Consider the following 56289-nt stretch of genomic DNA (forward strand, 5'->3'; position numbering starts at 1 on the left):
CGTACGCGCCGCGCGTGCCTTTCGGCTGAACCTGGCCGGGGTCGACCTGCTGCGCTCCGAGTCGGGGCCCAAGGTGCTGGAAGTGAACTCCAGCCCCGGGCTGGAAGGCATTGAGACCGCGACGAAAAAGAATATCGCGGCAACCCTGTACGAGCATATCGAGGCCAAGGTCCGCCCGGCCCCCGTACGCTCGAAACGGCGCATGAACGAGGAATAGCGCGCAAGGGCGACGCGGGCGGCGACCCCCGGGACCTGCGGCCGGTCAAAGGCGACGCAAAGGGGCGCAGGCCGCCCTTTACCCGGTGCGGCACTTTCCCTATATATTCTCTCAAGTATTCGCAGAAGGATCCGCCATGACCGAGCAGAACCCGCACCTGGAAGGCACCCCGCTGATCGCGCCCTCCAGCACGGACCATCCTCTGTACGATTCCGTGGTGGACGCCTGTCGCACGGTCTTTGACCCGGAGATCCCGGTCAACATCTACGACCTGGGCCTGGTCTACACGATCGAGATCAGCGACCAGTCCGAGGTCCGCATCGTCATGACGCTGACCGCCCCGGGCTGCCCCGTCGCCGGCGAGATGCCCGGCTGGGTCGCCGAAGCGGTGGAGCCGCTGCCGGGGGTCAAGCAGGTGGACGTCGACCTGACATGGGAGCCGCCGTGGGGCATGGACATGATGTCCGACGAGGCACGGCTCGAACTCGGCTTCATGTAACGCTGCGTCAGGCTGTCGCCGACGGCCGAAACAAAGATACACCATGGGCACATCGAAGCGGTGCCCATGCCCCCTGCCCCCACCAGACCACCCAGGCTGACGACGCTTGTCCTGATGACGATCCTCGGGATCGTCTCGGTGAACATGTTCCTGCCATCCCTGGCGAACATGGCGCGCGGCTTTGGCGTCACCTACGCGCAGGCCAGCCTGTCGATCTCGCTCTTCATGCTGGTGACGGCGGGCTTGCAGGTCGTGATCGGGCCGCTGTCGGATCTCTACGGGCGCCGCCCGGTGCTGCTGTGGTCGCTGGCGATCTTCACGCTGGCCTCGCTCGGCACCGCGCTGGCGGCGGATTTCACCACCTTCATGGTCTTTCGCGTGCTTCAGGCGGCGGTGATCGCGGGCAACGTGCTGTCGCGCGCCATCGTCCGCGACACGGTCCCGGCGCAGGAGGCGACCAGCCTGCTGGGCACCATCGGCATGGCCATCGCGCTGGGGCCGATGGTGGCTCCGGTGATTGGCGGCACGCTGGACCAGCTGCTGGGCTGGCGGGCAACGCTGTGGTGCTTCTTCGGTTTCGGCGCCGGGCTGCTCTGGCTCTGCATGGTCGATGTGGGAGAGACAAACGCCAGCCGGGGGCGCGGCTTTGCCGCCCATTTCAGCGCCTACCCGCACCTGCTGGGGGACCTGCGCTTCTGGTCCTACACGTTTTCCGTCGGTCTCGGGATCGGCATGTTCTTTGCCTTCCTGACCGGCACGCCGATCCTGACCGCCCGCGTCTTTGACCTGCCCGAAAGCCTCACCGGCCTGCTGGTCGGCCTGCCGCCGGTGGGCTTTGTCTGCGGCGCCTACCTGTCGCGCCGCCTGGGTCACCGGATCGCGCCCGCCCGCATGGTCATGGCCGGACGGCTGGTGTCTGCCGCCGGGATTGGTGCCGCGCTGCTGCTCTGGACGCTGGGTCCGCAAGCCGCGTGGAGCTTTTTCCTGTTGATGCCGGTCATCGGCCTCGCCAACGGTCTCAGCACGCCGGCCGGCACCGCCGGCGCGATGTCGGTGCGGCCGGACCTGGCCGGCAGCGCGGCAGGGCTGTCGGGCGCGCTGACCCTGGGCTGCGGCGCGGCGATGACTGGGCTGGCCGGCGCGCTCTTGGGCGCGGTGCCCGATCCCGCCCGCCTGCTCTGGCTGCTCTGGGGGCTGGCGCTGCTGTCGGTGCTGGCCGCCCTGCCGGCGCTGCGCCCCCTTGAGAGTGACCTCGCGAACCCCTAGGTTGAAGGCATAACCAACGGAGCCGATACATGTTCAGCATCCCCGGCAAGCAGGCCGTGACCATAACCCCCAAGGCGGTGGCCCAGATCCGCAAGCTGATGGACCGCGAGGGCCGCCATGGCCTCAAGATCGGCATCAAGAAGGGCGGCTGCGCGGGCATGGAGTACACCATGGCCTACGTCGACGCGCCCGAACCGAACGACGAGGTCATCGAACAGGACGGCGCGCGGGTGCTGATCGCCCCGATGGCGCAGATGTTCCTCTTTGGCACCGAAATCGACTACCAGACCTCGCTGCTCGAGTCGGGCTTCAAGTTCCGCAATCCCAACGTGGCGGACGCCTGTGGTTGCGGCGAGTCGATCAAGTTCAAGGACGTCGAGGAACTGTCCGCCGAGCGCGGCGAGGCATGAGCCTCTCGGCCGAGGAGATCGCCTTTGCGCGCGATCTTTTCTCCGGCCTGGGTGACATCACGACCCGCCGGATGATGGGCGGGCTGTGCCTCTACCACGAGGGCATGATCTTCGCGCTCATGCATTCGGACGGCAGCCTCTACCTCAAGGGCGCCGGCGCTTTTATCGACCGGCTCGAGGCGATGGGCTGCACCCGCTGGACCTACACCCGTGACACCGGCAAGACCGCGGCGATGCCCTACTGGACCCTGCCCGGCAGCGCGCTGGACGATCCCGAAGAGGCCGTGGCACTGGCACGCGAGGCGCTGCGCCACCTCTGAGGCTCTTGTGGCCAGGGACGGCGGGCGGGGCGATGTTGCGGCGCACGCCGCGACGAGCGCCGTTGCCGGACTCAGACTGTCTTCAGATGCGGTCAAGTCTCGTCGCAGCGCCGCGCCGGGTGATCGCCAGCGCACAAGATCGCAGAATCACGCGCGGCGATCCTGGCGGCATCCGGTCCGGGGAGCACCTCGCGCCTTCGTCAGACACGGTTCCCTTGTCACGAGGTCGCGTTTTCCGCGACCGGGCTTGACGCCACGCCCGGGGCGGTGACACTCCGCAAGGCACCGACACGGAGGAAACGATGCGACGCAAACTGGCCGCCGGAAACTGGAAGATGAACGGCACGCAGGCCGCGCTGGGGGAACTCACGGGGATTGCCGGTGCCGCCACGGAAAACGGCGCCGAAGTGCTGATCTGCCCGCCCGCGACGCTGATCGCCGCCGCCGTGGCCAAGGGCGCGGGCCTCGCCATCGGCGGGCAGGACTGCCACGCCAAGGCCAGCGGCGCGCACACCGGCGACATCTCCGCCGCCATGCTCAAGGACGCGGGCGCGACCTACGTCATCCTCGGCCACTCCGAGCGCCGCGCCGACCATGGCGAGACTGACGCGCTGGTCCGCGAAAAGACCCGTGCCGCCTGGGACGCGGGGCTGACGGCGGTGGTCTGCGTCGGCGAGACGCTGGACCAGCGCGACCACGCCAACACGCTGGACATCATCGGCGGCCAGCTGGCCGGGTCGATCCCCGACGGCGCCACCGCGCACCGTCTGGTGGTGGCCTACGAGCCGGTCTGGGCGATCGGCACCGGCAAGGTGCCGACGACGGACCAGATCGGCGAGGTGCACGACTTCATCCGCGCCCGGCTGGAACGCCGGTTCGGCGCCGGCGTCGGCCGCTCGACCCGCATCCTCTACGGCGGCTCGGTCAAGCCGTCGAACGCGACCGAGATCTTCGCCGTGCCGAACGTCGACGGCGCGCTGGTCGGCGGGGCCAGCCTCAAGGCCGCGGATTTCGTGCCGATCATCGAGGCTCTGAACGCCGCCGCGCCGGAGGCTTGAGGCGCCTGCCGCCACGTGACCTTCGAAGCCCATGACTTCGCGGACAGACGCAGGACGCCGTGTAGGCTGGAGGCTACCCCACCGCACAGCCCGTCACGCATTGGTCCGGACACCCAGGGACAAGAAAAAAGGGCCGGTCTCCCGGCCCTTGTTCTCAGTTGATCGCCCGTGCCTCGCAGAAGGCACGCTCCAGCTCGTTTGTCGGGGGCGCCCCGGCGCAGTTGATCTGCGGTCCCATGAAGGCGTCCGGCATGTAGGTCGAGATGATCGGGATGTAGGTCACCATGATCAGGAAGACGAAGAGCACGCCGAGGAACGGCAGCGCCGCGCGCACGACCCGCATCATCGGCATCCCCGCCACGCCGGAGGTCACGAAGAGGTTCAGACCCACCGGCGGCGTGATCATCCCGATCTCCATGTTGACCACCATGATGATGCCCAGGTGGATCGGGTCGATGCCCAGTTGCAGCGCGATCGGGAACACCAGCGGCGCGACGATCACGATCAGGCCCGACGGCTCCATGAACTGGCCGCCGATCAGCAGGATCACGTTCACGATGACCAGGAACATCACCGCCCCGAACCCGGCCGAGATCATCGCCCCGGCGATCTGCTGCGGGATCTGCTCATCGGTCAGCACGTGCTTGAGGATCAGCGCGTTGGCGATGATGAACATCAGCGTGACCGTCAGCTTGCCCGCCTCGAACAGCGTGTCGCGCGTGTCCTTGTGGAAAAAGGCGGTGACCAGCGCGATGGGCTTGCGCCACAGCGGCAGGTTCGGCGCGCCGTTCTTGCCCGCCAGCGGGCCCATGTCACGGTAAATGAAGCACGCCGCGAAGAAGGCGTAGACCGCCGCGACCGCCGCCGCCTCGGTCGGGGTAAAGACGCCGCCGTAGATGCCGCCCAGGATGATGACGATCAGCAGCAGGCCCCAGGCCGCATCGGCGCCGGAGGCGATGACCTCGCCCCAGCCCTTCCATTCGCCCTTGGGCAGGTTGCGGAAGACGGCGATGAGATAGATGGTCAGCATCAGCATGGACCCGGCCATCAGGCCCGGGATGATGCCGGCAAGGAACATCCGGCCGACCGACACATCCGTCGCCGAGGCGTAGACCACCATCACGATGGACGGCGGGATCAGGATGCCCAGGGTGCCCGCGTTGGCGATGACGCCCGCCGCGAAATCCTTGGAATAGCCCACCTGCCGCATGCCGGCGATCACGATCGAGCCGATGGCCACCACGGTGGCGGGCGAAGAGCCCGAGAGCGCGGCGAACATCATGCAGGCAAAGACACCGGCGATGGCCAGGCCGCCCGGCAGGTGCCCGACGATGGCGATGGAAAAGCGGATGATCCGCCGCGCCACACCGCCCGTCGACATGAAGCTGGAGGCAAGGATGAAGTAGGGAATGGCCAGCAATGTGTAGTGCCCGGCCATCGAGTTGTAGAACTGCGCCGAGACCGACGCAAGCGAGGTGTCCGACAGCGCCAGCAGGAAGACCATCGACGACAGGCCCAGCGACACCGCGATCGGCACGCCGATCAGCAGAAGCGCGATGATCATGACAAAGAGGATAAGGACCTCCATGGTTCAGCGCTCCTCTTTTCCGTGTGCGCGGGCGGCGTCTTCGACCGCCTCTTCGGCTTCGTGGCTGACGATCAGGCTTTCCTGTTCGCCGCGGAAGATCCGGATGGTCACCTCGACGACCCGGATCAGGATCAGCAGGCAGGCCACAGGCAGGATGGTGTAGGGCACGAGGCGCGGCAGCTTGGAATAGCTTTCGCCCTGGTTCACCGCGTCTTCGAGCCAGCGCAGCCAGCTCAGCATCGGCACCTGGTCGGTTTCGAAAAAGGCGCGGTCGCGGGTGGCCTCGTTGAAGCCGGTGGGGAACCAGCGCCCCGTCGTCTCGTACAGTCCGGCAAAGGGCGCCCAGTAGTCCCAGGCCCCCTTGAGCAGCATGACCGCGTAGAGGATGCACAGCGCCCCGGCGATCAGCGCGACGGTCTTGCGCATCGGAGGAGCAAAGGTGTTGATCAGCACGTCGACGCCCAGGTGCGCGGTCACCTTGAAGGCATAGCTGGTGCCCAGCAGCACGAGCCAGGCGAACATCATCAGCACCACCTCGAGGCTCCAGATCAGGAGCGAGTCAAAGACATAGCGCAGCACGACGTTGGTGAAGGTCAGCAGGGTCATCAGGCCGAGCAGAACCGCGATCAGCGTTTCCTCGAGCTCGTTGATGAATGTCCCCAGAATGGTTTTCGGTTTATATCTGTAGACGGCCACTGTCCTCTCCCGAACCTGGATGCCCATTGGACAACCGGCGCCACAAGGGGCGCCGGTGTCAGTCTTCTTGCTTTTCTGCGGGTTACATCGAGGAGTTGATGGCCTGAGCGGCGTCGATGTTTTCCTGGCCGACCTCGTCACGGAACTGGTCCCAGACCGGCTTCATCGCGTCGACCCAGGCCTGGCGCTGCTCTGCGGTCAGTTCACGGATGGTGCCGCCGGCATCCAGAATCGCCTGGCGCGCCTGGAGGTCGACGTCGGTCACCGCGGCGTTCCGCTCGGCGGTCACTTCGGCAATGATGGTGCGCAACTGGGTCTGGACGTCTTCCGGCAGGCTGTCCCACCAGTCGACCGAGGTCACCAGCAGGTAGTCGATCACGCCGTGGTTGGTTTCGGTGATGCCGTCCTGCACTTCAAAGAACTTCTGACCGTAGATGTTGGACCAGGTGTTTTCCTGACCGTCGACAACGCCGGTCTGCAATGCGCCGTAGACCTCGGCAAAGGCCATCGGCTGGGCGGTGGCGCCAAGCGCGTTCATCTGCGCGACCAGCACGTCAGACGGCTGCACGCGGAATTTCAGGCCGTTGGCGTCAGCCGGCGAGATCAGCGGCTTGTTGGCCGAGATCTGCTTCATGCCGTTGTGCCAGAACTCGAGCCCGACCACGCCGCGACGCGCCATCGAGTTCTTCAGCTTCTCGCCGGCTTCCGAGGCCTGGAAGGCGTCGACCGCCGCGATGTCCTTGAACATGAAGGGCAGGTCGAACAGGCGGAAGGACTTGGTGATCGATTCGAACAGCGACAGCGAAGGCGCGGCCAGTTGGACGTCACCCTGCAGCATCGCCTCGATCACCTTTTCGTCGGTGTAGAGCGTGGAGTTCGGGAAAACCTCCATGCAGGCCTTGCCGTTCATCTCGGTGTTGACACGCTCGGCCAGCAGCGCGGCCGCAATCCCCTTGGGGTGGCGGTCGGTGTTGGTGACGTGGCTGAACTTGATGACGATTTCGCCATCGTCGCAGGCTGCAAGCGCGCCGGAGGCGCTGCTCATGGCAATCGCCGCCGCCGCAGCGGTCATCAGGACTTTCTTCATGGATATCCTCCCAGATACGTGCTTTTACGTTCGCGGCACCACTCTCCCGGGGCACCGGATGTCGGTACAAGACCGGGAGTCGCGAATCAGATCAAGGGATCGTGACCGGGTTTTTCCAGAAACCGTGATTCCCGGCCTGTTTTCAGCAGCTTGCAGAAAGGCGTTCATGGCTTTTCCGGCCGGGTGACACGCCGCTGTGCGAATCTTCGCACACCCGTTTCCGCTACCAGTGCGGAAATCCGCACAGTTGACGGACGGTTTGCGAATCCCCCGGGAGCCAAGGGCGCGGCGGCTGCCTCAACTGCGGAAGCTCTCGGGCTTCAGCCCGTATTTCGCGAGCTTGTCGTAAAAGGTCTTGCGCGGCAGTTTCAGCGCCTCGGCCGCGACGCGCGCCTGTCCGTCCGCCTTGCGCAAGGCCTCGACCAGCAAGGACCGCTCGACCTGCGCCAGCCGTTCGGCCAGGCCCAGGTTCTCTTCCTCGGGCGGGGTATCGCCCAGACCCAGGACAAAACGCATGGCCACGCTCATCAGCGCCCGTGCGTTGCCCGGCCAGTCGCGCGCCATCAGCCCGGAAATGACTTCTTCGGTGATCTCGGGGGGCGTGATGCCGGATTGTTCGGCGGCCTGGGCGACGTAGTGGCGGAACAGCACCGGGATGTCCTCGGGCCGCTCGGACAGCGACGGGATGCGGACCTGGCAGACCTCGAGCCGGTAATACAGCTCGCTCGACAGCGCACCCGACTGCGCCGCCACCCCCAGGTCCTGCGCGCTGCCGGCGATCAGCACCGTGCCGCCACGCTCCAGCAGGTCCAGCAGCGCCAGCTGCGTGTCCTGCGGCAGCGCGCCGATCCCGTCCAGGAACAGCGTCCCCGACGCGCAGCGCGCCCACAGCGCCTCGAGCTCTGCCCGGTCCAGCCCGCTGGCCGCGCGCTTTTCGAACGGCGCCTTGGCGCGCGCAGAGGCCAGGTGGATGACCTCGGCCACCTTGGAGATCCCGGTGCCCGGCGCCCCGGTGACCAGCACCTCGGTCCCGGCCTTGGCGGCGGCCCGGACCCCCACGCGCAGCCGTTCGGCCGCGGGCGACACGCCGAACAGCAGCCGCGCCGCCGGGTCGCCCGCCTCCAGCTGCGCCTTCAGGCGGCGGTTCTCCAGCACCAGCGCGCGGGTTTTCAGCGCGCGGGCAACGACGGCGGTCAGGTCGGCCGGGCTGCACGGTTTTTCCAGGAAGTCGAAGGCGCCCTGCGACATGGCGCGGACCGCCATGGGAATGTCGCCCTCACCCGTCAGCAGGATGACTGGCAGCTCCGGGTCCTGCTGGCGGGCGTAATCCAGCAGGTGAAACCCGTCCCGGCCCGGCATGCGGATGTCCGAGACGATGACACCGTCGAACCCCGGCCCGATCAGGTCCTTGGCCTCGACAAAGGACCCGGCGGTCAGCGCCTCGAACGCGGCCAGGTCCAGAGTCTGCCCCAGCGCCTCTCGCACCGCGCTGTCGTCGTCGACCAGCAGCACCCGGTTGGTCATGAGCGCGCCCCGGTGGGACGGCGGGCGGGGCGATGTCCGCGCAGCGGGCGAGCGGCGTCCACCGTCCTCATGCGGCGGCCTCGGCGTCGCGCCAGTATTCCAGCTCGACCGTGAACAGCGCGCCCTCCCGCGTGTTGGAGCCGCGAATCCGGCCACCGAAACTCTGCAGCAAGCCATAGGAAATCGACAGCCCCAGCCCCATGCCCGCGCCCACCTCCTTGGTGGAATAGAACGGCTCGAACACCCGTTCGGGATCGGCGATGCCCGGCCCGGTGTCCTGCACCTTGACCGTCAGCTGCGGCCCCTGCTCCAGCGTGATGGTGATCTCCTTGCGCGGCTGCCCGATCATGGCGTCGGCGGCATTGGTGATCAGGTTGACAAAGACCTGCCCCAGCCGCACCTCGCCTCCCGTGACCCAGACCGGCGCCGGCCCGGGCGTCCAGTGCAGCGTGACCCCGTCCCGGCCCAGGCGGCTTTCAGTCAGTTCCACCGCCGAGGTGATCACCCCCACCACGTCGACCTTGCCCATGGGTTCCGCCTCGTGGCGGGCAAAGGCGCGCAGGTTCTTGATGATCCGCGCCGCCCGCGTGGCCAGGTCGGCGATGCGGGTGAAATTCTCGTCGGCCTTGACGGTCAGGCCGCGCGCCATCAGCGCCGCGCCGTTCTCGGCATATTGCCGGATCGCCATCAGCGGCTGGTTCAACTCGTGGCTGATGCCGGCCGACATCTGCCCCAGCGCGCTCAGCTTGCCGGCCTGCACCAGTTCCGCCTGCGCCCGGCGCAGCGCCGCCTCGGCCTCTTCGCGCTCGGCCACCTCGCGGCGCAGCGCGGTGTTGGCGTCCTCCAGGTCGCGGGTCCGCGCCCGCACCCGCTCTTCCAGCCGGGCGTTGGCCAGGCTCAGCGCGCGCCGCCGTTCCGTCGCCAGGAACAGCAGCGAGCCGAAGAACAGGCACAGCACAACCACCACCGCCGTCTGCAACCCGGCCAGCCGCAGCGCGGGCGCGGCGTCCACCAATGCCTCGCCGGTCATGCCGATCACCGGCAGCGGTTGCACCAGATGCAGCGCGGTCTGCGGCACGTAGGGGCTGAGTTTCTGGCGCCAGAGTTCGAATTCATCGCCATGCCGGGTGACGGCCAGTGGTTCGACCTGCCCTTCAGGCCCCAGCATCGCCTCGGAGGTGCGCCGCCAGAACAGCAGTTCCGACCGGTTGGTGACAAAGATCCGGTCGCGCGCATCGGTGAAAAAGACCGCCGGGCGCGTGCCGCTCCATTCGCGCTCCAGCGCCTCGATGTCGACCATCAGCACCAGCACGCCCTGCACCTTGTCGTCCGGTCCGAACGAGGGCGTGGCATAGAAATAGGCCCGCCGGCCCGATCCCGGGCTGATGCCGTGATCCACCCCCAGCGCGCCGCTCACGGCGCGTCGAAACCATTGTTCGTCCGGCAGGCCGCCGGGCCGTTCGCCAAAGGCCGAGGCCAGCACCCGCCCCTCGCGGTCGGCATAAAAGGCGGTCAGCGCGCCGCTGCGGTCGGTGCTGCGCAACAGCATGGTCTGCGCCGCCTCCGCGTCGCCGCCGTCATGCAACGCGGCCAGCAAGGGATGTTCGACCATCACCACCGCCAGGGCGCGGAACCGCTGCAACCCGGTGACCAGCCGGTCTGCCGCCAGCGCGAGGTCCGATTCCCCGCGCGCCTTCACCTGCCGCAGCGCCTCGGCATAGCTGTAGCTCCAGACCGCCCAGCCCAGCAGCGTGACGGCGGCCAGGAAAAGCCCCACGATCGGGCCGCGTGCGGTGCGTCTCTGCTTCATGGCCCCTGTCTAGCGCCCTCTTGCCATGTCCGACAAGTCGGGCAAGGGTCGCGTCATGCGCAGCTTTATCCAATCGCCCACCGAAGCCGGGTTCGTGCAGGACCCCTACCCTTTCTACGACCGCCTGCGCGGCGCCGGAGACCTTGCCTGGTGGGAGGACTACGGCCTGCCCTGCGCGGTGTCGCACCGGGCGGTGAGCGCACTCTTGCGCGACCGCCGTTTCGGCCGCGAAGTGCCGCCCGAACAGGCGACGGAGATCCCCGCGCACCTGGCCCCCTTCTACGCCATCGAGGCGCATTCTATGCTGGAGCTTGAGCCGCCGCGCCACACCCGGCTGCGCGGGCTGGTGCTGCGCGCCTTCACCTCGCGCCGGATCAAGGCGCTGGCGCCCGAGATCGAGGCCCTGGCACATCAGTTGATCGACGCCTTTCCCGCCGGCGAGGTCGACCTGCTGCCCGCCTTCTGCCAACCCTTGCCGGTGATCGTGATCTGCCGCCTGCTGGGCGTGCCCGAAAGCCACGCCGACCAGCTGCTGGCCTGGTCCAACGCCATGGTCGCCATGTACCAGGCGCGGCGCGACCGGGGCATCGAGGACGACGCCGCCCGCGCCGCGCAGGCCTTCGCGGACTTCCTGAGGGGCTACATCGAGACCCGCCGCGCCCGCCCGGCCGACGACCTGATCACACACCTGATCGCCGCCGAAGAAGACGGCGCGCGGCTCTCCACCGACGAGCTGATCACCACCTGCATCCTGCTGCTGAACGCGGGCCACGAGGCGACGGTGCACACGCTGGGCAACGGCGTGAAGGCGCTGCTGGAAACCGGGCACGGGATCACGCCGGACACCGCCGAAGCCACGGTCGAAGAGATCCTGCGCTATGACCCGCCGCTGCACATGTTCACCCGCTACGCCTATGAAGAAGTTCAGGTTTTCGGCCACAGCTTCCAGCGCGGCGACCGCGTCGCGCTGTTGCTGGCTGCCGCCAACCACGACCCGGATGTCTGGCCCGATCCCGCCCGCTTCGACCCGGCGCGCGCCGTGATCGCCAACAGCAGCTTTGGCGCGGGCCTGCATTTCTGCGTTGGCGCGCCGCTGGCGCGGCTGGAGATGCAGCTCGCCCTGCCGGTCCTGTTCCAGAGGCTGCCGGGCCTGCGTCTGGCCATGCAGCCGCGCTACGCCAACCTCTACCATTTCCACGGGCTGGAACGGCTGGACGTGACGTATTGACCTGAGGCGCCCCTTCACAAGGGCAGCGCCGTCGTCGCCTTGATCTCTTCCATCGACAACAGCGCCGTGACGTTGTGCACCTTCACCTCTGAAATCAGCGCCTGGTAGAAGGCGTCATAGGCGCGCGCGTTCTTCACCCGGACCTTGAGGATGTAGTCGATGTCGCCGGCCAGCCGGTGCGCCTCCTGCACCTCGGGGCGGTCCTGGAGCGCCTTGAGAAAGCGGCGCTGCCAGTCGGCCTCGTGCTCGGACGTGCGGATCAGCACAAAGAAGGTCGCCTCGAATCCCAGCTTTTCGGCATCCAGGACCACGGTCTGCGGACCCAGAACACCGGCCTCGCGCAGCTTGCGAATCCGGTTCCAGACCGGGGTCTTGGATGACCCCACCTTGCGCGCGATCTCGTCCAGCGACTGCCCCGCATCGCGTTGCAGTTCCGCAAGGATTTTCCGGTCCGTGTCGTCGATCTGCATCGGCTGTTCTCCGTTACCGCCACTTTCGGGAAATCGCTCCACCCTCGGCCAACGGATAGAACATGCGTTCTTGTTTTTCCACCCCTATGGCAATCTGGCAGAACAATTTCCTATTATTGAGGGCAGAACGAAGGAGCCTGACGTGCAGCACTTTCCGATCTTCCTCGCCCTCACCGGACGGCGGGTCGTCGTCTCGGGCGGCGGCGCGGCGGCGCTGGCCAAGCTGCGCCTGCTGCTGAAGACCGAAGCCCGGATCACCGTCTTTGCCACGGCGCCCGACCGCCAGGTCGCGGACTGGGCCAATCAGGGCCGCCTGACCCTGGTCCGGCGCGCGGCGGAACCTGGCGACGCACTCTGCGCCGCGCTGTTCTACGCCGCCAACGAGGACGCCGCCGAGGATGCGCGCACCGCCGCGCTCGCCCGCGCCGACGGCGCGCTGGTCAATATCGTCGACAACCTGGAAGACAGCCAGTTCATCACGCCCGCCATCGTCGACCGCGACCCGGTCACCGTGGCGATCGGCACCGAGGGCGCGGCACCCGTGCTGGCCCGCGCCATCAAGGCCGACCTCGAGGAACGCCTGCCCGCCACGCTGGGCCCGCTCGCCCGGATCGGCAAGGGGTTTCGCAAGATGGCCGAGGTGCTGCCCTTCGGCCGCGCCCGGCGCGACTTCTGGCAGGACTACTATTTCAACGCCGGTCCGCGCGCCATGGCGCAGGGCGAGGATGGCGTCGAGGCAGCGCTGGACCGGCTGCTCGACCGCCACGTGAACCGCAGCGTCCGCCCCGGCCACGTCTCCTTTGTCGGTGCGGGTCCGGGCGACCCGGACCTGCTGACGCTGAAGGCGCGCAAGGCGCTGGATGTGGCCGACGTGGTGATCCATGACCGGCTGGTGCCGCAACCGATCCTTGAACTGGCGCGCCGCGAGGCCGTGCTGATCGACGTCGGCAAGGAAGGTTTCGGACCCTCCGCCAAGCAGGCGGACATCGACGCGCTGATCGTCGAACACGGGCTGAAAGGCGCGCAGGTGGTGCGCCTCAAGGGCGGCGATTGCACCGTCTTCGGCCGGCTGGACGAAGAGATCGAGGCCGTCGTCGCCGCCGGCCTGTCCTACGACATCGTCCCCGGCATCACCGCCGCCTCGGCCGCCGTGGCGGGCATCGGCCAGTCGCTGACGAAACGCGGCCGCAACGCATCGGTGCGCCTGCTGACCGGCCACGACATGCAGGGCTTTGCCGACCACGACTGGCGCAGCCTGGCCCGCCCGGGCGAGGTTGCCGCGATCTACATGGGCAAGCGCGCCGCGCATTTTCTGCAAGGTCGCCTGATGATGCACGGGGCGGCACCCGAGACACCCGTGACCGTGGTCGAGAACGCCTCGCGCCCCGACCAGCGCGTGCTGGGCACCACGCTCGACCGCCTGTCCACCGACCTCGCCGAGGCCGATTTCGACGGCCCCGCCCTCATGCTTTTCGGCCTCGCCCCGCGCGACGGCCTTCCCGTCACCCGTTTCGATCAGGAGGCTTTTCCATGGCCCGCAGCTTCACTCCCAAAGTCGTCACAGCAAACGCCCTCCTCGCTGGCGATGTCGTCTACCTGACCGCCGAGGACACCTGGAGCCCGGACCTGCGCGAGGCCGAATTGCTGACCGACGAGGCGCACGCCCAGCTGCGCCTGGTCGAGGCCAGCGCCCGGCAGGCCGAGGTGGTCGGCGTCTACCTGGCCGACATGACGGCGGGCAGCGGCGGTCCCAAGCCCACCCACTTCCGCGAGGCCTTCCGGCGCACCGGCCCCTCCAACTATCCGCACGGCAAGCAGGCCGACCTCTGACACCCGCAAATCTTTTGCCAAAAGATTTGCAAATTCCACGCATGGAATTTGCCCGGAGACCAACGATGTACAGCTATTCCGACTTCGACGCCGCCTTTGTGGCGACACGCAACCGCCAGTTCCGCGCCCAGGTCGAACGCCGCATCTCGGGCGCCCTGACCGAGGACGAATTCAAGCCGCTTCGCCTGATGAACGGGCTTTATCTGCAACTGCACGCCTACATGCTGCGCGTCGCCATCCCCTACGGCACGCTCAACAGCGCGCAGATGCGCCAACTGGCCTATATCGCCGAGCGCTGGGACAAGGGCTATGGCCATTTCACCACCCGCCAGAACATCCAGTACAACTGGCCGCAGCTGCGCGATGTGCCGGACATGCTCGACGCGCTGGCCGAGGTGCAGATGCACGCCATCCAGACATCCGGAAACACCATCCGCAACGTGACCGCTGATCATTTCGCCGGCGCCGCCGCAGATGAAATTGCAGACCCCCGCCCGGTGGCCGAACTGCTGCGGCAGTGGTCCACCGACCACCCCGAGTTCCAGTTCCTGCCGCGCAAGTTCAAGGTCGCCGTCACCGGTTCACCCAATGACCGCGCGGTGACCGCCGCGCACGACCTTGCGCTGCGCATCGTCGAGCGGAACGGCGAGATCGGCTATGCCGTGCTGATCGGCGGCGGGCTGGGCCGGACGCCGATGATCGGCAAGATCGTCAACGATTTTGTGCCGCAGGCGGACCTGCTGCCCTACGTCGAGGCGGTCGTCTCGGTCTGGAACCTGCTGGGCCGGCGCGACAACAAGTTCAAGTCGCGGATCAAGATCACAGTGCATGAACACGGCATCGACCAGATTCGCGCGCTGGTCGAGGCACGCTTTGCCGAGACCAGGGCCGCCTTCACCGGCGCCGACCTCGCGCTGTTCGACGCGATCCAGGCGCAGTTCGCGCCCCCCGCCTTCGCACACCGCCCGCTGGGCGCCTTCGAGCGCGCCTACAACGCCGACCCGGTGTTCCGCTCCTGGGCCGACACCAACCTGGCCGAACACCGCGCGCCCGGTTACGCCATCGCACAGATCAGCCTCAAGGCGCATGGCGCGACCCCGGGCGACGCCAGCGCCGACCAGATGCGCGTCATCGCCGACATCGCCGAAACATTTGGTCATGACGAGTTGCGCATCAGCCATGAGCAGAACGTCATCCTGCCGCATGTCCACAAGGCCGACCTGCCCGAGATCCACGCCCGGCTGAAGGCACATGGTCTGGCCACCGCCAACATCGGCCGGATCTCGGACATCATCGCCTGCCCCGGGATGGACTATTGCGCGCTGGCCACCGCCCGGTCGATCCCGATCGCGCAGGAGATCGCCACCCGGTTCGACCAGCTCAAGATCGAAAACGACATCGGCGAACTCAGGATCAAGATATCGGGCTGCATCAACGCCTGCGGTCACCACCACGTGGGCCACATCGGCATCCTCGGGCTGGACCGCGCGGGGGTGGAGAATTACCAGATCACGCTGGGCGGCGATCACACCGAAAACGCCGCGCTGGGCGACCGCACCGGCCCCGGTTTTCCGGCCGAAGAGATCGTGCCCGCCATCGAACGCATCGTCCAGGCCTACCTCGACAACCGCGAAAGCCGCGAAGAGAGCTTCCTGCACTGCTACCGCCGCATCGGGATGGCCCCCTTCAAGGAGGCGCTCTACGGCGACAAGCAGGACAAACGGTCCGAGGCGGCCTGACATCATGTTGGATCGGGCTGAAACTCCCTCTTCCGAGGGCAGCCGCCATGCGGCGGACAGCGACCGGGCGCGCAAGGTGGCGGCGCTCAACGCCCGCTACCGGCACCACAGCGCCACCTCGGTGCTGGAGGGCGCGCTGCGCGATCCGGAGGTCGGGTCGCTGGCCATGGTGTCGTCCTTCGGGGCGGAATCGGTGGCGCTGCTGCACCTGGTGGCGATGGTCGACCGGCGCACGCCGGTGCTGTTCATCGACACGCAGATGCTGTTCGCCGAGACGCTGACCTACCAGCAGGAGGTGGCCGAGCGGCTGCGGCTGGAAAACCTGCGCATCATCCGCGCCACCGACGAGGCGGTCGCGCGGCGCGATCCCTACGGCGCGCTCAGGATGTCGGACCCCGATGCCTGCTGTGCCCTGCGCAAGAGCGAACCGCTCGAGACCGCGCTGGCCGGGTTCGACGGCTGGATCACCGGGCGCAAGCGCTACCAGTCCGGCACCCGCGCGGCGCTGGAGTTCTTCGAGCTGGAGGACGGCAGCGGGCGGATCAAGCTGAACCCGCTGGCACACTGGATGGCCGAGGACGTACGCGCCTACATGGAGGAAAACCGCCTGCCCCGGCATCCGCTGGTGGCGCAGGGGTATCCCTCGATCGGTTGCGCGCCCTGCACCTCCCGGGTGGCCCCGGGCGAAGACCCCCGCGCCGGGCGCTGGCGCGGCCAGGACAAGGAAGAATGCGGCATCCATTTCGTGAACGGCCGCGCCGTTCGCCAGGGCCGCAAGCAAGGAGAAGAGGCATGAGCATCATCGTGCGCGACGACGGCTTTCACGCCGAGGACTGGACGGCGGGCTTTGACGCCCCCGAAGTGCTGGACCTGGCATCCGACACCGACCCGGCCAGCCTGGCCTTCGATGAAGGCACCCGGCTGATCCGCATCGCTTTTCCCGGCTTTTCGGACGGGCGCGGCTTTACCCTCGCGCGGCTCTTGCGCCTGCGCGGCTATCGCGGGCGCCTGCGGGCCAGGGGACACGTCATTTCGGACCAGTACGCCATGGCGCGGCGCGCCGGTTTCGACGAGGTCGAGATCGACGAGGCGCAGGCCCGCCGGCAACCCGAGGATGAGTGGCGTTTCCGCGCCGACTGGCAGAGCCACGACTACCAGGCCCGCCTGCGCGGCGCCTGACACCGGGCGGGCAAAAGTTTTTCGAAAACTTTTGCAAATTCCACGCATGGAATTTGCCTGCGCCGTTTGCGCAGGTTTCACCTGATACAGATCAACGCTAGACATGAGGCACCGGTTTACACAACCGGCGATCAAGACATGACAGAGATGATGCCCGTGACCGACGCCACCGCCGCAGACCCCGCCCGCGCACCGCGCGCCCTTGCCGTACCGGACGCGCAGACCGTGACCCAGGTCCGGCACTACACCGACAGGCTGTTCTCGTTCCGCTGCACGCGCCCGGCCTCGCTGCGCTTTCGCTCGGGCGAGTTCGTGATGATCGGCCTGATGGGTGACCCGGACCCCAAGACCGGCAAGCAGAAACCCCTGCTGCGCGCCTATTCCATCGCCTCACCCTCCTGGGACGAGGAACTGGAGTTCTATTCGATCAAGGTGCCGGACGGCCCGCTGACCTCGAAACTCCAGCACATCGAGCCGGGCGACCAGATCATCCTGCGCCCCAAGCCGGTGGGCACCCTCGTGCATGACGCCCTGCTGCCGGGCAAGCGGCTGTGGTTCTTTGCCACCGGCACCGGCTTTGCCCCCTTCTCCTCGCTCCTGCGCGAGCCGCAGACCTACGAGGACTACGACGAGATCATCATCACCCACACCTGCCGCGAGGTGGGCGAACTGACCTATGGCCGCGAGATCATCGAGTCGCTCAAGACCGACGAACTGCTGGCCGAGGTGATCGGCGAGGGCTTCTGGAAGAAGATCAAGTACTACCCGACCACCACGCGCGAGGAGAGCCCCAAGATGGGCCGCATCACCGACCTGATGCGTTCGGGCGAGGCGTTCAAGGATCTCGGCGTGCCGCCGCTGACCCCCGAGACCGACCGCGCAATGATCTGCGGCAACCTCGCCTTCAACCTCGAACTGAAGGCCATGCTCGAGGAATACGGCCTGGAAGAAGGGGCCAATTCGGACCCCAGGCACTATGTCGTCGAAAAGGCCTTCCTCGACTGACAGGCTTTTCCATCGGAATGAAAAGACCCCCGCCGGGCTCCGGCGGGGGTCTTTGTTTTTGAGGAATGCTCGGTCCGGGTCAGGTCAAAGGCCCAACTGCACCTTCACGGTGTCCAGCGCGGTCTTCAGCATCGCCGGGTTGTTGCGTGCCTGCGTCAGGAGCGCCTTGGCGCCTTCCTTCTTCAGCGGATCAATCTCGGACGCGTCGATGTAGGCGATCAAGGCGTCGTAGTCGAAGCCCTCGACCGTCAGCAGATCGGCGATCGCGGGGGCTTCCGGCGCAGCATCGGCCACCGGGGCCACGGGCGCGGCCGGGGGCGCGGTGACAACCGGTGCGGCAGGCGCCGGGGAATCGGCCGCCGGCGCAGGCGTCACGGCCGGCGCATCGGCCGCCGGGGCGTCAGGAACAACCGCATCGACAGCGCCCTCGACCGCGGTCAGAGCCGCATCCTTGGCATCCTTGGCGGTGTCCACGGTGCCATCCACCACGTCCTTCACGGCATCCTGGGCAGCGTCGACGGTCGTGTCCATCACGTCGGACAGGGCATCCTCGACCTTGACAGTGCCGTCAGCCAGGCCCTGGACCGCATCCTTCAGCGCGGTTTCCGCGGCATCCTTGGTCTTGTCCACGGCGTCGGCCGCGTCATCCGCCAGCGTGTCGGCAGCGTCCTTCAGGTCTTCGGCCACAGCCTCCACCGGCTCGGGCGTCACTTCCTCGGCCACCTCCGGCGGGGTCTCCGCTGCCGGCTCCGGGGCGGTCACGGCGACTGGCGCCGGGGCGACAGGCTCCGGAGTGGCCTGCTGGGACTGTGTCGTGTACCAGAAATAACCGCCGATGGCGGCTGCCACGGCCACCGCGGCCACGATCAGGTTCTTCATGATGTCCTCCATCGCATGTCTGTCCGCGCCCGGTCAGGCGCGCATCATGGTGGATGTGCGTAGCCGCAGCGCAGCCACAAGGGGGAAATCTCTCTGCTGCGGCGCAGCGGCACAGATTTGCCGCTTGAAAGCCTCTCGGGGCAAGTTTACCTTGCCGCCTTGACGAAAAACCACATTAGGAGCATTCCGATAGCCCGCAGACCGCATAACGCGCCACCCACGCGCGACACCGGCCCCCGGATCAATGACCGTATCCGGGCCCCCGAAATCCGTCTCATCGGCGCCGAGGGCGAGAACATCGGCGTCGTGACGCCGGCGCGCGCCATGGACCTGGCCGAACAGGCCGGTCTCGACCTTGTCGAGATTTCGCCCAATGCCACCCCCCCGGTGTGCAAGATCATGGATTTCGGCAAGTTCAAGTACGAGACCCAGAAACGCGAGGCCGAAGCGCGCAAGAAGCAGAAGATCATCGAAGTCAAGGAAGTGAAGTTCCGTCCCAACACGGACACCCATGACTACGACGTCAAGATGCGCAGCGTCTTCAAGTTCCTCGAGAACGGCGACAAGGTGAAGGTCACGCTGCGGTTCCGCGGCCGCGAGATGGCGCACCAGAACCTGGGCCGCGACCTGCTGGAACGTGTGGCCGAAGACGTCAAGGAAGTCGGCAAGATCGAGAACATGCCCAAGATGGAAGGCCGCCAGATGGTCATGATGATCGGACCGGTGCCAAAGTAACGCCTCCGCCGGGGCAGGCAAGCTTACAAGCCCGCCATCGCGGCGGGCTTTTCCTTTTCCGGGAGACGGACGGATGGACTGGGACACGCGCTATGGAACGCCGGATTACGTCTTTGGCACGGTGCCATCAGGCTTTCTGACGGCGCATGCGGGGCTGATCCCGCCGGGCGCGCGCACGCTCTGCATCGCCGACGGGGAAGGCCGCAACAGCGTCTGGCTGGCCACGCAAGGCTGCGCCGTGACAGCCTTCGACGTCTCGCCCAATGCCATCGCCAAGGCGCGTCGGTTGGCCAAAGAGGCCGGCGTTGCGCCGCGCTTCGAGGTGGCCCGAATCGAGGACTGGGACTGGGACGCCGCGCCTTACGACCTCGTGGTCGCGGTCTTCTTCCAGTTCCTGTCCCCGGCAGAGCGTGCCCCGGTCTTCGACGGACTGCGCCGCGCGCTGGCCCCCGGCGGACGGCTGATGCTGCACGGCTACACCCCGCAGCAGGTCACTTATGACACCGGCGGCCCGTCCGACCCCGCCAACATGTACACCGAAGACCTGTTACGCGAGTCGTTTCCGGACCTGCGGCTGCTGCGCCTCGACAGCTACGAGAAGAACCTCAGCGAAGGTCGTGGCCATTCCGGTCGCTCGGCGTTGATCGACCTGATCGCGGATGCCCCCGCCTGACGGCGAGTCGGGCCGGGCAGCACCCAGACGATCCAGCCAAGGACTCAGGCCTCGCGCAGCCGCCCGCGCACCGGGATTTCCTTGAGCAGCCCGCCCACGCCCATGCCCGCAATGTCGCCCGAGGTCACCGGCACGCCGCAGAGCAGCCGCTCCAGCACCCAGTCCGCCCCGTTCAGCGCGGGCGACCGGGCACAACCGGGCAGTCCGATCACCGGTCGCCCCTGCAAGTCTCCAAAGAACAACAGGTTGCCCGGGTCCACCGGCATGCCGAAATGCGTGACGGTCCCGCCCGCCCGGCGCACCGCCTCGGGCGCGACATCGTGCAGGTCCGAGGTGGCCGAGCCGGTCAGAATCAGCACCGCGTCGGCGGTAGAGGCCGCCACCGCCTCGGCCAGCGGGCCGATCCGGTGCGGCACCACCATCTGCGGGCCGATCTCCACGCCCAGCCGGTCCAGCCGCTCCTGCGTCACCGCCTGGCCCTTGTCGCCGGTCTCGCCCGCGTCCACCGCGGTCTGGATCAGCTGCGCGGTGCGGCAGACCACCGGGCGCAGGCGCAGCGCGCCCTGACCGGCCAGGCAGGCGGCCTCCAGCGCCGCCTCGGGCACCGCATAGGAGATGATCTTGACCGTCGCCACCATGCCGCCCGCCGCCACGCGCTGCCAGCGCGGCACCGTCGCGACCGTGATCATCGGATGCAGCGCGTTCAGCGCATGGATGCGGTCGGCCAGCACCTCGATCACGCCGGGCGCCTCGGCGTGCAGGTTCACCCGCCCGGTCGATGCCTTGCCGATCCTCAGACCGGCGCGCGCCGGATCGGGCACCAGCGCCGAAGCCAGCCGCGCCGCCGCCGCATCCTCGCCCATGTCCCCAGGTTCCAGCCGCGCGACGATCACCTCTGTCAGCCCCTCGGCCCGAAGGGTCTCCAGGTCCTCTGCCGTCAGCACCCGCCCCTTGCGCAGCCGCCCCTTGGACAGCGCGACCGAATGGGCCAGCACCGCGCCCCCGGCTTCGTCCAGCGGAACGGCGCCGAACTTCATGCCCCGTCCCCCCGCCGCAGCACGCGGGTCATCTCGGCCAGGATCGACACCGCGATCTCGGCCGGGCTGGCCGCGCCGATGTCCAGCCCGATGGGGCCGTGGATGCGGTCGATCTCGGCCTCGGTGAATCCGGCCTCGGTCAGCCGCGCGACGCGTTTGCCATGCGTCCGTGTCGATCCCAGCGCACCGATGTAGAAGCAGCCCGAGCGCAGAGCCAGAGCCAGTGCCGGATCGTCCAGCTTGGCGTCGTGGGTCAGGAGCACCAGCGCGGTGCGGGTGTCCAGGCCCAGCGCCGTCACTGCCTCGTCCGGCCAGTCGTGCGACAACCGCGTGCCGGGAAAGCGCGCCTCGGAGGCGAAGGTTTCGCGCGGGTCGATCACCGCCGGGTCGTAGCCCGCCAGCCGCGCCATCGGCACCAGCGCCTGCGCGATGTGCACCGCGCCCACCACGATCAGCCGCAGGGGCGGGTTGTGGATGCCGACGAACACCCGGCTGTCCGGCTCGAAGCCGGACCGATCCATGCGGAACCGCTGCTCGAAACCGGAACGGTCGAGCCAGCGGTCGCTGCGGTCGAGATCCACGACATACGCCACCGGTTCACGCGCCGCGCGGGCCGCCACCAGGTCCTCCAGCAGTGCCTCGGGCAGCACCGGGCCGACCGGCTCCACCAGCACGCGGATGGTGCCTCCGCAGGCGAGGCCCACGGTAAAGGCATCCTGGTCCGAAACGCCGAACTCCAGTTCGCGCTTTTCGCCCTTTTCCAGCGCCTCGATCGCCTCGACGATGACCGCGCCCTCGACACAGCCCCCCGAGACCGAGCCCTCGATCTCGCCTTCGCCGGAAATCGCCAGCTGGCTGCCGACGCGTCGCGGGGCAGAGCCCCAGGTTTCGACCACCGTGGCCAGAACTGCGCCCTTGCCCGCGCGATGCCAGGCCAGCGCCGTTTCGGGAATTGCATCGACAGTGTCCATGAGCGGCCCCCTCTCCCTGAAACCAGATGTGTAGCACGCCGCGCGCCGCTGTCTGCCCCTTTTCAAGGGCCGCATCGGCGGATCAGCTGGCGCGCGTCACGTCGTGCGCATAGAGCCAGTCGAACTGCCGCAGCATCATTCCCGGTGCCAGCCGACCGACCATGCCCAGCCCCAGGTGCGCTACGCCGCGCACCACGGGGTTGCGCAGGTGGTACTTGCGCGCGTTGCCGTTGGCGGCGGCGATCACCCGGCAGACCCGGTCGCGGCGGCGGTGCTGATAGGCGGCCAGCGCCTGGTCGAGGTCGGTGGCGCGCCCCACCGCATCGGCCAGCACCCAGGCGTCTTCCAGCGCCATGTTCGCGCCCTGCGCCAGGAACGGCAGCGTCGGGTGCGCCGCGTCGCCCAGCAGGGCCACGCCCGCGCCGTGCCATCTGCGCGCCACCGGGTGCCGGAACAGGCCCCAGAGACCGGGATCGGCCACCTGTTTCAGCAGGTCCGGCACCACTCCGCCAAAACCCTCGAAGGCGCGCCGCAGGTTGGCCGGGTCGTCGACGTGGCTCCAGCCTTCGTCGGCCCAGTCGCGCCGTTCCTCGACCGCGACGAGATTGACCAAGGCGCCGCCGCGCAGCGGATAGCTGACCAGGTGCCGCCCCGGCCCCATGTGCACCCGCGCCTCGGCCGGGTGATCCACCACGTTGGGCACCACCGCGCGCCAGGCGACCTGGCCTGTGAAAAAAGGTTCTGTCGTGCCGTTCAGCACGGGCCGCAGAACAGAATGCAACCCGTCCGCGCCGACCACCAGATCGGCCTCGGCCAGGTCGCCGTTGCACAGGTTGAGGCGCACGGGCGCGCCCGGTGCGACCTGGCAGACCTTTTGCAGCAGCCGCACCGCGATGTCGCGGCGGCGCGCCTCGGCCGCCAGCAGTTCGACCAGGTCGGCGCGGTGCACAAAGCGGTAACTCTGGGTGTCGGGCAGCCCGGTCAGGTCCAGCCGCAACACCTCGGCGCCGCGGAAATCGCGCAGCGAGACCGCCTGCCCGGCCACCGAGATCGCGCGGAACGCCTCGCCCAGGCCCAGTGCCTCGAGCACCCGCAGGCCGTTGGGGCTGACCTGGATGCCGGCGCCCACCTCGCGGATCGCGTCCGCCTGTTCGAACAGGCACACGCGGGCGCCGCGCGTCTCCAGCGCCAGCGCCGCCGCCAGACCGCCGATGCCCGCACCGACAATCGTCACCTTGAGGTCGTTCATGTCCATGCGTCTCCCATGACAAACGAGAAACGCCGAGGCAAGGGCCCCGGCGTTTTCTTGATCCGTCCATCGGGCAACGGCTCAGTCGTCGCGATGCACCTTTTCGCGGCGCTCGTGACGCTCCTGCGCCTCGAGGCTCATGGTGGCGATCGGACGGGCATCCAGCCGCTTGAGGCTGATCGGCTCGCCGGTCACCTCGCAGTAGCCGTATTCGCCATCGTCGATCCGGCGCAGAGCCTGGTCGATCTTGTTGACCAGCTTGCGCTGACGGTCGCGCGTGCGCAGTTCGATCGCCCGGTCGGTTTCCTCGCTGGCGCGATCGGTGACGTCGGGGATGTTCCGCGTGCCTTCCTGCAGCGTTTCGATTGTGTCGCGGCTGTCGGACAAAAGCTCGGCCTTCCATGCCAGCAGTTTGCGGCGAAAGTATTCGAGCTGGCGCTCGTTCATGAACGGTTCATCGTCGGCCGGTCGGTAATCGTCGGCCAGAAAGGTCTCAGGCTTCATCTCTGCTCCCTTGTCAACGCCAATACCCGTCATATTGAAATTCCTCAGATATCTGGCATCCCTGCGGGGAGCCATTAAACCAACCCGGAACGGTTGTCACGTCACATTAGCGACGAATGCGGGATCATTTTCGGCGGTTGTGAGGCACTGTTGCGGCATGGCCCATGCCTGACGCCCGCGCCGGACCGCGGCGAAGACCGCCAACCACCCTCCCTGTCCGCCGGCAGCAGAATTGCCCGCCTGTCGAGAGGCGCGGCCCGCCATGTGTCCCGCTGAGTCGGCCGTGGCGCGACCTGCATGATTTGTGACGACACCGCGCCGATGGCCGGGCGCGGGTGCTGCACTTGCAAAGGGGCGCGCCCCGCTCTACCCCTTTTGGCCGACGGGCACCTTGGGGAGAGCCAGATGCGTTTTGACGGAACCGACGACTACGTCTCGACCGACGACCTGACCATGGCGGTCAACGCCGCCGTGACGCTGGAACGTCCGCTGCTGGTCAAGGGCGAGCCCGGCACCGGCAAGACGGAACTGGCCCGCCAGGTGGCCAAGGCGCTCCAGCTGCCGATGCTGGAATGGGCGGTGAAATCCACCACCAAGGCGCAACAGGGGCTGTACGAATACGATGCGGTCAGCCGGCTGCGCGACAGCCAATTGGGCGACGAGCGCGTCAACGACGTGCGCAACTACATCCGCAAGGGCAAGCTGTGGCAGGCCTTCGACGCCGACGGCAAGGTCGTGCTGCTGATCGACGAGATCGACAAGGCCGACATCGAGTTCCCCAACGACCTGTTGCAGGAACTCGACCGGATGGAATTCCACGTCTACGAGACCGGCGAGACGATCCGGGCAAAGCACCGCCCCATCGTCATCATCACCTCGAACAACGAAAAGGAACTGCCGGACGCCTTCCTGCGCCGCTGCTTCTTTCACTACATCAAGTTTCCCGACACCGAAACGCTGAAGAAGATCGTCGAGGTGCATCACCCCGGCATCAAGCCCGCCCTGCTGACCACCGCGCTGACCCAGTTCTACGAGCTGCGCGACCAGCCGGGCCTGAAGAAAAAGCCCTCCACCTCCGAGGTGCTGGACTGGCTCAAGCTGCTCCTGGCCGAGGATCTCGACGCCGAGGATCTGAAACGCGACGGCGCCAGCGCCCTGCCCCGGCTGCACGGCGCGCTGCTCAAGAACGAACAGGACGTGCACCTGTTCGAGCGGCTGGCCTTCATGGCGCGGCGGCAGCGCTGAGGTTCACCCGGCGTCGTAGGCCGCCTCCAGCGCGGCCATGTCCAGCCTGGTCATGCCCATCATGGCCTGCATCATGGCGTTGGTGCGGCGCTTGTCGCCGCGCGCGGTCAGTTCGGTCAATTGCCGGAGCGTGATCTGCCAGCGAATGCCCCAGCGGTCGATCAGCCAGCCGCATTGAGACTCCTGCCCGCCATCGGCGGTCAGCGCCGCCCACAGCCGATCGGTCTCGGCCTGGTCCTCGGTGGTGACGCTGATCGAGACCATGTCGGTATGCGCCTGGTGCGGCCCGGCCTGCAGGATCTGGAACGGTGCGCCGCCCAGGGTGAAGTCGATCACCAACACCGCGTCCACCTCTCCGGTCAGCATGTTGTCGAATCGCTCGGGCTCGGCGATCTCCGATTCCGGGATCAATGCGCAATAGAACCGCGCCGCCTCCAGCCCTTCCTTTTCGAACCACAGGCAGGTCGCCACTTTCGACATCGGCATCGCTCTGTCCTCCGCACAGGCACTTCGGACATATTACGCCGACGCAGCGCAGACGCACAGCGCAATGTCGAAGGCGTAGCCTGGAGGGCGGGCCGCTGCGCCCGACACGGGCGCGACCGGAGCGGCCGGAAGGCTGCGCCCCTTGCACCCTGTCACCCAAAGTGATCTGACCGTCGGGCAGCAAAAGGCCGCGTCATGCTCGTCATCCTCACCCACGACATCCTGCCGGTCTTTTCGATGCTGGCGCTTGGCATGATCCTCGGCCGTACCGGCCGGGTGCAGCGCGACGAGGCCACCACGGTCAACCGCGTGGCCTTTCTCGTGCTGCAACCGGCGCTGATCTTCACACTGATCTCGGCCATCGACTGGCAGACCTTTCGCGCCGACGCGCTGGGCGGCTACGTGCTCGCGCAGGTCGTGCTGTTCACGCTCACCTACCTGCTCTGCCGCCGCCTCTTTGGCCGGGAACCGCTGGAATCCTGGTTGCTGGCCATGGCGACGATCTTCGTCAACACGCTGCTCTACATCTGGCCGATCTCGGTGCTGATCTACGGCGAGGCGCTGGCCCTGCCCGTCACCGCCATCGCGGCCTGGGATTCGGCGGTCAGCTTCAGCTTCTTCATCGTCACCACCGACCTCATGGCCAACCCCGGCGCCGGGCCGGGCCGCGCATTGCGCCGCATCGCCGGGAACCCGGTGCTGATCGCCATAGCGCTTGGCCTGACCGTCAGCCTTGCCGGTCTCACCGTGCCGGAACCGATCCTGACCGCCTGCCGTTTCGCCGGGGCGGGCGCTGCCCCGCTCACCCTGCTGGCGCTGGGGGTGATCCTGTCCGGGCAGGCGCTGACACCGACCCCGCTGGTCGCCACCATCGCGGGGCTCAAGCTGCTGGCCTTCCCGCTGCTCGCCGCCGCCGCCCTCTGGGCCATCGCCCCGCCCGAGCACTGGGAGACGTTGTTCATCCTGACCGCCGCGGGGCCATCGGGCGCCATGGCCTTTGCCCTGGCGCTGCTGCACCGCGTCCGCACCGACGCCATCGCCCCGGTCATCGTCTGGACCAGCCTGCTGTCGCTGTTTTCGCTCGCCTGGCTGGCCTGAGCGCCGCAAATTTGCCCGCTTTGCGGCCATCCAGATGCCCCGTCAGCCCCGGTGACAGTGGCAAATCGGACGCACCTTGCCCGCACAACTCTCTGATTTTCCTAAAATCTCGTTAACGCTTTCCCGATTTCGGGAAATAATTGTCCACAAGCCCCTCCACCCGGCTCAGTCATCGCGCTTTTGCCCTATAGTATCCCCAACGTGGACAGAAAGACCGGGTGTTCTTGGGGCACTTCGGACAGACAGACAGCAGGCAGGTCACGACCGTGTCCCAGAACAACACCCTGACGGTGCGCCCCCTGCGCGCCGAAGACGAAGCTGAGTGGCGCGCGCTCTGGACGGCCTACCTGGCCTTCTACCAGGCCACCGTGCCCGAACCGGTCTACGTCTCGACCTTTGCCCGCCTCTTGGGGGACGATCCGCGCGACTTCAGCGCGCTGGTCGCGGAACAAGACGGTCGGCTGGTCGGTCTGACCCACTACCTGTTCCACCGTCACGGATGGAAGATCGAGGAGGTCTGCTACCTGCAGGACCTCTACGCCGTCCCCGAGGTGCGCGGCACCGGGGTCGGCCGCGCGCTGATCGAGGCGGTCTATGCCGCCGCCGACGCCCACGGCGCCCCCTCCGTCTACTGGCTGACACAGGATTTCAACGCCACCGCCCGCCAGCTCTATGACCGCATCGGCACCGTCACGCCCTTCATCAAGTACCAGAGGGCCTGATGCGCCGGTTCCGCCGCTTCCTGCTGCCCCTGACCCTTGCGCTTGGCGCCTGCGCGCCGTCAGCCCCCGTCGACACGGTGGCCACCCGCGCCGCGCCGATGGACAGCGGCAGCGCCCTGCCGGCGATGAAAAGCTTTGCCGCGCCGCGCCCGCAGAGGCCGGTCGCCTCGAACGCCGACATGGCGCGGGACTTCATCGACCTGGCCTTTGCGCTCGAATCGGGTCGGCCGCTGCGGGTGTTCACCCGCTTCGAGCAACCGATCCGCGTGCGCGTCACCGGCGCGCCGCCCGCCTCGCTGGTGCCTGACCTGCGCCGCCTGATGCACCGGCTGCGCACGGAGGCGGGGATCGACATCGGTTTTGCCGAAGGCGGCGCCGCGCAGATCACCGTGCAGGCCGTCAGCCGCGCCGAGATCCGCCAGGCGCTGCCGCAGGCCGCCTGCTTTGTCGTGCCCAACGTCTCATCCTTGGCCGAGTACCGGTCCAAGCGCCGCTCGCGCGAGGTCAGCTGGTCCTCGCTGGAACGGCGCGAACGGCTGGCGATCTTCCTGCCCAACGATTCCTCGCCGCAGGAAACCCGCGACTGCCTGCACGAGGAACTGGCCCAGGCCATCGGTCCGCTGAACGACCTCTACCGCCTGGCCGACAGCGTGTTCAACGACGACAACGTCCACACCGTGCTGACCGGCTACGACATGACCGTGCTGCGCGCCTACTACGACCCGGCGCTGCGCAACGGGATGACCCAGGCGCAGGTCGCCGACCGGCTGCCGGGGATCCTCGCACGGATCAACCCGCGCGGACAGGGCATCGCGCCGCAACGCCTGTCCAAGACGCCGCGCGTCTGGATCGACGCGGTGCAGACCGCGCTGGGCCCCGGGACCAGCCCCGCGCAACGCCGCGCCGCCGCCATCGAGGCGCTGAAGATCGCCAGTGCCATGGGCTGGACCGATCACCGCCGCGCCTTTTCGCACTATGCCATGGGCCGGCTGCTGCAAGCGACCGATCCGCAGGCAGCGCAGGATCAGTTCGTGCTGGCGCAGCGTTTCTTCGGCCAGCGCCCGGACACCGCCCTGCACCGCGCCTACGTGGCCTCGCAGCTGGCCGCCTATGCCATCGCCGCGGGCAACCCGCAGCAGGCGCTGGCGCTGATCGCGCCGCATCTCGACACCGCCGCACGGCATGAAAACGCCGCCCTGCTGGCCACCCTGCTGATGCTGCGCGCCGAGGCGCTGGAGCTGTCCGGCCGCGTTGCCGAAGGCGGCGCGGTGCGTCTGGACTCGCTCGGCTGGGCGCGATACGGCTTCGGCTCCGATTGGGCGGTCCGCGCGAAACTGCGCGAGATCGGCGGGCTGAATCCCGCAAGACAAGGGCAGGGAAGGCTATGATCGTCATCTTCGGTGCGCTGATGGGCGCCATCATCGGCGGCGCGACCGCGAAACGGCGCAAGGGCAACTGGGTCGACGTGGCGCAATACGTCGTGGTCTATGCCATTGCCTTTGCGCTGCTGGGGCTGGTCGTCACCATCGCGATCGAAAAGTCGCTGAGCTGAGCCGCCTCTGCCGGTGGCGACCGGATCGCCGCCGGACGGATGCGCCCGACCCGGATATTCGCGTCCGGCCGCCATTTCCTCGGCCCGCGAAACAGGCTAGCGTCACGCCATGTTCGTCCCCTTCTTCGAAACCCTGCGCCGCTCCGGCGTCCCCGTCACCCTGCGCGAATACCTGACCTTTCTCCAGGCGGTGAAGGCAGGCCTTGCCACCTATGACGTCGAGGCCTTCTACTACCTCGCCCGCAGCGCGATGGTGAAGGACGAACGCCACCTCGACCGGTTCGACCGCGCCTTTGCCGAGGCCTTCAAGGGGCTGGAGGCGATCACCCCCGAGCAGGTCATGGAGGCCATCGCCCTGCCCGCCGACTGGCTGAAAAAGCAGGCCGAAAAGCACCTGACCGCCGAGGAGCGCGCGCAGATCGAGGCGCTGGGTGGCTTTGACAAGCTGATGGAGACGCTGAAACAGCGGCTCAAGGAACAGCAGGGCCGCCACCAGGGCGGGTCCAAGTGGATCGGCACTGCCGGCACCTCGCCCTTTGGCGCCTATGGCTACAACCCCGAAGGCGTGCGCATCGGCCAGGACGAAAGCCGACACCAGCGCGCGGTCAAGGTCTGGGACAAGCGCGAGTTCCGCAACCTCGACGACCAGGTCGAGCTGGGCACCCGCAACATCAAGGTGGCGCTGAAACGCCTGCGCCGCTGGGTACGCGACGGCGCCGAGGAAGAACTGGACCTGAACGGCACCATCCGCGCCACCGCCGAACACGGCTACCTCGACGTGGTCACCCGGCCGGAACGGCGCAACGCCATCAAGGTGCTGCTGTTTCTCGATGCCGGCGGCTCGATGGACCCCTTCGTGAAGGTCGTCGAAGAGCTGTTCTCGGCCGCCCGCGCCGAGTTCAAGCACCTCGAACACTACTATTTCCACAATTGCCTCTACGAGGGCGTATGGCGCGACAACCGTCGCCGCTGGGATGCGCAGACGCCAACCTGGGAGGTGCTGAACACCTACGGGTCGGACTACAAGTGCATCTTTGTCGGCGATGCCAGCATGTCCCCCTACGAGATCGCCTATCCCGGCGGTGGGAACGAGCACTGGAACGCCGAGTCCGGCCAGGTCTGGCTGCACCGCGCCCGCGAGCATTGGCATGATCACCTGTGGATCAACCCGGTGCCCGAACGACACTGGCAATACACCCAGTCGATCCAGATGATCCGCGAGATCTTTGACAACCGCATGGTGCCGATGACACTCGAAGGGATCGACCGCGGCGTACGCCTGCTCGGCTGAGCGGCACGGCGGGCCTTGCCCGGACCCGGGCTTCTTCTCTGTTCAAATACTCCCGGGGGAGTCGCGCCAAAGGCGCGGCGGGGGCAGCGCCCTCTTCCCCGCTTACAGGCAAGCGCGCCGTTACGTGGGCAGGCGTGTGCAACTACGGCGCGAGACGCCGCGCCGCGCCCAGCGTTCCGCCGCCGACCAGGCCGTCCAGCGGCCCGTCGTAGAGACCCCGTTCCTGCAACAGCCGCTGGAACTCCACCGCCGTGTCCCGGTCCCAGTCGACCGCGCGCCCGTCGATCCGCCCGCGGATCTCGTTGACCGAGACCGCGCCGGTCTCCAGCGCCAGAACATAGTAGGACGCCGCCAGCACCGGATCGTAATCCACGCCCAGCCCGCGTTCATAGAGGAACCCCAGCGCATTGATCGCCGTGCCGTCTCCACCCTCGGCCGAGCGGCGGATCAGGGCGGCGCGCTGCGCCGGATCGGTGACCGGGCCGTCCTCGGAATACAGCTGCTTGAGCGCGCGCGCGGCGTCCTCGTTGCCCTGGGCCGATGCGCGCTCCAGCATCTCTGCCGCCTTGACCACGTCCGGCAGGCCCAACTCGTCGGCCAGGCCGCGCGGCATGCTGCTGGTGGGGTTCATGTAGATCGCGGCCAGCCGCAGCTGGGCAAAGTGATAGCCCGCGTCGGCGGACTCTTCCAGCAGCGTCACCATCTGGCGGAAATCGCGCGAGGTGCCGCGACCCAGCTGGTACATGATGGCCAGCGTGGCCTTGGCGGGAAGGTCGCCCGCCTCGGCGGCGGTGCGGTACTCGGCCACCGCGCGCGCGTGGTCCTCCTTCACGTCACCCGTGCCGAAGTTGTAGTAGTCGCCGATCTTGGTGTGCGCGGCGGCAATACCCGCCTCGGCCGCCAGTTCGAACACCTCCAGCGCCAGCGCGTGCTGCGCGTCGCGCTGCATCAGGACCGCCACCTGGAACAGGGCCTGCGGATCCGGCTCCGGTCCGATCACCGCGCGCTCGCAGGCGGCACGGGCCTCGACCAGGCCACGAAAATAGTCGTCCACCGCCTGCTTGCTGACGGGTGCCGCCGCGGTCGCCGGTCCGGACAGTCGCACGCAGTCCTCCGCCGCGGCCTGCTTGCCTTGCGACAGGGCGGGCGTGGCCAGCGCCACAAGCGCGCCGGCCAGAATCATCTTCGTCAAGGTCTGTTCCGAACGGGCCATCCCTGCCTTCCTTTCAACTTTTAAGCGGTTCTTCACGACATCCCGGTACAGGTTGTGTCCACCCTGCACCCCATCGCGAAAAACCTCCTCCCCATGTCGATGCGAATTGACTCAAATACAGAGTTACCTTTTCATTCCAAGCGGATGAGATCAAACCCTATCAGCGGACCCGAGGGCGCGCGCCCTGTTTTGCGGCCGGGCGGCAACAGATGAGCCGCGCCCGCAACCGGCGGCTTCCCGCCAGTCCGGAGGGGGGGCGCGCGCGGCCGCATTGTCCGCTTTACGCTTCCCGTCTAGGAGGCTTGGCATGATGCAGGCACCCTTTTCCGAACCTCATGGACCCGTCGTGCGCAAGAGCTGGGTTTCCAGACTTGACGACATCGTCCGGACTCCGCGTTTCCTCGCAGCCGCGCTGGCGTTTTCGACGGTGAACGCCGCCGCCGCCATGACAGTGCTGATGTGGACCCCCACGCCGACGCAGACCGCGATCATCCCCAAGGTGACCGTCGCGCCGCTGGCGCCGCAGGGCACGCTGGACAGCGTGGTCGTGGGCGAGGTGGTGCACCGCTTGCCGCCCGCCCAGACCTGGTGGCCGCCGCACATGCTGCCCGAAGGGGCCAGCCACGCCGCCCTGCCCGACCTGCCGCGCGTACTGCCGCAACAATTGGCGCGCCCGCAGATCGACACCGCGCCCAAGGCCGACACCCTGCCCGAGCCCCTGCTGGCCGCACGGCCGCGCGCCGTTTCGCCGGAGCCGCAGGCGGAAGTGCGTCTCGCGTCGCTGATGCCGACGCAGGCGGAGCGCGCGTTGCCGCTGGTGCGCCCGCGCGCCCGCCCGGCGCTGCCCGAGGCGCCCGCGAGCGCCGCCGCGCCTGATCTGAACGCCATCAACACGCTGGCCGTTTCGCTGCGCCCGCAGGTCCGTCCGGAGGGTTTGTACGTGCCCGAAACCCCGCGCCTCGCCGACAAGGTGACCCAGGAGGTCCCCACCACCACGCTGGCCGCGCTGGACCCGCAATTGGCGCCCAAGAGCCAGCGCCCGGTCTCGGGGCCGACCTGCAACACCAGGCTCGCCCGCGCCATCCCCGGCCGCAAGGGCAGCGCCTCGGCCGGCAGTTCGGTCATGTCCGGCCTGATGCGTGTCGGCGGAACCGACCGCGACCGCGCCGTCGCCCGCGAGATCATGGCGGGCAACGTGCCCTCGTTCCTGCAGGACCTGGTCCCGGTCGAGGTCTCTGGCCGCGCGCGCGACGGCTCGGCGATCCGGATCACCTTCTGCGCCATGCCCGATTACCTGGCCGTGGGCAGCGACCGCGACTTCGTGCGTGTGCCCATGGGATTGCCGGCGGCGATGCAGATCGCCGAACGGTTCGACATGCTGCTGCCGACGCGCCGGATGGTCGACCAGATCTACCGCGCCGCGGACCTGCGCGTCGCACCGATGCCGATGACGCCCGGACCGCAGATGTCGTCCACCGACTACCTCGTGCGCCACAACAAGACCGTTGAGGGACAGGTGCGCGGCGCCTCGGTGGCGGGGCGTCTGATTTCGGGCCACAAGAAGGACCTCGTGCTGACCAACCGGCTGTCGTCCAACCGCGGCCGCGTGGCGATCTACGGCTGGCACCGCACCAACGGGCAGGCGATCCAGCCGCTCAGCACCGTCCACGGCGCGACCTATGCGGACTACAGCCACGGCGTCCGGCTGATCAGCCAGACCGCCTACCTGAACGGCAAGCCGGTGCGCCTGACCGACCTGATGGCCGATCCGGACTACGCCGCGCTGATCAGCGACGAAGGTCCGATCCGCGCCGCGCAGCTGCAACTGGCCAGCGCCAACTGAGCAGGACCCAAGCGGCGCTGACGCCGCTTGAAAGCGGTTTTTAAACCGCTTTCAACGCCTTTGCAAAGGCGTTCAAGGCCCTTGCAAGGGCCTTGGCCCCGGCCGATCCGTACCAAACAGAAGCACCCGCCCGCGGTTTGCGGAGCGGGTGTTCGTGTCAGATCGCGACGTGGAGCGTCAGTTCACGTCCTTGAAGCAGCGGAACCCAAGGTGGTAGTTGTGATGGCTGTCCTTGGCCATGACCTTTCCGCCGTGCCAGAACGGCGCACGCCAGCGGCTCCAGTGGGTGTGCGCGCGCACCGTGTCCCAGATGAACCAGCTGCCCTTCATCTCGGTCACGCCCAGCGTCTTGCTGCCCCGGCTGGCCATCTGGTCGGGCGACAGCGGCAGGTTCATGTGCTCGGCCGCGTTGCCGTCCAGGTCATAGACACCCAGCGGGCTCTTGCACGCCGGAAAGCTGCCGGCGGGATAGGTGTTGGACCCGCACCCGTTGAAGCTGCCACCGTCGCAGCTGCCGCTCTTGAAGCTGCCGGTGGCGCAGACACCGGACTTCCACTGCGGCCCGATGCTGTAGCGCGCGCTGGACTGGTACTTGGCGTTGTGCGCCGCGCGCGCGGCCTGCACGCTCATGCCAAAGAAATAGTCCGGCGGCGTCAGCGCCCCGTGCGAGGCGCCTTCCCATTCATGCGCGTCACCGATCCGCTTGCCCTCGGCCCAGCACAGTTCCGCCGCCTCACGGGCGCGGACCCAGGTCACCGGGTAGGCTAGCGGCACGTTGGGCCATTCGAACATGTCGGCGCAGACCTTGGCGTCCGAAGGCTTCTGCGTCGCCGGATCGTACAGCGGCGCCATGTATTTCTCGCCGCAGATCTTCTCGAAATCCTTGTTGCGGTAGTACTCCAGCGCCGGCGCGGGCAGCCGCGCCTGGGCCTGTTCGGGGGTCAGGGCGTGACGCGTGATCGCCGGGTTGCCCTGCCCCATCCAGGGCGCGGCGGCAAAGATCTGGCGAATCTTCGCGATCTCTGCGTCGGTCACCCCGCGCGCCGCCTGCATCTGGCGGAACATCGCCTCGTTGTTCTGTTGCAGGGTCTGGGCCGCCGCCCCGGTCACCCCCGCACAGACCGCCAGCACCGCCGCCAGGGCCGCGCAACGCACACCAGCTCGCTTCATGGGAACCCCTCTCACTTTCTCAGCAGGTAGATGAAATCGCGGTTGTCGGAAAAGCCGACAAAGCGCGGGATCGGCGTGCCATCGCGGCGGCGCGAGTCGATCTCGGCCATGCCGCGCACGATGTGGTGCGGGATCACGTCGCCGTTTTCCTGCGTGTAGACCGCCATATAGGTGTGCTCCTGCGAGTTCATGTCCAGCAGCATGGCATAGTCGCAGCCGTAGGACTGGAAGGTCCGCGCCATGCCCGACGGCGTGACGGTCGAGAAATAGGCGTAGATCAGGAACGGCCGCCCGCCCGCCATCTTGAAGCAGGTGCCGCCGCGCAGGGTGCGCAGGTCGGCCTCGGCCGAACCGGACCAGTTGCCGCCCAGCCAGCTGCGCACCTGCGCGCCGGGCACGCCGTTCTCGATCAGCGGCACGCCGTTCTGCCGGGCGTAGCGGATGCGCGGCAACAGGGCATCGTCCTCGACCGTCCAGGTCCGCATGTGGATCGACCCGTCGTCCAGCACGAAGATGGTGGCCAGGTCCGGCACCAGCTTGGAAAAGATCACGCCTTCGGAGACAAAGCCGTAGTGGTGCCCGCCGTAGGTCGAGGCCATCTCGGTCGCGCGAAAGGCGCCGTGGCTGCGCTTGAACCCGGCGGCAAAGGTCGCTGCCACGCGGTCCGTCTTGGACGGGCTCAGCATGCCCGAACGCACCAGCGGCGCCGAGGTGTCAAAGCCGTCCGGCCCCGGGATGCGGTAGTTGATCCCGCCCGCCGCCGCCGGGCGCTGCGACCATTCCAGCCGCGGATGCTCGGTCCCCGGCTCGAACCCCAGCTCGAACTGTTCGAGGTCGAAGGCCACGAGGTACACGTCGGCGCGGCGCTCGACCCCGTCCAGCCCGTGCGTCTCGCCCGGGCGGCTGAGGATGTCGCCGGCGATCATGCCAGGCTGCATCGCGCTGGCGTAGACCCCGGGCACGTCCTTGACCGCGTACCAGCTGCCCGCCTCGACGCGGCCGCCTTCGGCGCCTTCGAGGTCGAAGTTGAAATAGGTCTGGAACACCGGCGCGCTGTCCAGCTGCGCCTTGCCCAGCGCCTGCACCGTCTCACCCGCGTCCGCGCCGACGATCACCGGACCGGAGTTCATGAAGGCATCCTCGTAGAAGGTGCCCTTGATCAGCCCGACGATGCTTTCGCCGAACACCACGTGATCGCGCAGGAATTCGGCCACCGCCTCGCGGTTGGTCGAGTTGCCGCGCACCTCGTTGCGCAGGTAGACGCGTTCGTCGCAGATCGGCGCGTAGGGCAGCCCGCGGTACTGCGCCTCGTCCAGCTCGGGGCGGCGCCCCGACCAGGGCGCGCAGCGCATCTCGGTCGCCTCGCCGCCGATCACCAGCGTGGGCTCGTCGCCGGGCGCCAGCTGCATGGTGGTGTTCTCCGGGTCGGCCAGTTCCAGGTGGAACTGCCGGGTGGTCGACCAGTAGCCCGTCGAGCTGACGGTCAGCACGAACCACGCGTTCACGCCGGGGTTCAATGAGACCAGCTCATAGCTGGTGCCGTCCGCGCCCTGCGCGGTCTGCGTGGTGCGGAACGGCTGGATCTCGAGAATGCTCTTGCGGCGCACCTCCTGGTACTGCTCCATCTGCAGCGCCCGGGTCTGCGGATCCAGGACCCCGCCCGCATCTGCCATCGCCTGTCCGGATTGAATCATGAGCGCCAGCGCCACGCCGGCCGAGATGTCTTTAACCAAGGATTTGGGTCGCACGATTGTCCTCTCGCGTTGTCCCGGAAGGCAAGTCCTTTGCCCTCAAAGGAAAATCAGGATCCGGGGCCAGCAAAACGCGCAGCTGCGTCTCCTCGCGGCGGACCCCGGCATTTATCGGTACAAATGACAACGTCAGGTTACCGAAAGCAAGCCCCGCAGGCCTGATCGCGGGGATGTTATGCACAGGGGTCACAGCCCGGCGGGCCGCGCGCCACAGTGCGGCGGCGCGCAGCCGGATTGTGCGCCACACGGCGACATTGCCCCGTGCCCCCGGTCCGGCGGGCGGAAAATCTCCGCGCGTCGCAAGGGAAATCGCGCATGTCGCAATTCGCAGCGAGAGGGCGCGCGATCGGTGCGACGAGAGACACAACAGGGGAGGACCGGATCGACCGCCGACTCGCCCCCTCCCACCCAGGTTTCCCATTCCACCCCGAGCCGCGCCCCGGGGCCCACCACAGGAGTTGCCGTGATGCTGCGTGAACCCGACGTCCTCTCGATGCTCATGCGCCGCAAGCCCGCCCATTCGCTGGCCCAGCCGTTCTACACCGATGCGGGTGTGTTCCAAGTCGACATGGAGCAGATCTGGCACCGCGAATGGCTGTTCGCCATTCCCGCCTGCGAAATCCCCAAGGCCGGCAGCTATGTCGTCTACGATGTCGGCGCCTATTCCGTGGTGATCGTGCGCGGCACGGACGGCCAGATCCGCGCCTTTCACAACACCTGCCGCCACCGCGGATCGGTGCTGTGCAAGACCAGGAAGGGCACCAACCCCAAGCTGGTCTGCCCCTACCACCAGTGGACCTACGAGCTGGACGGCAAGCTGCTGTGGGCGCGCGACATGGGGCCGGAGTTCGACGCGTCGAAACACGGGCTGAAAAAGGTCCACTGCCGCACCGTCGCGGGCCTTGTCTACATCTGCCTCGCCGACCGCGCCCCCGCCTTCGAGGACTTTGCCGAGGCCGCCGCGCGCTACCTCGCGCCGCATGACCTGGAGAATTCCAAGGTCGCCTTTGAGAGCACCATCATCGAGCACGGCAACTGGAAGCTGGTCTGGGAGAACAACCGCGAGTGTTATCACTGCGCCGGCAACCACCCGTCTCTGTGCCGCACCTTCCCCGAGGATCCGCGCTTCATCGGCGCGACCGAGGACGGCGGCGTCTCCGACATCACCGTGAAACACGAGGCCCGCTGCGAGGCTGTCGGCGCGCCCTCGGCCTTCCTTGTGTCCGAACGCGGCCACTGGCGCTTTGTCCGCACGCCGCTGCTGGGCGCGGGCGAAAGCTATACCATGGACGGCAAGGTGGCGGTGACCAAGCCCAACAGCAATTTCCCGTTCCGCGACGCCGGATCGCTGCTGAAGTACAACTACCCCACCACCTGGAACCACTTCCTGTCGGACCATTCGATCGTCTTCCGCGTTACCCCCATCAGCCCGATGGAAACCGAGGTCAGCACCAAGTGGCTGGTCCACAAGGACGCGGTCGAGGGCAAGGACTATGACCTCAAGCGCCTGACCGAGGTCTGGATGGCGACCAACTCCGAGGACCGCGAGGTCGTCGAGAACAACCAGCGCGGCATCCTCTCGCCCGCCTACGAACCCGGCCCCTACTCGGCGATCCATGAATTCGCGCTGATCCAGTTCACCGACTGGTACGCTTCGAGCCTGATCAACGCCATCACCGGCCCCGCCGCCGTCGCCGCCGAGTGAGCGCGGGAATGGGCAAGATCACCGACATGACCGCGCCCGATGGCAATGCCATCTGGCGCGACACCGAACCGCTGGAATGCTGCGCCGTGGTGCCCGAGGCGCCCAACACCGCGACCTTCAGCTTCATCGCGCCCAGCGGCGCGCTGTTCCGCTACGAGCCAGGCCAGTTCCTGACACTGGAACTGCCGGTGCCCGGCGGCACCCTGTGGAAGACCTACACCATCTCTTCCTCGCCCTCGCGGCCGCTGGGGATCTCGGTCACGGTCAAGGCGCAGGAGGGCAGCGTGGGCACCCGCTGGATGCTGGACCACCTGAAACCGGGGATGAAGATCAAGGCCACCGGCCCGGCGGGCATCTTTACCCTGCCGCTGCGGACACAGAAGAAATACCTGTTCATCTCGGCGGGATCGGGCATCACGCCCTCGCTGGCGATGACCACCTATCTCTTCGACCGCGGCACCACCACCGACGTCGTCTTCGTCAACTGTGCCAAACGCCCCTCCGAGATCATCGCGCGCCGGCGGCTGGAGCACATGGCCTCCCGCGTGCCCTCGATCAAGCTCTACTTCATCGTCGAGGAAGACGAGCCCTACAACGCCTGGACCGGCTTCCGCGGCCGGCTGAACCAGATCATGATCGGCCTGATCGCCGGCGACTACATGGAGCGCGAGGTCTACTGCTGCGGCCCCGAACCCTTCATGAACGCGGTGCGCGAAATGCTGATCGCGCTGGGCTACGACATGGAGCGGTATCACCAGGAAAGCTTTGCCGCCCCGGTCAAGACCGAGGACCAGCTGCCCGAGACCGAAGACGTCATCCTCGATGACCAGGCGGTGGCCAGCGTCACCTTCACCGCCTCCGATGTCACCGCCGACTGCACCGAGACCGACACCGTGCTGGCCGTGGCCAAGGGCGCGGGCATCGTCATCCCCTCGGGCTGCACCTTCGGCGTCTGCGGCACCTGCAAGGTGAAAAAGGCCTCGGGCCAGGTCCACATGGTCCACAACGGCGGCATCTCCGAGGACGACATCGAGGCAGGCTTCATCCTCGCCTGCTGCTCGCGCCCGATCGGCGCGGTCGAGATCGAGGCCTGACAACCGGCGCGCCGCCTCAGCCGCGGCGCGCGTCCTTCACCATCAGCAGCCAGTCGGCATAGGGGCTGTCCCAGTCCCCGCGCACCACCGGCCTGCGCCCGCGCTCCGCGAACCCCAGGCGGCGGTAGAACGCCTGCGCGCCCAGGTTGGTATCGCCCACCGTCAGGCACAGCCCGTTCGGTCCCTGCCGCGTCTCGGCAAGGCGCATCAGCGCCAGGCCCACCCCCTGCCCGCGATGCTGCGGGAATGTGGCCACGAGGTTGATCAGCCCACACCCGGGCGCCGTGTTCTCCAGTTCCGTCAGCGGCCGGAACATCGCAGGCGCGTCGGGCCGGATCGGCTCCGGGGCCGCAGGCGTCCGGTCCAGCGCGATGAACCCTGCCACCCTGCCCTGCACCTCGGCCACCCAGAGCCGCGAAAACGCCGGCCCCGAATCCGGCGCGGTCATCCGCGCCACGATGAAGTCGTCCACCGCCGTCCCCTCCGGCGCAAAGCTGGCGAACAGCGCGCGGACAAACCCCGAACTGGCGATGTCGATCAACGCCAGCAGCGCGCCGGTATCCTCCGGCGTGGCCTGGCGCAGGGTCGGGTCCGGCATGGGCGAGGTCCTTTCCGTCAAGCCGCGTCGATCCGGCGGTCCGCCCGCAGCCTAACACGGCGTCGATGACGCGCCATGGCCGCATGTCGCTTCCTGCAACGGGGCTTCGGAAATCAGCACGTCCACGCGCAGCGCCCCGGTCATGATCCCCCCCAACAGGAGGACCCGCCATGACCGAACCCCTCGCCCGACCCCGCCTCCGCGCCGGCGGACGCGACGCCCGCCGCGCCCTGCGGGCGATCCGCGACACCCGGATGCTGCCCGCCCTGAACCGCGCCCTGCCGGTGACAGAGCTGATGGACGGAGAACAGGTCGCGTTGATCGACGCGGCCTCGATGGACATCCTCGAAGAGGTCGGGGTGGTGTTCCGCGATCCCATCGCGCTGGCCGACTGGCGCCGCGCCGGGGCGGATGTGCGCGGCGAACGCGTGCACCTCGACCGCGGGCTGGTGCGCGACCTCATCGCCACCATCCCCGAGGATTTCACCTACCACGCGCGCAACCCGGTCAACAATCTGCCGCTGGGCGGGCGGCATTCGATCTTTGTGCCGATGACCGGCGCGCCTTACCTGCGCGACCTCGACGACCGCCGCCGCACTCCCACGCTCGACGATCTCGCCATGTTCCACAAGCTGGCGCACATGTCGCCCGCGCTGCACTCCACCGCGCATCACATCGTCGAACCCTACGACCACCCGATCAGCCAGCGCCACCTGCGCATCACCTATTCCTCGATGAAACACTCGGACAAGACCTTCATGGGCATGACCACCAGCCCGAAGAACGCCGAAGACGTGATGGAAATGTGCGCCGTCCTCTTCGGGGCTGACTTCATGGAGGACCATCCCGTCACCACCGGCAACTGCAACGGCAATTCACCGCTGGTCTGGGACGAGACGATGCTGGGCGCCATGCGCGCCTTTTGCCGCCGCAACCAGCCGGTGCTGTGCTCGCCCTTCGTGCTGGGCGGGGCGAACACCCCCGCCTCGGTCCCCGCCACCGTGGCGCAGCTGAACGCCGAGGCGCTGAGCGCGCTGGCCTATACGCAGGTCATTAGACGCGGCTGCCCGGCGATCTATGGCCATTACCTGTCGACCGTCTCGATGCGCTCAGGCGCGCCGATGGCGGGCACGCCAGAAATCGGCCTGATGAACTTCCTCATTGGCCAGATGGCGCGCCACTACCGCGTGCCCTGGCGCACCTCGTCGCTGCTGGGCGGGGCCAAGACTTTCGACGCGCAGGCCGGCTATGAAAGCGCCACAACGCTGATGGCCACCCTGCATGCGGGCGCCCACTACATCTGGCATTCGGCCGGCTGGAACGAGGCCGGGATGCACTGTTCGGTGGCGAAATTCGTGGTCGACGCGGAACAATGCGCCATGGCCTACCGCATGGCCGAAGGGCCAAAATGGGACGTCTTCGACGCCGCCCTGGCGGCGGTGCGCGACGTCGGGCCAGGCGGGCACTACCTCGGCCACCCGCACACCCAGGACAATTTCCAGACCGCCTTCTTCATGCCCGAGCTTTTCGACAACAACTCGATCGAACAATGGGTGGCCGAAGGATCAAAGGAGATAACCGCCCGCGCGCTGGACCATGCGCGCAAACTGCTGGCCGAGTACCAGCAACCGGACCTGGACCCCGCCACCGATGAGGCCCTGCTGGACTACATCGCCCGGCGCGAACGCCAGATCCCGGCCGCCGACGCCCTGAACCAGGAGTTCTGACACACACGGGCCGTGCGCGCGGCCTGCCTGCATCTTTGGTCCAACACTATCCCGGGGTGACGCGCATCGCGCGACGGGGGCAGCGCCCCCCGCCCGAGGAGGACGCCGCAGGCGGACGACGAGACGACCTGCGCGCCGCAGGCGCACCGCCGTATTCCGGTCAGTCGTCCCGCGCCTTCCATTCGCGCCAGCGCAACACGGCGTTTGCGCCGATCTGGCGAAACGGCTGCGGCGGCAATCGCTTCGGCGCAGCCTCGGCGGTGAAATGCCGGGTGATCGCGCTTTCGACCCCGCAGGCCAGTTCCGCCGCGCCGATCCCGGTCAGCGTGCCCCGCGCCGTGCCCAGGCCGTTCTGCACGCAACCGGAATACAGGCCGTCGTCCAGTTGACGCATCACCGCCACGCCGTTCAGCGTCAGGCAGAGGTGCCCCGCCCAGGCGTATTGCATCTTCATCCCCGCCAGCTGCGGAAACCGCTGGTCGAACTTGCGCTGCATCACCCGTCCCGCCCGCGCCACATCGCCCGGGCTGACGCGACACCCCGGGCGCAGCGTGGCACAGGTGCGCGTCACGATCCGGTTGCCGCCTTGTCCGCTGTCGATCCGGCGCACCGTGGTCCCCATCGGGTCCGAAGGCGTCACCCCCCAGCGGCTGCGTCCGCCCAGCTGGCGCAGGGCATCGGCCCCCAGCTCCGGCGTCATCACCGCGTAGAGGAACAGCTGCATCAGCCGCCCCTGCGCATAGCCAAAGCTTTCCAGATGCCCGTTCACCGTCAGGATCACCCGCCCTGCGCTGACCTTGCCCTTGGGCGTCGCCAGTTCCCAGGCCGCGCCCTTGCGGTCCAGCGCGGTGACCGGCGTGTCCTCGTGCAGGATCACCCCGTCGCGCCGCAGCCCCACCGCCAGACCGCGGATATACCCCGCCGGTTGCAGCATCACCGTCCCCGGCGTGTAGAGCCCCGATATGTAGTGCCGCGAGCCGGTCAGCTCGTACATCTGCTCCGGGTCCAGCATCTCGGACGCCTCGCCCAGCGTCTCCAGGTGCGCCGCGTAGCTGCGGTTGTGCGCCTCGGCGGCAGGGCTGGCCGCGCCGTTCACCTTGCCCACCGGGTCAAAGAAGTTCGGGTCGATGCCGTAATCCTCGACCGCCGCGCGCGCAAAAGCCTGCGCCTGCCGGTTGAGGGCGATCATCGCCCGGTCATCGCCCGCGCCGGCGTAGTCGTCCGAGGTCAGCTCGTGCGGCAGGTCGATCATGAAGCCCGAGTTGCGCCCGGCCGAGCCTTCGGCGATGCGCCCGGCCTCCAGCACCAGCACCCGCGCCGCCGGGTCCAGCTGGCGCAGCCGCCGCGCCGCCGACAGCCCGGCAAAGCCGCCGCCGACGATCACCACATCCGACGTGGTGTCACCCTCCAGCGGCACGGGCGCCGGTTGCGGCCCGAGGATCGCGTTCCACGCGGCCCGCCCCGGCAGGGCCGGCAGGCGGCGCACCAAACCCATGTTCAGCCCTCCGCCATGATCTCGGCCACACGGGTCTTGAGCTCCCGCACGACCTCGTCCAATTGCCGGACTTCCTCCGGCTCCAGGCCCTGCAACGGCGGGCGCGGCGGCCCGGCGCGATAGCCGGCGATCTCGCAGCCCCGCTTGACGCACTGGATGAACTTGCCGCCCTGCTCCAGCACCCGCATCAGCGGCATCATCGCCGCCATGATGCGGCGGCCCTTGGCGTAGTCGCCCTCGACCGCGCAGGCCTGCCACAGCGCGATGTGCTCGGCGGGCAGGAAGTTGGACCCGGCGCAGACCCAGCTGCGCGCGCCCCAGGCGAAGAATTCCAGCGCCTGGTCGTCCATCCCGCAACTCAGCTGAATATTCGGGTAGTCGCAGGCCAGCAGGTGCACCCGGTTGATATCGCCCGAGCTTTCCTTGACCGCGCAGAAGTTGGCAGAGGCGCCGACGAGGTCGAGGAACTCGGCCCCCATGTTGACGCCCATCCGGCCCGGGTAGTTGTAGAGCATGATCGGCAGGCCGGCGGCGCGGTCGATCGCCAGCGCGTTCAATGCGTTTTCCCGCTCCGTCGGCACCGCATAAGGCGGCGAGCCGACCAGCAGCGCGGCGGCACCGATCTGCGCGGCATGTTCGGCCATGGCAATGCTGTCGGGCAAACGGATCGCCACCGTGCCGACGATCAGCGGCACCCGGCCCGCGATCACGTCGTGCGCGAACGTCGCCATCTCGCGGCGTTCGTCCATCGACTGGGCATAGTATTCGCCGGTCGAACCGCCGCTGATGATGCCGTGTACCCCGGCAGCGACCAGGTGCTCGATCTGCGCCGCCAGCGCGTCGCGGTCGATGCTGCCGTCCTCGCGGTGCGGGGTGATGACCGGGGTGTAGATACCTTCGAACTTCATGGGGCTCCTTTCTGCGACACCGCGCCCGGCGCATGGCCAAGCGGGATCTGCATGCCTTCGGGGGTGGCGAAACTTTCGATCTCGGCGCGGGACAGCTCCCAATGCGCGACGGCCAGCGCGGCGGCGGCATCGGCGTCCCCGGCCTCGATCAGCGCGATGAACCGGTCGTGGTGGTCGGCGGCCACTTCGCGCTGTCGCGCCAGGGCCGCGTTGCGCGGGTTGTAAAAGGTCATGCTGATGCGGGTGTGGTCGATCAGCAGACGGCGCAGGCTGGGCATCAGGTATTCGTTGTCGGCCATCTCGCCGATCAGCGCGTGAAAGCGTTCGTTCAGCAGAGCGCGTTCCGCGGTGTGGCCCGCGCGGATCGCCTTGCGGAACAGCAGTTGGGTGTCCTTCAGCCGCATGATCTGCGCGGGCCGGGCGTTCTGCGCCGCCAGCCGCGCCACGGCGGCATAGATCATCGGGGCGGCGACGAAAAAGTTGCGCAGCGTCTTGTGCGTCATCGGCGCGACCTGCGCGCCCCGGTTCTGATGCAGGACGACATAGCCTTCGCCCGCCAGCTGGTTCAGCACCTCGCGCAGCGGCGGGCGCGACATGGCGTAGGTCTCGGCCAACGCCACCTCGTCGAGGTAGACGCCCGGCTCCAGCGCCTGGGTCAGGATGCGGCGGCGCAGGTCGTCAAGGCAGCGCGCCTTGCGGCTTTGCGGTCCTTCGGTCATCTGGCCCCCCTTTCCGATGCGAGGCGGCGAGTCGCCACCCCTGTCTACGGCGCGTTGTAGTCCGAGAAAAGACATATTGTCTACACGTAAGTTTCGTGCTTTCTGGAGGTGTACCCGGAGCCCCCCACACCATGACCACACCGCAGCATTTCGTCTTTGCCCTGGTCGAGGATTTCACCCACATCGCCTTTGCCTGCGCGGTGGACCCGCTGCGCATCGCCAACCTCGTCAGCGGCAAGACGCTGTACCAATGGTCCTATGCCTCGCTCGACGGAGCGACCGGGCGCAGTTCGGACGGCACGCAGGTCGTGACCCACCACCGGTTCGACGCCCTGCCCGCCTGTGACCGGCTGTTTGTCCTGTCCGGCATCGACATGGAGAAAAAGGACCACCGCGTGCTGATCGCGGCGCTGCGGCGGCTGGACCGGCACGGCGGCGCCGGGATCGGCGCGCTGTGTTCCGGGGCACATGTGCTGGCGCTGGCCGGGCTGCTGAACGGGCGGCGGGCGGCCACGCACTGGGACTACCACGACAGCTTTACCGAGGAGTTCCCCGAGGTGAACCTGGTGCGCAACGTCTTTGTGGCGGACGAGAAATACATCACCGCTTCGGGTGGGACGGCCACCGCCGACCTGATGCTGCACCTGATCGAACGCGACCACGGCTACGACCTGTCGGTCGCGGTGGCCGACCAGATGGTCTACAACGCGGTGCGCGACGCGACATCGGCGCAGAAGGTTTCGCTCCAGTCGCGCAGCGGGATGCGCAATGCCCACCTCGCCCGCGCCATCGGAATGATGCGCGAGCACCTGGATTGCCGCCTGTCGCCCTCCGAGATCGCCGCCGACCTGGGCATTTCCGCGCGGCAGTTGGAGCGGCTGTTTGGCAAGTACCTCAACACCTCGCCCAAGAAATACTTCATGGAAATGCGGCTGGACCGGGCGCGCCACCTGCTGTTGCAGACCGAGATGTCGGTGATCGACGTGGCCTTTGCCTGCGGCTTTGAAAGCCCCGGGCATTTCGCGCGCGTCTACCGCACCGCCTTTGGCGTCACGCCGATGATGCAGCGTGGGCGGCTGAGCTGACCCGGCCGCTCAGTCCGCGTCGGGGGGACTGAACAGGGAAAGGACGCGGTCATGGTCCCGCGCCCGCACCAGCAGCAGCAGCCGGTCACCCGGTCGCAGCTCTGTCTCCGGGTCCAACATCACTTCTTCCTCGCCCCGGATGCGGGCCAGCGGCCGGGCGCGGTCCGGCAGGCCGAGGTCCGAGCAGACCCGCGCCTCTGCCGCCTCGGGCAGCGTCACCACCAACAGCCGCAGGTCGTTTCCCAGCACGTCACCCGCCGACACCCGGTCATGCCGTTCCAGCCCGTCCACCAGCGCGCGGGCAAAGCTTTCGTGCGGGGTGATCGTCTCGCCCAGGTCCAGCTGGTCGATGATCGGGCGCAGCTCGGTCCGGGTCAGCTGGGTGATGACGCGCGGATAGCCGACCGAGCGCGCGACAGCGGCGGCCAGGATGTTGACGTTGTCGGTGTCGGTCAGCGCGACAAAGGCATCGGCGCCGTCGCCAAAGGCCTCGGTCAGGGTGCCCGGCAGGCTGCCGTCGCCGTGGATCATGCCGCAGTCCAGCGTCTCGGCCAGCGCGTCCAGGCGGGCGCGGTCCTGTTCGATCAGCACCACCTCGTGCCCCCGCTCGATCAGCTGGCGGATGGTGGCGATGGCAAAGGTGGAGGCGCCCAGTACGGTCACGCGCATGTCGGGTCAGTCCTTTCTGATCCAGGTCGACGGGAAGGCCAGCACCAGCAGGCCGAAGAATTCGACCCGGCCCAGCAGCATGGCGCAGATGGTCAGCGCCTTCAGGTCCGGCGGCAGGTCCGGCCCGATGACGCCGGTCCCCGCGCCCACGGTGGACAGCGCGGCGGTGATGTCGAACAGCGACTCCGCCGCGGGCAAGCCGTGCAGGGCAAAGGCGATCCACAGCGCCAGCGCGCTGAGAAGATAGACCACCGTCAGCGCCACGGCGAAAGTCACGCGCGGCTCCTCGACCAGCTCGCCGTCCTGCCGCAGGTAGAACACCGCCCGCGCCGGCCCGAGCAGGCGGCGGATCACCAGCAGGACGGTGCCCAGCAGCAGGCGCACCCGCTCGATCTTGAGCCCCCCGGCGGTCGAGCCCGCCTGCCCGCCCACCATCATCAACGCGATCAGCAGGATCAGCAGCGGGGGTGCGGCGGGGAGCGGCGCGACGGTAAAGCCGGTGGTCGATTGCAGGCTGAGCGTGTTCAGCGCGACGCCCCACAGCGCCCCCGTTGTGCGCGCGCCCGACAGCGCGGCCAGCAGCAGCGCCGTGGCCACACCGGCCAGCACAAAGACCAGCGCGGGTTTCAGCCCCGTCGCGCGCATCGCGGCGCCCGTTCCGTGGCGGTGCGCCAGCACGGGCAGCGCCAGCGACAGCCCGCCCAGCGCGGACAGCCCGACGATCCAGCCCTGCGCGGCCACGGAATAGGAGGCCAGGCTGTCGCCCCGGGGCGCCATGCCCCCGGTCGACACCGCCGCCAGGGCCAGCAGCGGCCCCTCTGCCGTGCCCGGGATCAGCACGACGGCCCCCGCCACGCCGACGAGGGTCAGCACCGCGTAGGCCAGCAACAGCGCGCGCGCATGTCGCCGCACCGAGGTCCCCTGCGGTTCCTCGCCAAAGTCGGCGGTGCCCAGCGCGCGCGACACCGGCCCGCGCCCCATCAGGAAGGCCAGCGCCGCCACCGCGATCACCAGCCCGCCGCACCACTGGCTCCAGGCGCGCAACACGTGCCCGGCAAGCGGCAGCGCCTCAGGCGCGGCGATCATGCTGAAGCCGGTGGTGGTCAGCGCCGAGGTCGCTTCGAACAACGCGTCCAGCGGGCCGAGGTCCAGCGCCATGAAGGCGGGCGCGGTCAGCAGGATGCCCAGCACGAAGACCATGACCACCGACAGCACCGCCTCGGACCGGCGCACCGCGGGCGGCGGCGCCACGCGTCGCCCGACCGCCGTGGCCAGCAGCGCCAGCGCCGCCGCAGCGCCCAGCGACAGGGTCAGCCTGGCCTGCCCCTCCAGAGCGGCCACGGCCAGCGGCGGCACCAGCAGCACGGCAAAAGCCCCCGCCTCGCGCAGCAGGATGCGGCCGATCACCGGCCAGCGCGGGTGATGCAGCGCCGAGGTCTGTCCGGCGGCGGATTTGTGTGACAGGGCCATGAGATTCCCGGATCTGCGCGGCGCGCTGACCGGAATGGCCGCGCGCTCTGCCGCCCACAACGTCAGCCGAGCCGTTCCGCCAGGTAGGCCACCGCCTTGTCCGTCGTTTCGATCCGGGGGTAATCGCGTTCGGGAATGTCCACGCCCAGCCGCTTGTGCAGCGCGGCCACCAGGTTCAGCACGTCCATCGAGTCAAGCTCGAGGTCGTCCTGGATATGGTCGCCGCCGCCGATGGTGGCGGCATTGAGATCGGGCGCGACGCGGGTGATCTCTTCGAGAAAGGCGCGTCTGAGGTCGTCTTGGGTCATAGGGCCTCCGGGTCCTTCAGGAGTTGGTCGAGGCGGCCGAGAAAGCGCGCCCCGGTGCGGCCGTCGCTGACGCGGTGATCGGCGGCAAGCGTGACCTTGACGCAGGTCCTGGGGGTCACGGCGCCGTCCACCACGCGCGGGATCGGGCGGGGTGAGCCAAAGCCCACCAGCGCCACCTGCGGCGGGTAGATCACGCCGGTCATGCCGTCGACGCCGCTTTCACCCAGGCTGGAGACGGTGATCGTGCCCTCGGTCATCTCCGAGCCTTTCAGCCGCCCGGCGCGGGCGCGCAGCACGAGGTCGCGCATCGCCGCCATGGTTTCGGCCAGGGACTTGACCTCGGCCCCCATGATCGCGGGCGCAATCAGCCCGCCGCCGCGCAGGGCGACGGCGACGCCGGTGTTCACCGTGGTCGAAGGTTCGAAACCGGCCTTGCCGTAGTGGCCGTTGAGCGATCTTTCCTGCGCCGCCGCGAGTGACACGGCGCGCACCAGCAGCGCGCCCATCAGGAGGCGCTGGTCTGGCGGGGCATCGGCGTTGCGCGCCTCCAGCCAGTCCTGCGCGGCTTGCAGGTCGATCTCGTGGTCGAGGTAGTAATGCGGGATCTCGCGTTTCGCGCGGGTCATGGCGGCGGCGATGGCCTGCCGCATGGCGTCGAGGTCGAGCCCCTGCTTGCCAGGTTTCGGCGCACCCTGACCGGCGGCGGCGTCGACGTCGCGCAGCAGCACGGCGCCGCCGGGACCGCTGCCCCTGAGCGCCGCCAGGTCGACGCCGGTCTCGCGCGCGCGTACGCGGGCGGCGGGGGATGCGGCGAGGTCTCCCGATGTGACTGGGACCGGAACGGGTTCGGGCGGAGGTGCCGGTGCAGGGGCCGGAACGGGTTCGGGCGGCACCGCAGGTTTGGGCGCGGCCGGGACAGGTTCGGGCGCGGGTACCATCGTCGGTTCGACCTTGAGTTCGGGAGCCGCAACCGGTGCGCTGACAGCGGCCTCGGCCTCGCCCACCCCCCGGATCACCGCCAGCGGCGCGCCCACCGGCAGGGTTTGGCCCAGCGCCGCCTCGATCCGTTCGACCACGCCCTCCTCGAAGATCTCGATCTCGATCGCGCCCTTCTGCGTCTCGACCACGGCCACCACGTCGCCGCGATGCACGGTGTCGCCAGGGTGGACCAGCCATTCCACCAGCGTGCCGTCCTCCATGTCCGCGCCCAGCGAAGGCATCTTGAAGACCGCCATGGGTCAGCCCTTTCCCAGCGCCGCGCGGGCGGCGGCGACGATGGCGGGCACCTGCGGGATCGCGGCGTCCTCGAGATGCTTGGGATAGGGGATCGGCACCTCGGCGGAACAGACCCGCCCCACCGGCGCGTCCAGCCGCCAGAACACCTGTTCGGTGATCCGGGCGGACACCTCGGCGGAAAGCGACCCCGTGCGCCAGCCCTCGTCCACCACCACCGCCCGCCGGGTGCGCCCGACGGAGGCCATGATGGTCGCGTCGTCCAGCGGGCGCAGCACGCGCAGGTCGATGACCTCGGCCTCGATCCCCTCGGTGCTCAGCACCTCGGCCGCCTCCAGCGTCTTGTAGAGCGAGCCGCCGTAGGTGATCAGCGTCACGTCGCGCCCCGGCCTGCGGATCGCCGCGCGGTCGATGTCCACCGGACCGGCGACGGTATCCAGCACCCCGCTGCGATTGTAGAGCATGACGTTCTCGAAGATCAGCACCGGGTCGGGGTCCTCCAGAGCGGTCCAGAGCATCCCGCGCGCGTCCTCCAGCGTGGCCGGGGCCAGCACCTTCAGCCCGGGGATGTGCGCATACCAGCCTTCCAGCGAATGGGAATGCTGCGCGGCCAGCTGCTTGCCCGCGCCGGTGGCCATGCGGATCACCAGCGGCACGCCGAACTGCCCGCCGGACATGTGCCGCAGCGTCGCGGCGGTGTTCATGATCTGATCCAGCGCCAGCAGGCTGAAGTTCACGGTCATCAGCTCGACGATGGGCCGCATCCCGACGGCCGACGCACCGATGCCGAAGCCGGTAAAGCCTGACTCGGACAGCGGCGTGTCGCGGATGCGGTCCTCGCCGAACTCGGCCATCAGCCCCTTGGTCACCGCGTAGCAGCCGCCGTAGGCGCCCACGTCCTCGCCCATCAGGAACACGCGGTCGTCGCGCAGCATGGCGTCGCGGATCGCCTGCTTGACCGCCTCGCGGTAGGTCATCTCGACCGTCTGGCCCGAGGGTTCGGGCGTCTCGGGCGGCGCGGGGCGCTCCTCGGCCATCACGTGGCGGGCCAGGTCCTCGACCGGCTCCCAGTCCGCACCTTCGGCGAAGTCCACCGCCTCGGCGATCTCGGCGTCGATCTGCGCCTCCAGCGCGGCCATGTCGCCGTCATGCAACAGGCCCGCCGACTGCGCCCAGTCGCGAAAACGCACGATGGGTCCCTTCTTGCGCCAGGTCTCGACCTCGTCCTTGTCGCGGTAAAGCTGGGCGTCAAACATCGAATGCGCGCGGAAGCGGTAGGTGCGGCATTCGAGGAAATAGGGATGCGCGCTTTCGCGGATCGCCGCCAGCGCACGGCGCGCGGCGGTTTCCACCGCAACCACGTCCATGCCGTCGACCACCTCCGACGGGATGCCGTAGCTGGCCGCCTTGGCATGGATGTCGGTCTCCGCCTCGGAGCGGGACAGCGCGGTGCCCATGGCGTAACCGTTGTTCTCACAGACGAACAGCACCGGCACCTTCCACAGCTGGGCCAGGTTCATGGTCTCGTGGAACTCGCCCTCGGCCACCGCGCCCTCGCCGAAGAAACAGACCGTGACGGCGCCGCTGCCGGTCATCGCATCGGCGAGGGCAAGCCCCCCGGCCAATGGCAGTCCGCCGCCGACGATGGCGTTGCCGCCGTAGAAGTTGCGCGCCGCGTCGAACAGGTGCATCGACCCGCCGCGCCCGCCGGAACAGCCGGCGGCCTTGCCGTACATCTCGGCCATGACGGCGGGCATCGGCACGCCGCGCGCCAGGGCATGGCCATGCTCGCGGTAGGTGGCGACGATGCGATCCTCAGGCGCCAGGTGGCGGACTACCCCGGCGGCAATCGCCTCCTCACCGTCATAGAGGTGCAGGAAGCCGCGGATCTTTTCGCGGGTGTAGAGTTCGGCGCATTTGTCCTCGAACTTGCGGATGCGCAGCATCGAGGCCAGCATCTCCAGCACATGCTCGCGCGAAAGGCGAATCTTGTCAGGGCGGCTCATGATTCATCGGTCTCCAGCGTGGAAATGTCGCCTTCCGGCAGGCCAAGTTCGCGCGCCTTCAGCAGGCGGCGCATGATCTTGCCGGAGCGTGTCTTGGGCAGGGTCTTGCGGAACACCACCTCGCGCGGGGCGACCGCCGGGCCCAGCTTTTTCCGCGCGTGGCCGCGAATGTCCCTTTCCAACTCTTCCGACGGCTCGTAGCCGGGGTTGAGCGAGACATAGGCGCGCACCACTTCGCCCGCCGTCTCGTCCGGCAGGCCGATGACACCGGCCTCGGCGACCGCCGGATGCTCGATCAGGGCGCTTTCCACCTCGAAGGGGCCGATCAGGTGGCCGGACGACTTGATCAGGTCATCGGCCCGCCCGACGAACCAGAAATAACCGTCCTTGTCGCGCATCGCGAGGTCGCCCGAGAGGTACCAGCCATCCCGAAACGCCTTGGCGTAGCGCTTTTCCTCGTGCAGGTAGGCGCGCATCATCGAGGGCCAGCCGGGCCGCAGCGCCAGCTCGCCCACCACGCCGTCCTTGCATTCGCGCAGCGTCTCGCCCTCGGTATCGACCACCCCCGCCGTGATCCCCGGCAGGGGTTTGCCCATCGAACCGGGGCGGATGTCCATCGCGGCGGTGTTGGCGATCATGATGCCGCCGGTCTCGGTCTGCCACCAGTTGTCGTGGAAGGCATGGCCAAAGACCTCCCTGCCCCAGACGACGCCCTCGGGGTTCAGCGGCTCACCCACGCTGGCGAGGAATTCAAGCGCCGAGAAATCGTAGGGTTTCGCCGCCTCCTTGCCAGCGCGCATCATCATGCGGATCGCGGTGGGGGCGGTGTACCAGATCTGCACCCTCTCGCGCTGGAGCATCCCGTACCAGCGGTCGAGGTCGAATTTTGCCTCGTCCACCAGCATCGTCACCCCGTTCACCAAGGGCGAGATGATGCCGTAGGAGGTGCCCGTCACCCAACCCGGATCGGCGGTGCACCAGTAGACCTTGCCCGGCGCCATGTTCAGCGCGTAGCGCCCCGTGGCCACGTGGGCCACCACCGCGCCATGCACATGCACCGCGCCCTTGGGTCGCCCGGTGGTGCCCGAGGTGAAGTGGATCAGCGCCATGTCCTCGGGTCCGGTCTGGGCCACCTCGCAGGTGTCCGGGGCGGCGGCCATGGCGGGGCCGAGCGCCACGCAGCCCTCAGGCGCGTCGTCCACATCGACAAGGAACACGGTCTTCAGCGAGGGGATCTGGTCGCGCCAGGCGGCGATCTTCTTGCGGTAGATGGCGTCGGTCGTGACGACGGCATTGGCCTCGCCGATCTCCATGCGGGTGCGGATCGGCTCTGGCCCGAAGGCCGAGAACAGCGGCGAAAACACCAACCCCGCCTTCAGCGTGCCCAGTGCCGCGACATACAGCTCGGGGCGGCGGCCCATCAGCGCATAGACCCGATCACCGCGCGCCAGCCCCTGCGCGGCCAGCACGTTGGCAAAGCGGGCGGTCTGGCGGGTCAGATCGGCATAGCTGAAATCCCGCACCTCGCCGTCCTTGCCGAACCAGCGCAGCGCCAGCCTGTCGCCCTGTCCGCTTGCGACATGCCGGTCGAGCGCCTCGTACGCGATGTTCATCCCGCCGCCCGGCAACCCGTCCAGCATCGCCCGCGCCGTGTCCCAGTCAAAGCTCGCGCGGGCCTCCTCGGGATCGCGCAACACCGCGCCGGCCTTTTCGGACGGCGTCTTGGATATTACATCCCAGGTCATCGGCGGATCCTCCCCGGTGCCAGCATCGGGCCGCTGCGGGCAAACCGCCTTGACCTTGATCAACCCTGCGTCAGGTGGCGCGGGCGGGCGCAAGGCTCAGCAGACCCTGCCCCGCCACCAGCGGCAGCAGGCTGAGCGCCCCGGCCAGCGCCAGCGCGGTCCAGCCCGGGAACGGCAGGTGCAGCAGCACCGCCAGCCCCGGCACCCAGATCGCCAGCGCGATCAGCCCGGCACAAAAGGCCAACGCCGCCCAGACAAAGGGATTGCGCGTCACGTCGTTGCGCACCAGCCCGCTGCCGGGGCTGCGCACGTTGAACACGTTCCACAGCTGCCCCAGCGCCAGCGTGACAAAGGCGACACTGACCGCCTGGTCGGGCGGCAAGCCCAGGTGGAACAGCGCCAGCCCGAACCCCGCCAGCGTCGCGGCGGTCTGCATCAGGCCCAGCACGGCGATCCACAGCCAGTGCGCGCGGTCGACGATGGCTTCGCGCGGGTCGCGCGGCGGGCGGCGCATCTCCTGGCTGTCACCCCGGCCCATGCCCAGCGCGAAGGCCGGAAAGACGTCCGTCACAAGATTCAGGAACAGGATCTGCAAGGGCAGCAGCGGCGCGGGCAGTCCCGCGCCCACCGCAAGGCCCACCACCAGCACCTCGCACAGGTTGCAGGACATCAGGTAGACCACGAACTTGCGGATGTTGCCAAAGATCACCCGCCCCTGGTGGACCGCGTCGACGATGGTGGCAAAGTTGTCATCGCGCAGCACCATGTGCGCCGCCTCGCGCGCGACCTGCGTGCCGCGCAGCCCCATGGCCACGCCGATGTCGGCCTTTTTCAGCGCCGGCGCGTCGTTCACCCCGTCGCCGGTCATGGCGACGATCTGGCCGTCGCGCTGGTAGGTGGCCACCAGCGCCAGCTTGGTCTCGGGCGCGACGCGGGCGATCACGTCGGCGGCGCGCACCTGCTGCCACAGCGGGTCAGGGATGTCGCCGGGCGGCAATCCCTCCAGCTCTGCCCCCTCGATCACCCGCGCGTCCCCGTCGAACAGCCCCGCATCGCGCGCGATGCGGGTGGCGGTGGCGGCGTGATCGCCGGTCACCATGACGACGCGGATGCCCGCCGCGCGGCAGGCGGCGATGGCGGCCGGCACGTCGGCGCGCAGTGGATCGGCCAGGCAGACCACGCCCACCAGCGTCAGCCCGGCATAGGGGTCGGCGTCCGGCGTATCGGCCTGCTTCATCGCCAGCGCCAGCGTGCGCAGCCCCTGCGCGGCGGCTTCGGCATTGCGTTGCATCCAGGCGCCTTGTCCGTCCGCATCCAGCGCACTGACCCCCTCTGGCCCAAGCACGCTGTCGCACATGGCGATGACCGTTTCCGGCGCGCCCTTGACCGCGTAGAGGAACCCCGCGCCCTCGCGGTGGACCGAGGCCATGGCGCGGCGGGTGGGGTCAAAGGCATGCTGGGCCACCCGCGCGCCCGTCTCCGGTGACAGACCTGCGGCGCGCGCCGCCTCCAACAGTGCCAGTTCCATCGGATCGCCCGCGCTGTCGGCCCGGTCCTTGCCCAGTTCGGCGGTGGTGCAGAGCGCGCCCACCTGCACCGCGTGCTCTAGCCCCGGCGCGACACCGGGAAAGCGCACGTCCCCCTCCGCCAGCAGGTAACGCACCACCGTCATGCGGTTTTCGGTCAGGGTGCCGGTCTTGTCGGTCAGGATCAGCGTGGTTGCCCCCAGCGTTTCGACCGACGACAGCCGGCTGATCAGCGCGTTGCGCCGGGCCATGCGCAGCATCCCACGCGCGAGACTCAGCGTGGCGACCACCGGCAGCCCCTCGGGGATCGCCGCCACCGCCAGCGCCACGCCGGTCTGGATCATGTCGGCCAGCGCGTGCCCGCGCAACAGCCCCGCCCCCACCGTCAGCGCCGCCAGAACCAGCGTCAGCCAGACCAGCTTTTGCCCCAGCGCCGCCAACCGGCGTTCCAGCGGCGAAACCTCGCTTTCCGCCTCCTGCGCCAGCTGGCTGATGCGGCCCAGCTCGGTCGACATGCCGGTGGCGACGACCAGTGCCTCACCCGCGCCCTGGGTCAGGGCGGTGCCCTTGAACACCATGCCGCTGCGGTCGCCCAAGGGCGCGCCCGGGGCGACCGGGCCGGGCGTCTTGGCCACCGGCGCGGATTCCCCGGTCAGGACCGATTCGTCGCTGAAGAGGTTCGACGCCTGCATCACCCGCAGGTCGGCGGTGATGACATCCCCGGCTTCGAGGATCACGCTGTCGCCCGGCACCAGGTCGCGGGCGTCGATCATCGCCACCCGGCCGTCGCGCCGCACGCGGGTGTGGACCTCGGCCAGGTGCAGCAGCGCCTCCATCGACCGCGCCGCCCTCAGCTCGGTGACAAAGCCGATGCCTGCGTTGATGACCAGCACGACGACGATGGCCGCCGCCTCGACCGTGTCGCCGACGTAGACCGAGAACACCGCCGCCGCCGCCAGCAGCCAGACGATCAGGCTCTGGAACTGGTGGAGCAGGATCACAACCGCACTTTTCGCCTTTTGCGCGCGCAGCCGGTTGGGGCCAAAGCGCGCCTTGCGGGCCAAAGCCTCCTGCGTGGTCAGCCCGGTGCCGGGCGCAGCGCCCAGCTGGGCTGCGACCTCATCCGCATCCATGGCATGAAATGCCTTAGCCTTCGGTTCCGTCACCCTGCGCCCTCGCTGCTGCTGCCCCTCTGCCTAGCCGTTCATCGCAGCGACGCGCCTTGACAGTGATCAACGCGGCCCCCCGCCGCCGCCGGTATCTTCGCGGGCAGGAGACCGGGAGGACATGATGACCAAGGACACCAAGGCCGAGAGCGACACCCTGATCTGGATGGACCGGCTGGCGCGCGGCGACGTGGCGCGTGTGGGCGGCAAGAACGCCTCGCTGGGCGAGATGCTGCAAGCCCTGACCGCGCGCGGCATCCGCGTGCCGCCCGGCTTTGCCACCACCGCCGAGGCCTACCGCCGCTACATCACCGCCAACGACCTGGGCAAGGTGCTGACCCAGGTGCTGGGCGAGATGGACAGCCACCACCTGACGCTGGCCGAGGCCGGGCGCGAGATCCGCGCGCGCATCACCCGGGGCAAATGGCCCGAGGACATCGAGGCCGAGATCCGCGCCGCCTACCGCCGGCTGGCCGAGGAGACGGGACAG

53 protein-coding genes (2 of these 53 only partly in view) are annotated in these 56289 nt (G+C 68.4%); 27 read left to right on the forward strand and 26 right to left on the reverse strand.

The window, feature by feature from the left end:
• From rimK to tpiA, 6 genes are all read left to right on the forward strand, one after another.
• On the forward strand, positions 1-217 hold the final stretch of the coding sequence (gene rimK / locus MAA8898_RS04080; RefSeq protein WP_094020001.1) for a 30S ribosomal protein S6--L-glutamate ligase. The gene continues 1169 nt to the left of window position 1, outside the view; only the last 217 of its 1386 coding nucleotides appear in the window; its start codon lies beyond the left edge, outside the window; its stop codon occupies positions 215-217.
• A gap of 136 nt (positions 218-353) precedes the next feature.
• The gene (locus MAA8898_RS04085) at positions 354-716 is read left to right on the forward strand and encodes an SUF system Fe-S cluster assembly protein (RefSeq protein ID WP_094019703.1); all 363 of its coding nucleotides are present in this window, start codon (positions 354-356) and stop codon (positions 714-716) included.
• Between the two features lie 66 nt (positions 717-782).
• Positions 783-1982, forward strand: a complete 1200-nt coding sequence (locus tag MAA8898_RS04090; protein ID WP_094019704.1) for a multidrug effflux MFS transporter — start codon at positions 783-785, stop codon at positions 1980-1982.
• Between the two features lie 29 nt (positions 1983-2011).
• Entirely contained in the window at positions 2012-2392 is a 381-nt protein-coding gene (locus tag MAA8898_RS04095) for a HesB/IscA family protein (protein ID WP_094019705.1), read from the forward strand.
• A complete protein-coding gene (locus MAA8898_RS04100; RefSeq protein WP_094019706.1) occupies positions 2389-2712 on the forward strand; it encodes a TfoX/Sxy family protein in 324 nt (107 codons plus the stop codon). Before MAA8898_RS04095 ends, MAA8898_RS04100 begins: the two co-directional genes overlap by 4 nt.
• A gap of 302 nt (positions 2713-3014) precedes the next feature.
• Positions 3015-3770, forward strand: coding sequence for a triose-phosphate isomerase (gene tpiA / locus MAA8898_RS04105; RefSeq protein ID WP_094019707.1), 756 nt, complete (start codon positions 3015-3017; stop codon positions 3768-3770).
• Positions 3771-3924: 154 nt separating this feature from the next.
• On the opposite strand, the gene MAA8898_RS04110 is transcribed toward tpiA, so the two are convergent.
• The 5 genes from MAA8898_RS04110 to MAA8898_RS04130 form a co-directional block, all read right to left on the reverse strand.
• On the reverse strand, positions 3925-5358 hold the full coding sequence (locus MAA8898_RS04110) for a TRAP transporter large permease (RefSeq protein ID WP_094019708.1): 1434 nt from the start codon (positions 5356-5358) through the stop codon (positions 3925-3927).
• Between the two features lie 3 nt (positions 5359-5361).
• Positions 5362-6054, reverse strand: coding sequence for a TRAP transporter small permease (locus MAA8898_RS04115; protein ID WP_245853237.1), 693 nt, complete (start codon positions 6052-6054; stop codon positions 5362-5364).
• An 82-nt stretch (positions 6055-6136) separates the two neighbouring features.
• A complete protein-coding gene (locus MAA8898_RS04120; RefSeq protein ID WP_094019710.1) occupies positions 6137-7141 on the reverse strand; it encodes a DctP family TRAP transporter solute-binding subunit in 1005 nt (334 codons plus the stop codon).
• 297 nt (positions 7142-7438) lie between these two features.
• Positions 7439-8665, reverse strand: a complete 1227-nt coding sequence (locus MAA8898_RS04125; RefSeq protein WP_094019711.1) for a sigma-54-dependent transcriptional regulator — start codon at positions 8663-8665, stop codon at positions 7439-7441.
• Between the two features lie 67 nt (positions 8666-8732).
• Positions 8733-10475, reverse strand: coding sequence for a sensor histidine kinase (locus MAA8898_RS04130; protein WP_094019712.1), 1743 nt, complete (start codon positions 10473-10475; stop codon positions 8733-8735).
• Between the two features lie 55 nt (positions 10476-10530).
• On the opposite strand from MAA8898_RS04130, the gene MAA8898_RS04135 reads away from it, so the two are divergent.
• Positions 10531-11703 carry a cytochrome P450 gene (locus MAA8898_RS04135; RefSeq protein ID WP_094020002.1) on the forward strand — a complete coding sequence of 391 codons (1173 nt, stop codon included), beginning with the start codon at positions 10531-10533 and terminating at the stop codon, positions 11701-11703.
• 14 nt (positions 11704-11717) lie between these two features.
• On the opposite strand, the gene MAA8898_RS04140 is transcribed toward MAA8898_RS04135, so the two are convergent.
• Positions 11718-12173 (reverse strand): Lrp/AsnC family transcriptional regulator, encoded by a 456-nt coding sequence (locus MAA8898_RS04140; protein WP_094019713.1) that lies wholly within the window; start codon positions 12171-12173, stop codon positions 11718-11720.
• A gap of 142 nt (positions 12174-12315) precedes the next feature.
• On the opposite strand from MAA8898_RS04140, the gene cysG reads away from it, so the two are divergent.
• From cysG to MAA8898_RS04170, 6 genes are all read left to right on the forward strand, one after another.
• Positions 12316-13773 (forward strand): siroheme synthase CysG, encoded by a 1458-nt coding sequence (cysG, locus tag MAA8898_RS04145; RefSeq protein WP_094019714.1) that lies wholly within the window; start codon positions 12316-12318, stop codon positions 13771-13773.
• Positions 13704-14003: a DUF2849 domain-containing protein gene (locus MAA8898_RS04150; RefSeq protein WP_094019715.1), complete on the forward strand. Its 300-nt coding sequence runs from the start codon at positions 13704-13706 to the stop codon at positions 14001-14003. The genes cysG and MAA8898_RS04150 overlap by 70 nt, the downstream gene beginning before the upstream one ends.
• Before the next feature lie 65 nt (positions 14004-14068).
• Positions 14069-15742 carry a nitrite/sulfite reductase gene (locus MAA8898_RS04155; protein WP_094019716.1) on the forward strand — a complete coding sequence of 558 codons (1674 nt, stop codon included), beginning with the start codon at positions 14069-14071 and terminating at the stop codon, positions 15740-15742.
• Between the two features lie 4 nt (positions 15743-15746).
• Entirely contained in the window at positions 15747-16538 is a 792-nt protein-coding gene (locus tag MAA8898_RS04160; protein WP_094019717.1) for a phosphoadenylyl-sulfate reductase, read from the forward strand.
• Positions 16535-16921 carry a DUF934 domain-containing protein gene (locus tag MAA8898_RS04165; RefSeq protein ID WP_094019718.1) on the forward strand — a complete coding sequence of 129 codons (387 nt, stop codon included), beginning with the start codon at positions 16535-16537 and terminating at the stop codon, positions 16919-16921. Before MAA8898_RS04160 ends, MAA8898_RS04165 begins: the two co-directional genes overlap by 4 nt.
• Positions 16922-17059: 138 nt before the next feature.
• A complete protein-coding gene (locus MAA8898_RS04170) occupies positions 17060-17926 on the forward strand; it encodes a ferredoxin--NADP reductase (RefSeq protein WP_094019719.1) in 867 nt (288 codons plus the stop codon).
• An 84-nt stretch (positions 17927-18010) separates the two neighbouring features.
• Here MAA8898_RS04170 and MAA8898_RS04175 read toward each other — a convergent pair whose 3' ends face one another.
• Entirely contained in the window at positions 18011-18805 is a 795-nt protein-coding gene (locus MAA8898_RS04175; RefSeq protein WP_141194786.1) for a hypothetical protein, read from the reverse strand.
• A 159-nt stretch (positions 18806-18964) separates the two neighbouring features.
• Here MAA8898_RS04175 and infC point away from each other — a divergent pair, with 159 nt between their 5' ends.
• Both infC and MAA8898_RS04185 read left to right on the forward strand, forming a co-directional pair.
• Positions 18965-19540, forward strand: coding sequence for a translation initiation factor IF-3 (gene infC / locus MAA8898_RS04180; RefSeq protein ID WP_442403413.1), 576 nt, complete (start codon positions 18965-18967; stop codon positions 19538-19540).
• A gap of 73 nt (positions 19541-19613) precedes the next feature.
• Complete coding sequence (locus tag MAA8898_RS04185) at positions 19614-20213, forward strand: SAM-dependent methyltransferase (RefSeq protein WP_094019722.1); 600 nt, start codon at positions 19614-19616, stop codon at positions 20211-20213.
• 44 nt (positions 20214-20257) lie between these two features.
• Here the strand turns inward: MAA8898_RS04185 and MAA8898_RS04190 are convergent, their stop codons facing one another.
• The 4 genes from MAA8898_RS04190 to dksA all read right to left on the reverse strand — a co-directional run bounded on the left by MAA8898_RS04190 (position 20258) and on the right by dksA (position 23974).
• Entirely contained in the window at positions 20258-21250 is a 993-nt protein-coding gene (locus tag MAA8898_RS04190) for a molybdopterin-binding protein (RefSeq protein ID WP_094019723.1), read from the reverse strand.
• Positions 21247-22221 carry an XdhC family protein gene (locus MAA8898_RS04195; protein WP_094019724.1) on the reverse strand — a complete coding sequence of 325 codons (975 nt, stop codon included), beginning with the start codon at positions 22219-22221 and terminating at the stop codon, positions 21247-21249. The genes MAA8898_RS04190 and MAA8898_RS04195 overlap by 4 nt, the downstream gene beginning before the upstream one ends.
• A gap of 82 nt (positions 22222-22303) precedes the next feature.
• Complete coding sequence (locus MAA8898_RS04200; RefSeq protein ID WP_094019725.1) at positions 22304-23476, reverse strand: FAD-dependent monooxygenase; 1173 nt, start codon at positions 23474-23476, stop codon at positions 22304-22306.
• A 75-nt stretch (positions 23477-23551) separates the two neighbouring features.
• On the reverse strand, positions 23552-23974 hold the full coding sequence (dksA, locus tag MAA8898_RS04205) for an RNA polymerase-binding protein DksA (RefSeq protein ID WP_094019726.1): 423 nt from the start codon (positions 23972-23974) through the stop codon (positions 23552-23554).
• A gap of 405 nt (positions 23975-24379) precedes the next feature.
• On the opposite strand from dksA, the gene MAA8898_RS04210 reads away from it, so the two are divergent.
• Complete coding sequence (locus MAA8898_RS04210; RefSeq protein WP_094019727.1) at positions 24380-25219, forward strand: AAA family ATPase; 840 nt, start codon at positions 24380-24382, stop codon at positions 25217-25219.
• Between the two features lie 3 nt (positions 25220-25222).
• On the opposite strand, the gene MAA8898_RS04215 is transcribed toward MAA8898_RS04210, so the two are convergent.
• On the reverse strand, positions 25223-25705 hold the full coding sequence (locus MAA8898_RS04215) for a VOC family protein (RefSeq protein ID WP_217900480.1): 483 nt from the start codon (positions 25703-25705) through the stop codon (positions 25223-25225).
• A gap of 195 nt (positions 25706-25900) precedes the next feature.
• On the opposite strand from MAA8898_RS04215, the gene MAA8898_RS04220 reads away from it, so the two are divergent.
• The 5 genes from MAA8898_RS04220 to MAA8898_RS04240 all read left to right on the forward strand — a co-directional run bounded on the left by MAA8898_RS04220 (position 25901) and on the right by MAA8898_RS04240 (position 30368).
• Complete coding sequence (locus MAA8898_RS04220) at positions 25901-26803, forward strand: AEC family transporter (RefSeq protein ID WP_094019728.1); 903 nt, start codon at positions 25901-25903, stop codon at positions 26801-26803.
• A gap of 266 nt (positions 26804-27069) precedes the next feature.
• Positions 27070-27525, forward strand: a complete 456-nt coding sequence (locus MAA8898_RS04225) for a GNAT family N-acetyltransferase (protein WP_094020004.1) — start codon at positions 27070-27072, stop codon at positions 27523-27525.
• Positions 27525-28913, forward strand: a complete 1389-nt coding sequence (locus MAA8898_RS04230; RefSeq protein ID WP_094019729.1) for a DUF2927 domain-containing protein — start codon at positions 27525-27527, stop codon at positions 28911-28913. Before MAA8898_RS04225 ends, MAA8898_RS04230 begins: the two co-directional genes overlap by 1 nt.
• Positions 28910-29077, forward strand: a complete 168-nt coding sequence (locus MAA8898_RS04235) for an apolipoprotein acyltransferase (protein WP_094019730.1) — start codon at positions 28910-28912, stop codon at positions 29075-29077. Before MAA8898_RS04230 ends, MAA8898_RS04235 begins: the two co-directional genes overlap by 4 nt.
• 109 nt (positions 29078-29186) lie before the next feature.
• On the forward strand, positions 29187-30368 hold the full coding sequence (locus MAA8898_RS04240; RefSeq protein ID WP_094019731.1) for a vWA domain-containing protein: 1182 nt from the start codon (positions 29187-29189) through the stop codon (positions 30366-30368).
• Between the two features lie 142 nt (positions 30369-30510).
• Here MAA8898_RS04240 and MAA8898_RS04245 read toward each other — a convergent pair whose 3' ends face one another.
• The gene (locus MAA8898_RS04245; protein ID WP_245853247.1) at positions 30511-31551 is read right to left on the reverse strand and encodes a tetratricopeptide repeat protein; all 1041 of its coding nucleotides are present in this window, start codon (positions 31549-31551) and stop codon (positions 30511-30513) included.
• A 337-nt stretch (positions 31552-31888) separates the two neighbouring features.
• On the opposite strand from MAA8898_RS04245, the gene MAA8898_RS04250 reads away from it, so the two are divergent.
• Complete coding sequence (locus tag MAA8898_RS04250) at positions 31889-33424, forward strand: hypothetical protein (protein ID WP_094019733.1); 1536 nt, start codon at positions 31889-31891, stop codon at positions 33422-33424.
• A 177-nt stretch (positions 33425-33601) separates the two neighbouring features.
• On the opposite strand, the gene MAA8898_RS04255 is transcribed toward MAA8898_RS04250, so the two are convergent.
• Together MAA8898_RS04255 and MAA8898_RS04260 are read right to left on the reverse strand one after the other, a co-directional pair.
• On the reverse strand, positions 33602-34594 hold the full coding sequence (locus MAA8898_RS04255; RefSeq protein WP_094019734.1) for an SUMF1/EgtB/PvdO family nonheme iron enzyme: 993 nt from the start codon (positions 34592-34594) through the stop codon (positions 33602-33604).
• Between the two features lie 11 nt (positions 34595-34605).
• On the reverse strand, positions 34606-36288 hold the full coding sequence (locus MAA8898_RS04260) for a hypothetical protein (RefSeq protein ID WP_094020005.1): 1683 nt from the start codon (positions 36286-36288) through the stop codon (positions 34606-34608).
• Positions 36289-36811: 523 nt separating this feature from the next.
• Between MAA8898_RS04260 and MAA8898_RS04265 the strand changes: the two genes are divergently transcribed.
• A complete protein-coding gene (locus tag MAA8898_RS04265; protein WP_094019735.1) occupies positions 36812-38050 on the forward strand; it encodes an aromatic ring-hydroxylating oxygenase subunit alpha in 1239 nt (412 codons plus the stop codon).
• Positions 38051-38058: 8 nt separating this feature from the next.
• Positions 38059-39144 carry an FAD-binding oxidoreductase gene (locus MAA8898_RS04270; protein WP_094019736.1) on the forward strand — a complete coding sequence of 362 codons (1086 nt, stop codon included), beginning with the start codon at positions 38059-38061 and terminating at the stop codon, positions 39142-39144.
• 16 nt (positions 39145-39160) lie between these two features.
• On the opposite strand, the gene MAA8898_RS04275 is transcribed toward MAA8898_RS04270, so the two are convergent.
• The gene (locus tag MAA8898_RS04275; protein WP_094019737.1) at positions 39161-39742 is read right to left on the reverse strand and encodes a GNAT family N-acetyltransferase; all 582 of its coding nucleotides are present in this window, start codon (positions 39740-39742) and stop codon (positions 39161-39163) included.
• A gap of 170 nt (positions 39743-39912) precedes the next feature.
• Between MAA8898_RS04275 and MAA8898_RS04280 the strand changes: the two genes are divergently transcribed.
• Positions 39913-41469 (forward strand): trimethylamine methyltransferase family protein, encoded by a 1557-nt coding sequence (locus MAA8898_RS04280; protein WP_094019738.1) that lies wholly within the window; start codon positions 39913-39915, stop codon positions 41467-41469.
• Between the two features lie 160 nt (positions 41470-41629).
• On the opposite strand, the gene MAA8898_RS04285 is transcribed toward MAA8898_RS04280, so the two are convergent.
• The 3 genes from MAA8898_RS04285 to MAA8898_RS04295 are packed head-to-tail and all read right to left on the reverse strand — an operon-like array spanning position 41630 to position 44591.
• Positions 41630-42964: an NAD(P)/FAD-dependent oxidoreductase gene (locus tag MAA8898_RS04285; protein WP_094019739.1), complete on the reverse strand. Its 1335-nt coding sequence runs from the start codon at positions 42962-42964 to the stop codon at positions 41630-41632.
• Between the two features lie 2 nt (positions 42965-42966).
• Complete coding sequence (locus MAA8898_RS04290) at positions 42967-43872, reverse strand: dihydrodipicolinate synthase family protein (protein ID WP_094019740.1); 906 nt, start codon at positions 43870-43872, stop codon at positions 42967-42969.
• Complete coding sequence (locus MAA8898_RS04295; RefSeq protein ID WP_094019741.1) at positions 43869-44591, reverse strand: GntR family transcriptional regulator; 723 nt, start codon at positions 44589-44591, stop codon at positions 43869-43871. Before MAA8898_RS04295 ends, MAA8898_RS04290 begins: the two co-directional genes overlap by 4 nt.
• 131 nt (positions 44592-44722) lie before the next feature.
• Between MAA8898_RS04295 and MAA8898_RS04300 the strand changes: the two genes are divergently transcribed.
• A complete protein-coding gene (locus MAA8898_RS04300; RefSeq protein WP_094019742.1) occupies positions 44723-45676 on the forward strand; it encodes a GlxA family transcriptional regulator in 954 nt (317 codons plus the stop codon).
• Between the two features lie 9 nt (positions 45677-45685).
• On the opposite strand, the gene MAA8898_RS04305 is transcribed toward MAA8898_RS04300, so the two are convergent.
• The 7 genes from MAA8898_RS04305 to MAA8898_RS04335 form a co-directional block, all read right to left on the reverse strand.
• Positions 45686-46345: a potassium channel family protein gene (locus MAA8898_RS04305; RefSeq protein ID WP_094019743.1), complete on the reverse strand. Its 660-nt coding sequence runs from the start codon at positions 46343-46345 to the stop codon at positions 45686-45688.
• 6 nt (positions 46346-46351) lie between these two features.
• Positions 46352-47815 carry a TrkH family potassium uptake protein gene (locus MAA8898_RS04310; protein WP_094019744.1) on the reverse strand — a complete coding sequence of 488 codons (1464 nt, stop codon included), beginning with the start codon at positions 47813-47815 and terminating at the stop codon, positions 46352-46354.
• 62 nt (positions 47816-47877) lie between these two features.
• Positions 47878-48123 (reverse strand): acyl carrier protein, encoded by a 246-nt coding sequence (locus MAA8898_RS04315; protein ID WP_094019745.1) that lies wholly within the window; start codon positions 48121-48123, stop codon positions 47878-47880.
• A complete protein-coding gene (locus MAA8898_RS04320) occupies positions 48120-49358 on the reverse strand; it encodes a dihydrolipoamide acetyltransferase family protein (RefSeq protein WP_094019746.1) in 1239 nt (412 codons plus the stop codon). The genes MAA8898_RS04315 and MAA8898_RS04320 overlap by 4 nt, the downstream gene beginning before the upstream one ends.
• Before the next feature lie 3 nt (positions 49359-49361).
• Positions 49362-51362, reverse strand: a complete 2001-nt coding sequence (gene pdhA / locus MAA8898_RS04325) for a pyruvate dehydrogenase (acetyl-transferring) E1 component subunit alpha (protein WP_094019747.1) — start codon at positions 51360-51362, stop codon at positions 49362-49364.
• Entirely contained in the window at positions 51359-53107 is a 1749-nt protein-coding gene (gene acsA / locus MAA8898_RS04330) for an acetate--CoA ligase (RefSeq protein WP_094020006.1), read from the reverse strand. Before acsA ends, pdhA begins: the two co-directional genes overlap by 4 nt.
• A 70-nt stretch (positions 53108-53177) precedes the next feature.
• Positions 53178-55766 carry a cation-translocating P-type ATPase gene (locus MAA8898_RS04335; RefSeq protein WP_094019748.1) on the reverse strand — a complete coding sequence of 863 codons (2589 nt, stop codon included), beginning with the start codon at positions 55764-55766 and terminating at the stop codon, positions 53178-53180.
• Positions 55767-55923: 157 nt separating this feature from the next.
• On the opposite strand from MAA8898_RS04335, the gene ppsA reads away from it, so the two are divergent.
• Positions 55924-56289: the 5' portion of a phosphoenolpyruvate synthase gene (gene ppsA, locus MAA8898_RS04340; protein WP_094020007.1), read on the forward strand. 2034 nt of this gene lie beyond the right edge of the window; the window shows 366 of its 2400 coding nt (coding positions 1-366); the start codon lies at positions 55924-55926; its stop codon lies off the right edge, out of view.

Origin of the sequence: Antarctobacter aquimaris (assembly GCF_900184945.1) — a bacterium.
GTDB lineage: Bacteria > Pseudomonadota > Alphaproteobacteria > Rhodobacterales > Rhodobacteraceae > Maliponia > Maliponia aquimaris.

Coding starts and splice junctions, on each gene's coding strand:
- MAA8898_RS04085 (WP_094019703.1), top strand. CDS start 354: ATGACCGAGCAGAACCCGCACCTGGAAGGCACCCCGCTGATCGCGCCC.
- MAA8898_RS04090 (WP_094019704.1), top strand. CDS start 783: ATGCCCCCTGCCCCCACCAGACCACCCAGGCTGACGACGCTTGTCCTG.
- MAA8898_RS04095 (WP_094019705.1), top strand. CDS start 2,012: ATGTTCAGCATCCCCGGCAAGCAGGCCGTGACCATAACCCCCAAGGCG.
- MAA8898_RS04100 (WP_094019706.1), top strand. CDS start 2,389: ATGAGCCTCTCGGCCGAGGAGATCGCCTTTGCGCGCGATCTTTTCTCC.
- tpiA (WP_094019707.1), top strand. CDS start 3,015: ATGCGACGCAAACTGGCCGCCGGAAACTGGAAGATGAACGGCACGCAG.
- MAA8898_RS04110 (WP_094019708.1), bottom strand. CDS start 5,358: ATGGAGGTCCTTATCCTCTTTGTCATGATCATCGCGCTTCTGCTGATC.
- MAA8898_RS04120 (WP_094019710.1), bottom strand. CDS start 7,141: ATGAAGAAAGTCCTGATGACCGCTGCGGCGGCGGCGATTGCCATGAGC.
- MAA8898_RS04125 (WP_094019711.1), bottom strand. CDS start 8,665: ATGACCAACCGGGTGCTGCTGGTCGACGACGACAGCGCGGTGCGAGAG.
- MAA8898_RS04130 (WP_094019712.1), bottom strand. CDS start 10,475: ATGAAGCAGAGACGCACCGCACGCGGCCCGATCGTGGGGCTTTTCCTG.
- MAA8898_RS04135 (WP_094020002.1), top strand. CDS start 10,531: ATGCGCAGCTTTATCCAATCGCCCACCGAAGCCGGGTTCGTGCAGGAC.
- MAA8898_RS04140 (WP_094019713.1), bottom strand. CDS start 12,173: ATGCAGATCGACGACACGGACCGGAAAATCCTTGCGGAACTGCAACGC.
- MAA8898_RS04150 (WP_094019715.1), top strand. CDS start 13,704: ATGGCCCGCAGCTTCACTCCCAAAGTCGTCACAGCAAACGCCCTCCTC.
- MAA8898_RS04155 (WP_094019716.1), top strand. CDS start 14,069: ATGTACAGCTATTCCGACTTCGACGCCGCCTTTGTGGCGACACGCAAC.
- MAA8898_RS04160 (WP_094019717.1), top strand. CDS start 15,747: ATGTTGGATCGGGCTGAAACTCCCTCTTCCGAGGGCAGCCGCCATGCG.
- MAA8898_RS04165 (WP_094019718.1), top strand. CDS start 16,535: ATGAGCATCATCGTGCGCGACGACGGCTTTCACGCCGAGGACTGGACG.
- MAA8898_RS04170 (WP_094019719.1), top strand. CDS start 17,060: ATGACAGAGATGATGCCCGTGACCGACGCCACCGCCGCAGACCCCGCC.
- MAA8898_RS04175 (WP_141194786.1), bottom strand. CDS start 18,805: ATGAAGAACCTGATCGTGGCCGCGGTGGCCGTGGCAGCCGCCATCGGC.
- MAA8898_RS04185 (WP_094019722.1), top strand. CDS start 19,614: ATGGACTGGGACACGCGCTATGGAACGCCGGATTACGTCTTTGGCACG.
- MAA8898_RS04190 (WP_094019723.1), bottom strand. CDS start 21,250: ATGAAGTTCGGCGCCGTTCCGCTGGACGAAGCCGGGGGCGCGGTGCTG.
- MAA8898_RS04195 (WP_094019724.1), bottom strand. CDS start 22,221: ATGGACACTGTCGATGCAATTCCCGAAACGGCGCTGGCCTGGCATCGC.
- MAA8898_RS04200 (WP_094019725.1), bottom strand. CDS start 23,476: ATGGACATGAACGACCTCAAGGTGACGATTGTCGGTGCGGGCATCGGC.
- dksA (WP_094019726.1), bottom strand. CDS start 23,974: ATGAAGCCTGAGACCTTTCTGGCCGACGATTACCGACCGGCCGACGAT.
- MAA8898_RS04210 (WP_094019727.1), top strand. CDS start 24,380: ATGCGTTTTGACGGAACCGACGACTACGTCTCGACCGACGACCTGACC.
- MAA8898_RS04215 (WP_217900480.1), bottom strand. CDS start 25,705: ATGCCGATGTCGAAAGTGGCGACCTGCCTGTGGTTCGAAAAGGAAGGG.
- MAA8898_RS04220 (WP_094019728.1), top strand. CDS start 25,901: ATGCTCGTCATCCTCACCCACGACATCCTGCCGGTCTTTTCGATGCTG.
- MAA8898_RS04230 (WP_094019729.1), top strand. CDS start 27,525: ATGCGCCGGTTCCGCCGCTTCCTGCTGCCCCTGACCCTTGCGCTTGGC.
- MAA8898_RS04235 (WP_094019730.1), top strand. CDS start 28,910: ATGATCGTCATCTTCGGTGCGCTGATGGGCGCCATCATCGGCGGCGCG.
- MAA8898_RS04240 (WP_094019731.1), top strand. CDS start 29,187: ATGTTCGTCCCCTTCTTCGAAACCCTGCGCCGCTCCGGCGTCCCCGTC.
- MAA8898_RS04245 (WP_245853247.1), bottom strand. CDS start 31,551: ATGATTCTGGCCGGCGCGCTTGTGGCGCTGGCCACGCCCGCCCTGTCG.
- MAA8898_RS04250 (WP_094019733.1), top strand. CDS start 31,889: ATGATGCAGGCACCCTTTTCCGAACCTCATGGACCCGTCGTGCGCAAG.
- MAA8898_RS04255 (WP_094019734.1), bottom strand. CDS start 34,594: ATGAAGCGAGCTGGTGTGCGTTGCGCGGCCCTGGCGGCGGTGCTGGCG.
- MAA8898_RS04260 (WP_094020005.1), bottom strand. CDS start 36,288: ATGATTCAATCCGGACAGGCGATGGCAGATGCGGGCGGGGTCCTGGAT.
- MAA8898_RS04265 (WP_094019735.1), top strand. CDS start 36,812: ATGCTGCGTGAACCCGACGTCCTCTCGATGCTCATGCGCCGCAAGCCC.
- MAA8898_RS04270 (WP_094019736.1), top strand. CDS start 38,059: ATGGGCAAGATCACCGACATGACCGCGCCCGATGGCAATGCCATCTGG.
- MAA8898_RS04275 (WP_094019737.1), bottom strand. CDS start 39,742: ATGCCGGACCCGACCCTGCGCCAGGCCACGCCGGAGGATACCGGCGCG.
- MAA8898_RS04280 (WP_094019738.1), top strand. CDS start 39,913: ATGACCGAACCCCTCGCCCGACCCCGCCTCCGCGCCGGCGGACGCGAC.
- MAA8898_RS04285 (WP_094019739.1), bottom strand. CDS start 42,964: ATGGGTTTGGTGCGCCGCCTGCCGGCCCTGCCGGGGCGGGCCGCGTGG.
- MAA8898_RS04290 (WP_094019740.1), bottom strand. CDS start 43,872: ATGAAGTTCGAAGGTATCTACACCCCGGTCATCACCCCGCACCGCGAG.
- MAA8898_RS04295 (WP_094019741.1), bottom strand. CDS start 44,591: ATGACCGAAGGACCGCAAAGCCGCAAGGCGCGCTGCCTTGACGACCTG.
- MAA8898_RS04300 (WP_094019742.1), top strand. CDS start 44,723: ATGACCACACCGCAGCATTTCGTCTTTGCCCTGGTCGAGGATTTCACC.
- MAA8898_RS04305 (WP_094019743.1), bottom strand. CDS start 46,345: ATGCGCGTGACCGTACTGGGCGCCTCCACCTTTGCCATCGCCACCATC.
- MAA8898_RS04310 (WP_094019744.1), bottom strand. CDS start 47,815: ATGGCCCTGTCACACAAATCCGCCGCCGGACAGACCTCGGCGCTGCAT.
- MAA8898_RS04315 (WP_094019745.1), bottom strand. CDS start 48,123: ATGACCCAAGACGACCTCAGACGCGCCTTTCTCGAAGAGATCACCCGC.
- MAA8898_RS04320 (WP_094019746.1), bottom strand. CDS start 49,358: ATGGCGGTCTTCAAGATGCCTTCGCTGGGCGCGGACATGGAGGACGGC.
- pdhA (WP_094019747.1), bottom strand. CDS start 51,362: ATGAGCCGCCCTGACAAGATTCGCCTTTCGCGCGAGCATGTGCTGGAG.
- acsA (WP_094020006.1), bottom strand. CDS start 53,107: ATGACCTGGGATGTAATATCCAAGACGCCGTCCGAAAAGGCCGGCGCG.
- MAA8898_RS04335 (WP_094019748.1), bottom strand. CDS start 55,766: ATGGATGCGGATGAGGTCGCAGCCCAGCTGGGCGCTGCGCCCGGCACC.